Consider the following 56,991-nt stretch of genomic DNA (forward strand, 5'->3'; position numbering starts at 1 on the left):
CGCAGCATCGGGCGCTGACGCTGAGCATCGACCAGGGAGGAAACCAGGGCTTCGAGGGCCTTGGCTACGACCGCGCCGGCGATCGGCTGTTCGTGGTCAAGGAGCATTCGCCACGCAAGCTCTACGAGGTCAGGGGGCTCAAGAGCAGCCTGCAGGGCCGCTTCAACCTGGAAGTGATCGACCGCCAGGCCTGGATCGACCAGAAGATCTTCGCCAGCGACCTGTCGTCGGTGCATTTCGACGAGCGCACCGGTCACCTGGTGTTGCTGAGCGACGAGTCGAAGCTGCTGATCGAACTCGGCCAGGATGGCCGGCTGATCAGCTTCCGTTCGCTGCTGCGAGGCTTTGCCGGCCTGCACAGCAGCGTGCCGCAGGCCGAGGGCGTGACGTTCGATGGCCAGGGCAATCTCTACCTGGCCAGCGAACCCAATCTGTTCTATCGCCTGCAGCGCCGCTGACTCAGCCGCGGCGGATCATCCAGATACCGGCGACGATCAGCAGCAGGCCTGCCACCTTGCCGAAGGTGATCGGCGACTCGCGAAACCCAGCCCAGCCGAAATGATCGAGGGTGATGGCCATGGCCAACTGACCGGCGATCACCAGCACCATGAACAGCAGGGCGCCGACGCGGGGGCCGGCGAAGGCGGCGGTGGCGATGAAGAAGGCGCCGAGCAGGCCGCCACTCCAGTGCCACCAGGTCAGCTCCTTGAGCAGGCCCAGGCCGGGCAGCTCGCGCTGGCTCAGGGTCATCAGCAGCAGCGCCAGGGTGCCGACGGCGAAGGAGATCAGCGCGGCGGCGAACACGCTGGACAGATGGCGGGCGAGCTGGCCGTTGATGCCGGCCTGCAGCGGCAGCACGGCTCCGGCCAGAAAGGGCAGGGCGAGCAGCCATCCGCTGACTTGATTCATGGGAGCACTCCAGAGGCAGGGAAAGGGCGCCATTATGACGCGCCGGCGCACCAGCGCCGCTATCCGACGAGGCGCCTGGCGAAGCCGAAGGCTTCGGCTAGGCTTGATTGCGATGCGCCCGGCAACGCACCGGGCGTCAGCCTGATTCGGAGAACCCACGATGGACATGAACCGTCGACAGTTCTTCAAGGTCTGCGGCGTAGGCCTTGGAGCATCGAGCCTGGCGGCTCTGGGGGTCGCGCCCCCGGATGCCTTCGCCGACCAGGTGCGACATTTCAAACTGACCAGTACCACCGAAACGCGCAACACCTGCCCTTACTGCTCGGTCGGCTGCGGCCTGATCATGTACAGCCAGGGCGATGCGGCGAAGAACGTGGCGCAGAACATCATCCACATCGAAGGGGACGCCGACCATCCGGTCAACCGCGGCACCCTCTGCCCGAAAGGCGCGGGCCTGCTGGACTTCGTCCACAGCCCCAATCGCCTCAAGTACCCGCAAGTGCGCGAAGCCGGCTCCAGCGAGTGGAAGCGCATCGACTGGGACCAGGCGCTGGACCGCATCGCCCGGCACATGAAGGCCGACCGCGACGCCAATTTCATCGAGAAGAACGAGCAGGGGCAGACGGTCAACCGCTGGCTCAGCACGGGCTTCCTGGCCGCCTCTGCGTCGAGCAACGAGGCCGGCTACATCACCCACAAGGTGGTGCGTTCACTCGGCATACTGGGGTTCGATAACCAGGCACGTGTCTGACACGGCCCGACGGTGGCAAGTCTTGCCCCGACGTTTGGCCGCGGCGCCATGACCAACCACTGGGTCGACATCAAGAATGCCGATCTGGTCCTGATCATGGGCGGCAATGCCGCCGAGGCTCACCCCTGCGGATTCAAGTGGGTGACCGAAGCCAAGGCGCACAACCAGGCCAAGCTGGTGGTGGTCGATCCGCGCTTCACCCGTTCGGCCTCGGTGGCCGACCTGTACGCGCCCATCCGCACCGGTACCGATATCGCCTTCCTCGGCGGGTTGATCAACTACCTGCTGGAGAACGACAAGATCCAGCACGAGTACGTGCGCAACTACACCGACGTCAGCTTCGTGGTGCGCGAGGAGTTCGCCTTCGAAGATGGCATGTTCAGTGGCTACGACGCCGAGAAGCGGCGCTACGACAAGGCCAGCTGGGGCTACGAGATCGGTTAGGACGGCTATGCCGTGGTCGACCCGACCCTTAGCCACCCGCGCTGCGTGTTCAACCTGCTGAAGAAGCACTACAGCCGTTACACCCAGGACCTGGTCAGCAGCATCTGCGGCACACCCAAGGCGCAGATGCTGCAGGTGTGGGAGACCATCGCCGAGTGCTCGGCGCCGGGCAAGGTCATGACCATCATGTACGCCCTGGGCTGGACGCAGCACTCGGTGGGCTCGCAGATGATCCGCACCGGCGCCATGCTGCAGTTGCTGCTGGGCAACATCGGCATGCCCGGCGGCGGCATGAACGCCCTGCGCGGCCACTCCAACATCCAGGGGCTGACCGACCTGGGCCTGCTCTCCAACCTGCTGCCGGGCTACCTCAACCTGCCTGGCGATGCCGAACAGGACTATGCCGCCTACATCGCCAAGCGCGCGCCGAAGCCACTGCGGCCGGGGCAGCTGTCCTACTGGCAGAACTACGAGAAGTTCCACGTCAGCCTGATGAAGGCCTGGTACGGCAAGAACGCCACGGCCGAGAACAACTGGGGCTACGACTGGTTGCCGAAGCTGGACATTCCCGGCTACGACGTGCTCAAGGTCTTCGACATGATGTACCAGGGCAAGGTCAACGGTTACTTCTGCCAGGGCTTCAACCCGATCGCCTCGTTCCCCAACAAGGCCAAGGTCGGCGCGGCGCTGGGCAAGCTCAAGTACCTGGTGGTCATGGACCCCCTGGCCACCGAGACCTCGGAGTTCTGGAAGCACGTCGACGAGTTCAACGATGTCGACAGCGCCAGCATCCAGACCGAGGTGTTCCGCCTGCCCACCACCTGCTTCGCCGAAGAGGACGGTTCGCTGGTCAACAGCGGGCGCTGGCTGCAGTGGCACTGGAAGGGCGCCGAGCCGCCCGGCCAGGCCCGCACCGACATCGCCATCATGGCCGGGCTCTACCATCGCCTGCGTGGGTTGTACGCTAAGGAAGGCGGGGCCTTCCCCGCGCCTATCCTCAGCCTCGACTGGTCGTACCTGAAACCCGACGAACCCGGCCCGGACGAGCTGGCCCGCGAGTTCAACGGCAAGGCCCTGAGCGACCTGACCGACCCGGCCAGCGGCGCGCTGCTGGTCAAGGGCGGTGAGCAACTGTCCGGCTTCGCCCAGTTGCGCGCCGATGGCAGCACCGCCAGTGGCTGCTGGCTGTTCTGCGGTTCGTGGACCGCGCAGGGCAACCAGATGGCGCGGCGCGACAACGCCGACCCCTATGGCATGGGCCAGACCCTCGGCTGGGCCTGGTCGTGGCCGGCCAACCGGCGGATTCTCTACAACCGTGCCTCGGCCGATGTCAGCGGCCAGCCCTGGGATGTCGAGAAGAAGCGCCTGGTGTGGTGGAACGGCAAGGCCTGGGGCGGCACCGATGTGCCCGACTTCAAGGTCGACTCGCCGCCGGATGCCGGCATGAACCCCTTCATCATGAACCCCGAGGGGGTGGCGCGCCTGTTCGCCGTGGACAAGATGGCCGAAGGGCCGTTCCCCGAGCACTACGAGCCGTTCGAGACGCCCATCGGGCGCAACCCGATGCACCCGGACAACCCGGGGGCCATCAGCAATCCGGCGGCCCGGGTGTTCCAGAACGACATGGAGCTGTTCGGCAAGGCGGACGAGTTCCCCTATGCGGCGACCACCTACCGCCTCACCGAGCACTTCCACTTCTGGACCAAGCACTGCCGCCTCAATGCCATCGTCCAGCCCGAGCAGTTCGTCGAGATCGGCGAGGCGCTGGCCAGGGAACTGGGCATCGTCGCCGGCGAGCGGGTCAAGGTGTCGTCCAACCGTGGCTACATCAAGGCGGTGGCGGTGGTGACCAAGCGCATCAAACCGCTCACCGTGGATGGCAAGACCGTGCACCAGGTCGGCATTCCCCTGCACTGGGGCTTCGCAGGCGTGGCGCGCAACGGCTACCTGACCAACACCCTCACGCCTTTCGTCGGCGACGGCAACACGCAGACCCCGGAATTCAAGTCGTTCCTGGTCAACGTGGAAAAGGCATAGGAGCAGCGCCATGGCCTCACAAGACATCATTGCCCGCTCCGCCACCACCACGCCGATGCCCTCCGTGCGCGAGCTCGGCGAGGTGGCCAAGCTCATCGACGTCTCCAAGTGCATCGGCTGCAAGGCCTGCCAGGTGGCGTGCTCGGAGTGGAACGACCTGCGTGACGAGGTCGGCCACAACCACGGCACCTACGACAACCCGGCCGACCTCACGGCCAACTCCTGGACGCTGATGCGCTTCACCGAACACGAGGAGGAAAGCGGCAAGCTGGAGTGGCTGATCCGCAAGGACGGCTGCATGCACTGCGCCGAGCCGGGCTGCCTGGCGGCCTGCCCGAGCCCGGGGGCGATCATCCAGTACGCTAACGGCATCGTCGATTTCAACCAGGACAAATGCATCGGCTGCGGCTACTGCATCACCGGTTGCCCGTTCAACATCCCGCGCATCTCGCAGAAGGACCACAAGGCCTACAAGTGCAGCCTGTGCTCCGATCGCGTGTCCGTCGGCATGGAGCCGGCCTGCGTGAAGACCTGTCCGACCGGCGCCATCGTCTTCGGCAGCAAGGAGGCGATGAAGGAGCACGCCGACGGGCGCATCGCCGACCTCAAGTCGCGCGGCTACGACAATGCCGGTCTCTATGACCCGGCCGGCGTCGGCGGCACCCACGTGATGTACGTGCTGCACCACGCCGACAAACCGTCGCTGTACGCCGGGCTGCCGGACGACCCGGCCATCAGCCCGACGGTGGCGCTGTGGAAGGGCGTGGCCAAGCCGCTCGGCCTGCTCGCGATGGGCGCCACGGCGCTGCTCGGCTTCTTCCACTACATCCGCGTCGGACGCAACCGCGTGGAGGAAGACGAGCCCGTGACCGGCGATCCTGTGGTGCATCAGGTCGACCCGACCGTGCACACCTATGATCCGAACCAGCGGCCGTAGGAGACCAGCATGAAACACGATATCCAACGCTACACGGCCGGCGAACGCAGCAACCACTGGGTGGTGGCGATCCTCTTCATCCTCGCCGGCCTGTCCGGCCTGGCGCTGTTCCACCCGGCGCTGTTCTGGCTCAGCAACCTGTTCGGTGGCGGCGTGTGGACGCGCATCCTGCACCCCTTCCTCGGCCTCGGCATGTTCCTGTTCTTCCTCTGGCTGGTGATGCGCTTCGCCGGGCACAACCGCCTCGAAGCCGGCGACCGCCAATGGCTGGCACAGTGGCGCGACGTGGTCGCCAACCGTGAGGAAAACCTGCCGCCGGTGGGGCGCTACAACGCCGGGCAGAAGCTGCTGTTCTGGGTGCTGCTGCTGTGCATGCTGGTGCTGCTGGCGACGGGCATCGTCATGTGGCGCCAGTACTTCAGCCACCTGTTTGGCATCGACCTGATCCGCCTTGCCTCGCTGCTGCACGCGGCAGCGGCCTGGGGGCTGATCATCTGCATCATCGTGCACGTCTACGCCGGCATCTGGGTCAAGGGCTCCATCGGCGCGATGGTCAGCGGCTGGGTCAGCAAGGGCTGGGCCCGCAAGCACCACGCCGCCTGGTACGAGGAAGTGAGCAAGGACAGCCACAAGAACCACTGAGCGCGTTGCTGGATGAGTGTTCCATCGCGGCTGAAGCCGCTCCTACGGGATATGGCCTCATGTAGGAGCGGCTTCAGCCGCGATAAAAGCGCACCGCTAAAGAGCCTCCTACGCCCATCGCCGCACACCACCCCGTAGTCCGGATGCAATCCGGGACCGCCCCCGGCCAAGCACCACCGTAAACCTCTGTAGGAGCGGCTTCAGCCGCGACAAAAGCTCGCCGCTAAAGCGCCCCCTCACGCCCATCGCCGCACACCACCCCGTAGCCCGGATGCAATCCGGGACCGCACCCGGCCAAGCACCACCGTACATCTCCGTAGGAGCGGCTTCAGCCGCGATAAAAGCGCGCCGCTAAAGCGCCTCCCACGTCCATCGCCGCACACCACCCCGTAGCCCGGATGCAATCCGGGGCCGCCCCCGGCCAAGCACCAACATACGTCTCTGTGGGAGGGGCTTCAGCCGCGACAGCCCCGTAACAGAAACCACACAGCTGACCCTCCACCAACCTGCCCATCCCCACCGGCAAACCCCATCAGCCTGGTCTAGGCTGATCACAGCCATTTCCACGGGAGCAGTCCCTAAGGAGTCCTGCGTGTCAGGCCAGATTCTCGAGCCGGGGCAGATCGAAGCTGCGGCCAATGTTCCACCCTTTCTCCACTTGCCCGAGCCCGACCTGTTCCGCCGCCGTGCTCAACGCCTGCGCCACCTCGCCGTGGATCACCCCTTGGCCGCCTATCTGCTGCTGATGGCCGAGCTGTGCGAGGCCCAGCAGCGCGTGCTGGACGCGCCGCCTGCATTGCCGGGCCCCTCGGCCGACACCCTGAGCCGTTGCCTGGAACACCAGATGCCACCGCTGGGCTTCGACACGCTGGTTCGTGGCGATGCCTGGCTGCCGGCGCTGGATGCGCTGCTGAGCAGCTTCCAGGGCTCCGGCAACCCCTCCGTCAGTGCTGCCCTGGCAGCCCTGCGTGAAGCCGACAGCGGTCAGCGCAAGGTCTGGGCCATCGCTTTGCTGGGCGGCCAGTTCGACCTGCTGCCTGCTGCCCTGGCGCCCTTTCTCGGTGCCGCGCTGCAGGTCGCGTTCAGTCACTGGCTGCTGGCGCTGCCGAGCGAACGTCTGATCGAGTCCGGCAGCCAGACGCTGTGCCCGGCCTGCGGCTCGCCGCCGGTGGCCGGCATGCTGCGCCATCGCGGCAAGTATGCCGGCCTGCGCTACCTGAGCTGTTCGCTGTGCGCCTGCGAATGGCACTACGTGCGGGTCAAGTGCAGCCATTGCGAGTCGTCCAAGCACCTTGGCTACCTGTCCTTGCAGCGCGAAGGCGTGACTGCCGAGCGGGCGGCGATTCGCGCCGAGGTCTGCCCGGCGTGCCAGGGCTATCTCAAGCAGTGCTACCTGGAGTTCGACGATCAGGCCGATGCCGTCGCCGATGACCTGGCCAGCCTCGATCTGGACATGCGCCTGAGCGACGACGGGCATCTGCGCCGCGCGCCGAATCTGCTGCTGGCCCCCGGCAATACCGATTGACGGAGCGTGACGATGAACGCTGCCCGCCTGCCTTCCATCGACCGCCTGTTGCGCTGCGACAGCGTGGCGCCGCTGCAACTACGCTATGGTCGCGATGCCCTGCTGGCCACCCTGCGTGACCTGCTCGACGAGCTGCGCGAACCCGCGCGCAGTGGCCAGCTCGCTGCCGTCGAACTGAGCGAGGCCGTGCTCGCCGGCCGCGCCGGTGAGCGGCTGGCGGCGCGCCATGCCAGCCGCGTGCGCCGCGTATTCAACCTCACCGGTACCGTGCTGCACACCAACCTCGGCCGGGCACTGTTGCCTGAGGAAGCCATCGACGCCATCACCCAGGCCGCGCGCTACCCGCTCAACCTCGAGTTCGACCTGGCCAGCGGCAAGCGCGGTGACCGCGACGACCTGATCATCGGGCTGATTCGCGAGCTGACGGGCGCCGAGGCAGTCACCGTGGTCAACAACAATGCCGCCGCCGTGCTGCTGGCGCTGAACAGCCTGGGGGCGCGCAAGGAAGGCATCATTTCCCGTGGCGAGCTGATCGAGATCGGTGGCGCCTTCCGCATCCCCGACATCATGGCGCGCGCCGGGGTCAAGCTGGTCGAAGTCGGCACCACCAACCGCACCCACGCCAAGGACTACGAGGCCGCCATCGGCCCGCGCTCGGGCCTGCTCATGCGCGTGCACACCAGCAACTACAGCGTGCAGGGCTTCACCGCCAGCGTCGCCACCCGAGAACTGGCTGCCATCGCCCATGCCCACGGCCTGCCGCTGCTGGAAGACCTCGGCAGCGGCAGCCTGATCGACCTCACTCGCTGGGGCCTGCCCAAGGAGCCGACCGTGCAGGAAGCACTGCGTGATGGCGCCGATATCGTCACCTTCAGCGGCGACAAACTGCTCGGCGGCCCGCAGGCCGGGATCATCCTCGGCAGCCGGGAACTGATCGGACGGATCAAGAAAAACCCGCTCAAGCGCGCCCTGCGTGTGGATAAGCTGACCCTGGCCGCGCTGGAGGCGGTGCTCGGCCTGTACCGCGATCCGGACCGCCTGGGTGAGCGCCTGACCAGCCTGCGCCTGCTCAGCCGGGCGCAGGTGGACATTCGCGCCCAGGCCGAGCGCGTCGCCCCGGCACTGGCTGCCAGTCTCGGCGAGCCCTGGCAGGTTGCCGTGGTCGACGCCCTGGGCATGATCGGTAGCGGCGCCCAGCCCGTGGCGCGTCTGCCCAGCGCGGCCCTGTGCATTCGTCCGCAGACCTCCAAGCGCCTGCGCGGTCGTGCGCTGCGCGAACTGGAAGGGCTGCTGCGCGAGTTGCCGATCCCGGTGATCGGCCGGGTCGACGACGATGCCCTGTGGCTCGACCTGCGCCAGCTCGACGATGAGGACGCCTTCGTTGCGCAACTTTCCAGGTTGCGCGAGGCACTGCCGTGATCGTCGGCACCGCCGGCCACATCGACCACGGCAAGACCGCGCTGCTGCAGGCACTCACCGGCCAGCAGGGCGACCGCCGTCCGGCCGAGCGCGCCCGTGGTATCACCATCGACCTGGGCTACCTCTATGCCGACCTGGGCGACGGCCAGCTCACCGGTTTCATCGACGTGCCCGGGCATGAACGCTTCGTCCACAACATGCTCGCCGGCGCCTGTGGCATCGACCTGCTGTTGCTGGTGGTGGCCGCTGACGACGGCGTGATGCCGCAGACCCGCGAGCACCTGGCCATCGCCGAGCTGCTGGGCATTCGCCAGGCGCTGGTAGTGTTGAGCAAGGTCGACCGGGTGGATGCCGCACGCGTGCAACAGGTGAGCGAGCAGGTGCGCGACTTGCTCGCCCCCGGCCCGCTGGCCGGCGCCGAGCTGCTGGCGGTGGACAGCCTCAGTGGGCAAGGCATCGACACCCTGCGCCAGCACCTGCTGGCGTTCGCGGCCGCGCAGGCGGCGCGCAGCGCGCAGGGCTATTTCCGCCTGCCCATCGATCGCGCCTTCAGTGTCGACGGCGCCGGTGTGGTGGTCACCGGCACGGCCTTCGCCGGGCAGGTGGCGCTGGCCGACGAGTTGCTGCTCAGCCCCTCCGGGCGTCGCGTGCGTGTACGCGGCCTGCATGCACAGAACCGCCAGACCGAACGTGCCGTCGCCGGCCAGCGGGTAGCGCTGAACCTGGCCGGTGAGCGCCTGACGGTCGAGCAACTGCACCGGGGTGACTGGTTGCTGGCACCGGCGCTGCTGGCGCCGAGCACCCGTCTGGATATCGAGCTGCAGCTGCTCGCCTCGGAAACACGTGCGCTGGCGCACTGGACGCCGGTGCATGTGCACCTGGCAGCGCAGGACGTCAGCGGGCGTGTCGCCCTGCTCGATACGGACAGCCTCGCGCCCGGCCAGTCCTGCCTGGCCCAGCTGGTGCTCAATGCCCCGGCGCATGCCGTACACGGCGACCGCGTGGTGCTGCGTGACCAGTCCGCGCAGCGCACCCTGGGCGGGGGGCAGGTCCTCGACCCCTTCGCTCCGGCCCGTGGGCGCCGCTCATCGCCGAGGCTTGTACAGCTGCAGGCGCTGCGCAGCGCCTCTCTGGAGGAAGCACTACCGGCATTGCTGCAGTCTGCCGGCAATGGCCTCGATCCCGCCCTGCTGGAGCGCCAGTTCAACCGCCAGCGTGACAGCTGGACGTTGCCCTCTGGTCTCTGCGAGCTGGTTACTCGCCAGGGCACGCGACTGTTCGATACGACTCAGTTGCAGGCGTTGCGCGAGGCACTGGTCGAGGGCCTGCGACGTTTTCATGCTGAGTCGCCGGACGAGCTCGGCCCGGACCGCGACCGTTTGCGCCGTTATGCCCTGAGCGAACTGGAGCGCCCGGTATTCATTGCCCTGCTGGACGAGGCGTTGGCCGAGGGGCGTATCAGCAGCAGCGGGCCATGGCTGCACCTGCCGGATCACCGCGTGCAATTGGGTGCGGAGGACGAAGCGCTGCGCGAACGGCTCTGGCCGCTGCTGCTCGCCGGCGGCTTCGACCCGCCCTGGGTCCGCGACCTGGCTGGCGCGGTGCAGCAGGATGAAGCCAGCGTACGCCTGCTGCTGCGCAAACTGGCGCGCCTGGGCCTGCTGCATCAGGTGGTCAAGGATCTGTTCTACCCCGAGCCAACGCTGCACAGCCTGGCACTTCATGCCCTGACGCTGGAGCAGCAGCATGGCGGCCTGCGCGTGATCGACTGGCGCGACCGCATCGCCGTTGGCCGCAAGCGCAGCATCCAGCTGCTGGAGTACTTCGACCGCATCGGCTTCACCCGCCGCCTGGCCACCGAGCGCCGCATCCGCAGCGACTCGGCATTGGCCGTTCAACTGATGGGAGTCAAGGAAGAGGAGGGCTGCTTACCCAGTGACATCCATTGACGCACGACGCACGACGGTCGCCATCGGCTACCCTGCGCAAGAACAAAGAGGGCTGCCATGCGCCACGTAGCCAACGAACGAGGAAGGCAATCACGCCCGGTGGCGTGGCCGGGCTTCAACCCTCTGGTTCGCTCTCGCATTGCTCTGCAAAGCCCGGCTTTTCTAGTCTCGGCTTCTATCCATGGGCGCATTGTCCCGCTATCCCTTGCAGCGATTTCGACACTTTCTCGACGCCGCCTTGCGTGACACCTAGCGCCATGTGTATATCGGTCCAGTAGTAATGAAATCCCCAAAATAGGAGGTCAAACGGGATACCTGCCCGGGTTTCTGTCGTGGAATAACCTTCGAATAAGGAATGCTCCTCCGAAAATTTTCAGTTATTCTGTCCAGGAGCTATATCAATTTGTCACTCGTGCATTGGTGTGGAAGTTTATCTAGTTGCTATTAGGGAAAACATGGAGCGTAATCCGATAATACTTGGGGTATTCGCAGCACTAATTGCATTGTTGCTCGTTAAGCTCGTTAAAGCCACGCTGGGCAGCCACCTTGCAAACTTCATGCTGGAAGTTGCATATAACCTTCCATGGTTGGCTGGTGGCTTTGTTGCTGGATACAAGGCAAAACTTACCCCGCTCAAAAATGGCGCGATCACCGGTGCGTTTTATGGGGGGCATTCTCTGTCTAATCGGAATGGCTCTGATTTCAACTCAAACGCATGGAGTGCAAGAGAAAATCTCGCAACTTGGCTTCTCCGCGTTGGCTGTTGTGAGGTTTTCTTTTATGTTCTCTTTGGCGTCCGCCTTTGGATATTTACAAAAGGCGACGCGAGCAGCTTTCTAACAGTACTCTAAACAACCACTCAGGATGGGGCTCGCTAAAGCCTGCTCCGTAGCTTAATCGTTAGGTATCACATGGAATCGTGGCGCTCTCTCACCCTCCAGCTAGCCATTTCTCTAGCTTATGCATCTATATTCCCTATCACCAATCTATTAGGTGGCGGCATCATGATGCTTGGGATAATTTTATCTATTCCTTTTCTACCTATTGGCTGGATAGTTGGCATGGCCTTCGTTCAAGCCTTTGGCTCCGAATCTGCATATTTACTAGGAGCTTTTATTGCGGTTGCAATTCAGGCCTTTCTGCTTATCCGTTGGCTTGCTGCCGGTAGAAAAAACGAGGCAAATACCTAACAAGCGGTTCAAACCGTTCGCTTCGCTCACTGGGACGGGCTAAAGCCGCTCCTTAACCAAACGTCATGAATCAAGAGAAAATTCAAGGAAGGACCACTGATGAATAAATTTCTAATTGCACTCGCCCTCGCGCTATTGCCGCAAATCACACTGGCAGCAAATCAATTAATTGAGGATGGGTTTAAAGCATTTAAAGACAAAGGCCCGACCGAAGCCTGGAATGTATGGGCCAAAGGTGGGCCACTCGAAGGCAGCAGAGAGTTACAGGCTCAATCCGCGCAGTTCGGACAAATATCCGCTTTTTATGGGGAGTTCGCAGGTTACGAATATGTTTCCGAAAAGGAAATTTCCCCATCTACAAAATCTATCTATGTAGTGATAAAAATGGATAAAGGGCCGTTGTTCGGGAAATTCATTACATACAAGAGGCCAGACAGTCAGTGGATTATCTCAAGTTTTAATTTCCATACCTATGCAGAGCAGGTATGGCCACCTTGTGTTTACTCAGTATGCAGTAACTAGCCTCATAATAATTGCTTCAAGTCGTTCGCTGTACAGGAAAAGGGGACAGATTTATTTATGGTGCAGCTCCACTGGTCTAAAAATTAATCTGTCCCCTTTTTTCTTTTCTACACGGCGGGAATGTCCTCACCCTGCAAAAGGTGCTCGGCCATGCCACCCTGGTAATGACCATGCGCTATGCCCATCTGGCGCCGGACTACCTCAAGGAAGCCATGGTGCTCGGACCGATCAGGGGTTTTCGACACTTATTCGACACTGACGCCGAACGCGAAAAAGAAGAACGCTAGAACCCGCGTCGTTCGGGGCTTCCAGCGGGGAAAATGGCGGAAGGCAGTGAGAGTCGAACTCACCCAGGAACGGATGCCGTCCCCCACCGGGTTTGAAGCCCGGCCACGCCACCGGGCGTGATTGCCTTCCTTATTGATTCACAAGGCTTTTATTGCCCTGCTGGATCAGCGTTCGCGGAAGTATCGAAGAAGTGTCGAAAGTCCCGACTGGGCCCGAACGACAACACATCCTGCATGTGTCCGGGGGCCAAGTGAGCGTAGCGCATCGTCATGCTCAACGAAGAATGCCCAAGAATCTTCTGAAGAGAAAGGATGCTGCCACCGTTGGCCATGAAGTGAGAGGCGAAGGTGTGCCGCAGTACGTGGGCTTCCTGTCCGGCCGGTAGTCGTAGCCCAGCCTTGTCGACCGCTTCATCGAAGGCGTTGCGGCAGTTGGTGAACAGGCCGTACGCCTTGAAGTGCTGGAGTATCCGCGCTTCCAGCTCGGGCGGTATCGGGATCGACCGGCGACGCTTGGGTTTGGTGTTGATGAAGTGCACCGCTCCACCCTTCACCCTGGACGGCACCCACCCCTGAGCCTCATTAGGATCAAAGCCGTAGAAAAAGGAGACGACGCCCCCCGATTGGCTGACCAGCCGACCGCGCAAACGCGCCAACCTGGGTGTGGTACTGGCTGGAGTGATAGGTATGGTCGTCACCCTTGGTGCGCTCACACTGCGGCCAGGCCTTCATGCAGAACACAGTCACGAACCTGGCCACGAACAGTCAGCAACCGAAGCCCAAGCCGGTTGCCGAGATTACCCGACCAGAGCCAACGCCCAGGAACGACTGGGACAAGATCGTGTAAGAGCAGGCAAGGCGAGACGCAATGTCTCGACAGCAACCTGAGCAACCCACCAGCTCAGACAGCCCAGCCACCAAGCAAACCGTATTCAACGATCAGAACTACACCCCGAAGGGCGCGATAAACCTTGTCGACGCGAGAGAGTGGGGCACCGCCGAGCCATACGAACAAACCCGAAAACGCCAGGAAGAACAGAAGATCATGGTGATCGGAGAGCAGAACAGGCCAGAGGATTGGATCTGCTCATACGTCGGGAAGGATGGAAGCCTAAGGCAGCGTGACTGTAAATCGCGGTATCAGTTGAATAACAGGAACTGACGTGGAGCAAGGGAAAGAGCCATCAAATGTCGAGCGGATTTATTGTGCTCGCCAGTCAGAAGCAGATTAGTCCTCCCCCTTTCCTTTCTGACGTTTGATTAAGGGGCGGGCTTTGGCCCGTCCCAGTGAGCGCAGCGAACGACTTGAACCATTTGTTAGCGGCTTAACCGTTTGATGGCAGTTGCTGTGCTGCTTGCTCCAATTTATCTGGCTGTGGATTTCCGTGCTCCACCCAGTCAAAACTAAAAACTCTCATTTGATCTTTTGCATATTCGGTTGCTTTTGCTCCCGTAAAACCGCTGCCAGGAAGGCCAGAATCTTGCTGGACCACCAAGATTGTGAGCGGCGGTAGTTCTTCGATAAGGCAGTAGGATTGAATTGGCTCTAGAAGCTTTCCGAGTCCAGCAGCGGGAACTCCGATTAACTTTGAAAGTATTCCATATGTTAGGGATTGGCGGTTCTTTGCAGCTAACGCCAATACAGCCCAGATTTGACTTGCTCTTTCTGATCTGGTCATGGAGTTTTCCTTAAACTGCTAATGTTTGGTTAAGGGGCCGGCTCTAGCCAGTCCCGAGTGAGCGAAGCGAACGACTTGAACCAGTTGTTAGGCTTCTGACATAGTGTTCTCATATTTGGTTGTGATTGCCTCAAGCCGCTGGATGACTTTGCGACTAAGGACTGTTTTGTAGTCAACCATTCCATGGATAACTTCGTTCCGAATTTTTCGTAGCTCACTTATCTCAGCTGCTTCTTCCGGTTCGAAGACACCTACTCGGACCATTTCGGATATAGCCATCAATGGTGGGCGGGGGCGGCCGCGAAGAGTGCTTAGTTTGTCCTGGTGCGTGTAACTAATAGCGGCAACAACTCTCTCGAAAGAAACCCAAGCTGCGAGAAATTCACCTAATAGTTGGTGTTGATCTTCAGCGGCAAATTCGAGCGTGGTTTCAAATAAATTTTCAAATAATAATTTTGCAAGTTCTGAGTAAATTTCTACCTTGTCTCTATCGACAGTTAGCCCGTTGCCTTGATGGTATAGCTGATTTCGTAAACGGTGAAACCATTCAATCTCACCTAAGTCTATGCCGGATAATTTTTCTGTTGCGTAAGCTTCAAGCGCGTCAAGTAATTTCGGAAAGCTTTCACTGAACTCCGCATATTCCTTTCGCGGCACATTAATTCCATTGATTCTTTTTGGAAGCCCTAGGTATGTCTTTATTGTTAACTCGATTGCGTTGTCAACGGCTAAAAGTGCGAGCCTTCGATTCTTGTCACTATCCTTCCTAAGAAGGGAGATTCCATGTTCAAGAATCTCTTTGGGGCCAGAGGCCCACGGTTGGCTAGCCATAATAGCGGACTCTACGTTTGGTTAAGGGGCAGGCTTTAACCCACCCCAGTGAGCGCAGCGAACGATTTTAACCCCTTGTTAGACGATCACTAATTTGTGTTGAATTGCATATTTCTTGCCTTCACTTTGTAAGTGAATGTCACCGTCGCGATCGCGTACAATATAGCCATTCTTTGCTATATCAGTCAGAATAATGTCTAGCATGATTCGAGACATGCCTACTCTGCGGACTAGGTCTTTGTAATAGGTAAAGTCTTCGCCGCGCTCAAAGTCACCAACGATGAACTCCATAATATCTCTGATAGGATCGCCTGCTTTTTCTGGTGGTATCTCACTTACAGGAGTGAATGGATTGTTGCCGATTTCTGGTTTCTTAAAGATTGGGGAGTTATGAAAGGTTCTAACTAATTCATCAAAACTGAATTCATAGTCATCATCTCGGGAGAAGTTTATAAAGAGCTTGGTTCTTAGGAATGTTGGTACATTGTGCGTACCAAATTGCCGTATGACAGGCAAAACCTTGTTGGAGTCAATGTTTGAAAGCAGGTCGGCCGTGATGATCATTTTTTCGTACCCAACGCCACCTACGCCTGAGTTCGCCTTCTCTACGTACTTGTCAGTGCAGATCATAACTACGTAGTCTGAGTCAGCCAGGTGAGTTTCCATGAAATGCGGAAGATCATCCCCAGGGCGCAACTCCCATTGATCAATTATTGCATCTACACCACTATTTCTTAACCGTGTGGCAAGATCTAGAACCCACTTTTTATGTTCTTGTGAGTCATGCGAGTAGGATATGAAAACTTTTGGGGCTGACATGTGATCCCTTCGTCTTGTCAAAAAGCATAACGATAAATTAGGCGACATTGCTGTCACATAACACCCCCAATAAGATCTGATAATCAACCATAAGTCGGCACAAGCCTTTGATTTATCGCGTATCAAAGGTGAGAAACACGACACGCTCAGGTTGGAAAAGCGACACCGATGACCTAAAGCACAGGGGCGTGATGGCCAGAAGCTAGCCATAGCCGCCGAACCTGTCTAGCTGGCGTGTCGAAAAAGTGTCGAAATCAACGGGCGACACAAGGCCGCAGTGGGCAGGAGGGAAGGGGCGAAAGCCCCGATTTTTCTAGCGTTGGGCTGGGAAGGGCAGTAGCGGGCAGTGGTTCAAACGGGTTCGACTCTCACTGCCTTCCGCCACTTTCAAGGCGCAGGTTCACTCCCTCGTTGCTCGCTACAGGAGCCTGATGATCCTGCGAGGGGGAGGGGCGGTACCTGGTAGCGGATGATTGCCGGCTCAGGCACGTTTCTCGCCTACGTAGGAGACCTCGTCGCGCAGCATGCGAAGGTCTACGGCATCCTGATTGAGGCGGTGGACGAGGCGGAGCATCTGCTGGCGCAGTACCTCGTCCCGGGTGTTCTCTGCGGCGCGCATCAGCGCGAATGCCGCGTCTTCATTGTTGCTTGCTATGGAGTCTAGCGACTTGCGTACGTTGCGGATCAAGGTGAAACCCTCGGTTTAGACGCGTGCAAGGTAGGCAATGAATGTTACTGAAATGTTGCAGCGCATCAGCGTCGGACGAGTGGACAGGCCGAGAAACGCGGCTATCGTCATATTTTTGCAATGTCGTAGAGGGAGATTGGAGTAGCACCCTGAGCACGTGGGTGCTGCTCATACCTACTAGGCAAGGCCAACCGCATGGTTGGCCTTTTTTTTACCCGACCTGCCGATCTGAACCCGTATACCGATGGAGGCAGCATGGATATCTCGATTGAAAAGGTTGAGAGCAAGGGGACCGAGCAATGGATCGTCTGTACAGGCTCGCTGAAGATGAGTTTCAACGATCAGCCGTCTGCAATGGCGTTCTCGAGCAAGCTGAAGGAACGGGTTGAAGCGCCCCACTCGCTGCCAGTGATCGAGTCCGAGGCGTTCGAGCAGGTGACCGAGTTGGACTGCATCATCTGATGAGCCGAGGGTTCTTGCGCTTCGGGCGGGTGTCGGACGCGCCAGGAGTCCTTGAGCAAAGGGGGCATCCCATCGAGCAGAGTCGCCTCTCACTGCCTTCGGCCGGCCTCGGCAACTGTGTCGATAGACGCTGATTCCTCCATGGCCTGTAACATCCGGCTGGTTCCCGAGCCCCAGTTGCTGATGACTTTGATGGCATCCGCCAACGGAATGTCGACGGGATGGACCCGGGCGCCGTCCATGACGTAGGTGGCACCGGCAAAGGGCGTGGGGATCGACGGGACGAAGATGGTGAAGCGTGAGTCGTCGAGTATCTCGATGATGAAGGCCGGAGCCAGTGATCCGTGGATCTCTACGAGGGCTGGTTTCCAGATGCTGTCCTTGTTCTGACCTGCCAGCTGGTGGCTGAGGCTGCGAAACAGGGTATAGCCCGGAATCTTCTCGATGATGGTGCTTTCCAGTCTGACTCTGGCCCTGTGGCCGAGTGTGGTGCGCATGGCCAGGCCAAGGAGGAAGCACAGGGTCAGGACCAGCAGCAGCGACAGAATCTGCTCGGCCGGCAGATCTTCCGGTAGCAGGTGGATGAGTGGGTGGATCAGCCGCTCGGTCGATTGCATGCCCTTGAGCAGAACGATGATCGCCAGATATACGGGGATGATGAGCAGCAAGCCTGCCAGTATGCATTTCCCTGCGAACACAAGCGCCTGCTTCATGGCTGCTCTCCTTCCGTTGGCTGGTTGCATGCTCAGATGCGGCTGCCGAGCTGGCGGCCGTATGAGGTGGATCGTTATTTCGCGGCCCGAATCGTGAGAAAAGGTACGCCCCCTGGAATGCCTTGTTGGGCCCGTACATGCGCCGGATGAGTGACGCATCGCGTTTGTTGTTACGGTGGGCTGAGGCATGCAGAGCTTAGTACATGCGGGTGTTTTGTCATGGCCGACGGGACCTGCCTGGCAGTGCTGAGCCGTTGTCCTTGAGCCGTTGCACGAACGGATCGATGGCGCGTCGTGCCCAGGTGCGTCTGCTAGCCTTTGGCGGTGCACTTCGCATGCCCGACACGCGGCACCGATGCCTGATGCAGCAGGCATTACTCTCACACCCATCGGCCCTTTGGGGCCTTTCAGGCAGGGACGCACGATGAACAGACACGCGTTTGCTGTGGTTTCTTTCCGTTGGTTGCTGGCGCTACTGCTCTGTCTGTCATCACTGGCAAGCGCCGCAGAGCCATTGCCGAGCTGGAAGGAGGGGCCTTCCAGGCAGGCGATCCTGCGGTTCGTCGACGCGGTGACCCGCGAAGGGGCGGAGGACTACGTGGCGCCTGCCGAGCGCATTGCCGTGTTCGATAACGACGGCACGCTGTGGAGCGAGCTGCCCATGTATTTCCAGGTGTTGTTCGCCTTCGACGAGGTCAGGCGCCTGGCACCTGAAAATCCCCAGTGGCAGACCACCCAGCCGTTCAAGGCTGTGCTGGAGGGGGATCGGAAAACCCTGAGCGAGAGTGGCATGCAGGGTGTCATGCAGATCGTCACGGCCACGCACACCGGTATCACCACTGCGGAGTTCTCTGCCAGGGCTCGCGCCTGGCTGGCCAGCGCCAGGCACCCTGAAAACGGCAGACGGTATACCGAGCTGGTCTTCCAGCCGATGCTGGAGCTGCTCGACTACCTGCGTGCGCATGGCTTCAAGACCTACATCGTGTCAGGCGGCGAGGTGACGTTCATCCGTGCCTTTGCCGATGAGGTCTATGGCATTCCGCCAGAACAGGTGATCGGCACTACCTTCGCTACGCAGTTTCAGGACCAGGGCGGCAAGTTGTCGATCCTGCGCCAGCCCAGGTTGTTGCACAACGATGATGGTCCCGGCAAACCGGTCAGCATCGAGCAGGTCATCGGGCGTCGGCCAATCCTGGCATTTGGCAATTCCGATGGGGATCTGCAGATGCTGCAGTGGACTGCGGAAGGTAACGGCCGGCGTCTGCTGGGCCTGGTCCATCACGCCGACGCTCGGCGGGAATGGGCTTATGACCGCGACTCGCATTTCGGCCATCTGGACAAGGCGCTGGATGAGGCGCGCCGCAGAGGCTGGACAGTCGTCGATATGGCTGGCGAATGGCGTCGTGTTCACCCTTTCGAGACATTGCAGCCCTGACGGCGGCGTTACCTCAGCCCCTGTACGCCATCGTTGCCTGGGTCGAAGCCGTCGCGCGCCATCCGCTCGGCGAATGCCTGACGGGCGGCTGCGCCAGTGAGCAGTTGCGTTTTCAGCAGCGCCAGGTCATCGGCTATCAGCCTCACCAGCCAGCCGCTTCCATAGCAGTCCAGGTTGATCAGGGCCGGGCGCCGGACGACTTCGGCGTTGCTGCTGTGCAGGATGCCGCTCAGCGGGCTGCGTGTGGAGGAGGCGGCCTTGGCGAACTCCACGACGCCGAAGCTGCGGTTCTGCTCGATGCGCTGACCGTCGCGCTTGGGCGTGAAGGCGAAGATCTGCCCGTATAGTGCGCAGCCATATGCGGTCAGGCCCAGAGTGAGGCAGCCATCCGCTTCTTCGCGCAGCCACAGGTTGTGCTCCGGGGCGTAGAGCAGATTGTCGGGAAAGGCCAGGCCGTGCAGGTTCATGGCGGTCCTCAGAGGGTCAGCACGCGATCGTATTCCAGAATCATCTGCGCCAGTTCACCGCCACTGGCGATCTCGTCCAGCTCGGGGATCAGGGCGTTCTCATCGATGACGACGCCCGGCGCACGGCACATCAGCACGCGCGCTCCCGCCAGTTTCGCTTGCTGGATGAAGAGGCGAATCGGCTCGCCCTGTTCGCTGGCGCGCAGGGTGTCGGCGACCGACTGCTGCGCGAGCTGCGCGGCTTCACCACTGAGGAACAGGGTGACCTCGGCGTCCATGCAGGCCAGCAGGGTGGCGGTGTGAAAGGGCGCGGCGCAGCGGGCCGGGGTGCTGGGGCCGCTGCTGACGATGATCAGCACACGTCGCACCGCACTCACAAGGGTTTCTCCAGTTGCACCAGGGCGACGCGGCTGCCATCCGGGGCGCGACGCTCGACGATGCCGACGGTGCGGTAGCCCATGCGGCTGTAGAGCAGCAGGCCGCCCGCGTTGGCATTGAAGCAGGACACCTTCATCAGCGGCACCTTGTAGTGTTCGCGGGCGATGCGCTCCATCACGCTGACCAGGTACTGCGCCACCCCCCGGCTGCGTGCCCAGGGCGCCACCATCAGGTTGCCCAGGGCGCAGAATTCGCCGTGTTGCCACTGGTAGAAGTTGGCGAAGCCGGCGATCCTGCCGTCCAGCTCCACGACGACACTGTCGCGGCGCTCGGCGATGGCGGCGGCGAGCTGGCCGACATCCAGCGGCCAGATGGCCTTGGGGTAGCAGAAGAACAGTTCATCGGCGTTCTGTGGAAAGCCGACCACGGTCTGGAGGTCGGCGGCCGTGGCGGGGCGGTGCTGCAGGTGGGCATTCACGCGCTGCGCTCCTCGTTCAGCGTGGTGGATATTGCGAGAGCACCTGGGTGACGGTGTCGCGGATCGCCCGTTCCCGCTCGGCGGGGCTCGGCGGCTGGTTGCGCATGATCTGCTCGCCGCTGCCGCGCCAGACCAGCTTGCCGTCGCGGGCGTCGTACAGGTCGATCTGCAGGGTGGCGACCTTGTAGTCGACGCGCCGGGTTTCGGTGAAGGCCGGGCCGCCCCAGTAGCCTCCCCAGTACCCGCCCCAGCCGCCCCCGTACTGGGTGGTGATCTGGTCCTGGCGCTCGTCGACGATCAGTACGCTCTGTACCTTCAGGTCGCCCCGGCCGGCGCTGGCCTGGCGCAGGCCTCGCTGCTCGAGCTGGTCGGCGACGGCCTGGCTGATGCGGGCCTCGGTGATGTCGCTCTTGAGGCGCGCGTCATCGGGTTGGTAGAGCAGTTTGGCGTCCTTCCAGCTCCAGCTGCGATAGGCGGAGAAGTCGCGGCCGGGGTCGAAGTCGTGCTCAAGGCTGACGCTGGCGCAGCCGCTCAGCAGCAGGGTGAGAAGCAGGTAGGGCAGGGCGCGCATGATGAGCTCCAGTGCGTTCGATCAATAGGGAGGGTAGCCGTCCAGCGCGGCCCGGATGGCCACGCGCATGGCCTCGGCCTGGGCGCTCTGGTCCTTGCCGGCGATGGCTTCGCCGCTGCCGGACCAGACCACCTGGCGGTCACGCGGGTCGATCAGTTCGATGCGTACCACGGCGACTTTCTGTTCGTAGGTGCGCACGATGGGCACGCTGCCCCAGGCACCGTAGTGGCGATCCCAGCGGCTGCCGGCACCGTAGTAGCCACCGACATCGTCGTAGTACTGGCGCTGGCGGGTTTCCTGGCTGATGCGGGCGCGCACCAGCAGATCGCCGGGGCCCTGCAGGGCGGGGCGCAGGCCGTACTGGTCGAGGCCGGCGCTGACGCTTTCGGCCAGTTGCTCGCCGCCCGGCGCGCGGCCGTCGAGCCAGCTCCAGCTGCGGTAGCGGCCGTAGTCGCGCTGGGCCGCCGGATAGGCGCTGTGGTCGAAGGTGCTGGCCGCACCTGGGGGCGCCGGCGGCATCGGCAGCGATTCGGCCTGGTACGGATTCGGGCTCTGGCAGGCCGCCAGCAGGGGCAGGACGAGTAAGGCTATGGCGGTGCGCATGGTCGTCTCCGTGGTCGCGCGCGGCATCTCCGATGAGGTTCAGGCTACGCCGCCCGGCCTGCTTCGTCCAACGTGCTCAGCGCGGTCGGCAGATCCAGTGCAGGTAGCGACCCAGGCCGGCGAAGGTGGGGTGGCGACGGTGCGCCAGCTCCATTTCCAGCAGGTCGACCAACTCGGCCTTGGCCTGGAACTCCTGCGGCATGTAGTCGTGGAACACGCGCACGCCGCTACGGCTTTCGACCTGCCAGTGCTGCTCGAGTTGCGTGGCCAGTTCGCGCGGGTCGACAGGGCGTTGCGGGGTCAGGCTCTGGCCTTCACCGGCGAAGCGCTCCTTGCGCAGCTTGCGGAAGTGCCCCTTGAGCAGGTTGCGGTAGATCAGCGCATCCTTGTTGTAGAAGGCCAGCGACAGCCAGCCGTTCTTCTCGGTCAGCTGGTGCAGTACCGGCAGGATGGCGGCCGGTTCGGCCAGCCATTCCAGTACGGCATGGCAGAGCACCAGGTCGTAGGGCTGCTGCAGCTGGCCGAGCAGTTCCTGCCAGGGGGCCTGGATGAAGGCGGCGCTCTGTCCGGCCTCGGCGAAGCGCTGGCGCGCGCCGATGAGCATCGGCTCGGCAGGTTCGGCGAGGGTGACGTCATGGCCGCGCTGGGCCAGCCACAGGCTCATGTGGCCGAGCCCGGCGCCAACGTCGAGCACGCGCAGCTTGCGCTCCGGCAAGGCTTCGGCCAGGTCGGCCTGGAGCACGGCCAGGCGGATCGCACCCTTGGCGCCGCCGTAGATCTTCTCGGCGAAGCGGGTGGCGAGTTCATCGAAGTGGCGGTCGCTCATTTGAGGAAGCGCCGTTCGTTGTCGGCGAGCTTGTCGAGCACCGCCTGATTCATGTCGAGGCCCAGTTCGCTGCACAGTTGCAGGAGATAGAGGACCACGTCGGCCACTTCCTGCCCTGCGTGGGCGAGCTGTTCAGGGGGCAGCTGGCGCGACTGTTCTTCGCTCAGCCATTGGAAGATCTCCACCAGTTCGGCCATTTCCACGCTGGCGGCCATGGCCAGGTTCTTCGGGCTCTGGTAACGACGCCAGTCGTTGTGATCGCGAATGGCGTGCATGCGGGCGGTGAGTTCGGGCAGGTTCATCGGCTGGCTCCTTTCGAGCCGCATAGCTTCGGCGCGAACGCCATGTGCTGCAAGCGGTGCGTGTAGCCCGCATGCAATCCGGGGCCTCGCTTCGGCAGCCTTCCCGGAGCATGTTCAGGCCTGGTGTCGATGCGCTGTTGCCGGCGATCACGCGTTGCCGCTGATCGTCGGCAAGCCGGCTCCTGCACCAAGCGTGTTTGCCGCCCTGGGTCAGCGTTCCAGCGGCTGCCAGCTCCCGGCCATGTGCGGCGTATCCTGCTCGCCGATCAGGTGGAACTGGCCAGCGGGTGCAGCTGCACTGGCTTGCAGGGCCACGTGGGTGGGCAGCAGGACCGGTTTCTGGAAGCGCACCTCGACTTCGTAGCCGGCCAGCGGCAGGTGCTCCTGCAGCGCTGCCAGGCTGCGCGCCTTGTTCCACAGCCCATGGGCGATGGCGCGAGGGAAGCCGAACAGCCGCGCGGTGACGGCGAACAGGTGAATCGGGTTGTAGTCGCCGGCCACGCGCGCATAGCGGCGGCCGGTGTCGGCAGGGGCGGACCAGTTGGCCAGTGGCGCCAGCTCCAGTGGCGTTCGTTCGGTACGCGGTTGCGCCTGGCCGTCGAGGCGCAGGGCGCGGCAGAGGATGCGGCTGTCGCCTTCCCAGAGCAGGCCGAGCTGGTCTTCCAGGCGGGTGATCAGGCTGAAGGTCGCGCCCTTGTCATGGGGTTGCAGATCGGCCACCTGCACGCTGACCTGGAACGGCCCCAGCCCGCCCAGCGGGCGCAACACGCGGATACGATTCTCCAGGTGCACCAGGCCCAGCAGCGGGAAGGGGAAGCGCCGGTCGGTGAGCAATTGCATCTGCAGGCCGAAGGCGAGCACATGCGGGTACACCGGCGGCAGGTAGGGGCTGTCATCGATGGCGCAGACCTGGCGATAGCGCGCCAGGTGCTGCGGGTCCACTTCCACGCGGCAGCGCAGGCCGAGATCGGGCAGCTGGCGGCCGGTCACCTTGCGCCGCAGGGCTGCGCGCAGGAACAGGCCGGGCAGGGCCGACGGGGTGTCGAGATCGAGCCAGTCGATGGCCATTGGGCGAACTCCTTGGCGAATGGATGGCAGCAGCTTAACCGCCGCTGACGCGCTGGCATTGGCTGTGCTGCCTGGCGTGCATGCCGGGCAGCCAATCCCTCTGCTGCGCGGTTTGCGCACGGCGGCCCGCTGCCCCTAAGATGGCGCCGTTCACGAATAACGCTCACTAATAAGAAGAACAGCAGGAATCATGCGTGATCTGACCGACGATGTGGCGCTGATGCGCCCGGTAATCGATGCCCTGCGCGCCAGCGGAACCGACCCCGACCGTGTGCTGGTACGGGTTGGCCTGCCCCCTGGCGGACTCCCGGCTGGCCGCTTCCCGCATGCCGCGCAGGCAGCGTTCTGGAAAGCCGCCAGCGAAGAGTGCGGCGAGGCGCATGTGGGATTGTTCCTGGCCGAGCATCTGCCGGCGTTCCATGGCCTGCTCCTGGAATACCTGTTCCTCTCCAGTGAAACCTTCGGCGCCGGTCTGCGCCATGCGCTGCGCTACGTGCGGCTGCTCTCCGATACCCTCAACGCCCATCTTGCCGTCGACGGCGAGATGGCGGTGCTGACACTCGGTGTCGAAGCCGATACCCCGCGGCACTTTCCGGAGATGCTCGCAGGCGCGGTGATCCGCCTGTTCGCCGCCTTGACCGAAAACGACTTTCGTCCACGTGAGGTGCGCTTCATGCACGCCGAGGGCGCGCCGGCCGAGCGCTACCAGGCGGTCTATGGTTGCCCGGTACGGCTGGGGGCCGAGGACTGCGCGCTGCTGTTCGACGCCGCGGTGCTGGACAAGGCCTCGCGCCATGCCGCCCCGGAACTGCTGCGCATGCACGAATCCCTGGCGCGGCGGCAGCTGGCCGAGGTGGAGCGCCTGGACCTGGTGCGCCAGGTACGCGAGCTGATCGCCGAGCTGCTGGTCGACGGTGGCGCGACGCTGGAACAGGTGGCCGGCCGCCTCAACATGCCGGCCCGACGCTTGCGTGAGCGCCTGGCGATGGCCGGCGTGCGCTTCAACGACCTGATCACCGATTACCGCTGCCGGCTGGCCAAGGACCTGCTGCTCAAGACCGACGAGCGTATCGAGGTGATCGTCGAGCGCACCGGCTTTTCCGAGCCGAGCACCTTCTACCGTGCGTTCAAGCGCTGGGTGGGGGAGACCCCGGTGGAGTTCCGCAAACGCGGCAAGGCGTGACGCGGGAAGTGGCCGGCGCTTGAGTGGCGACGGTCGCCGCCCATCCCTGCCTCGCTGCACGCTTCTGTCGTAGTGCACCGAACCCCGACGCGCTCCTGATTGCAGGCTACGCGCCGGGTCGTTGCGGCTAGGCCCCGAGCAGGCTCTGTCCGCACACCCGCAGCACCTGCGCGGTGACTGCGCCGGAACCGGGCTGGGCGAACCAGGCCACGGCCTCGGCGACATCTTGTGGCAGGCCGCCCTGGCTCATCGAGTTCATGCGGCGCCCGGCTTCGCGGATGCCCAGCGGAATGGCGGCGGTCATCTGGGTCTCGATGAAACCCGGCGCCACTGCGTTGATGCTGATGCCTTTCTTGCCCAGTGCCGGCGCCCAGGCCTGGGCGAGGCCGATGACCCCGGCCTTGCTCACGGCGTAGTTGGTCTGGCCCATGTTGCCGGCGATGCCGCTGATCGAGGCGATCAGCACCACGCGGCCGTTGTCGTGCAGCTTGTCGGCGTCCAGCAGCGCCTGAGTCAGTACCTGCGGCGCCTTGAGGTTGACGTCGATCACCGAGTTCCAGAACGCATCGCTCATCTTCGCCAGGGTCTTGTCGCGGGTGATGCCGGCGTTGTGCACGACGATATCCAGCCCCTCGGGCAGGGCGTCGACCAGACGCTGTGGCGCGTCCTCGGCACAGATGTCCAGGGTCACGGCCCGGCCGCCCAGGCGCGCGGACAGGGCCTGCAGCGCATCGGCCGCCTGCGGGACATCGAGCAGCACGACCTCGGCCCCATCGCGGGCGAGCACCTCGGCGATGGCGGCACCGATACCGCGTGAGGCGCCGGTGACCAGGGCCTTCTTGCCGGCCAGCGGCCGTGTCCAGTCCTTCACCTGTTCAGCGCAGGCGCCCAGGCGCAGCACCTGGCCGGAGACGTAGGCGCTCTTCGGCGACAGGAAGAAGCGCAGCGCGCCTTCCAGTTGCTGGTCGCCGCCCTTGCCGACATAGAGCAGCTGCACGCTGCCGCCACGACGGATTTCCTTGCCCAGCGAGCGGGTGAAGCCTTCCAGCGAGCGTTGCACGCTGGCGGCGATGGGGTCTTTGATCGACTCGGGTGCGCGCCCCAGCACCACCACACGGGGGCTGTTGGCCAGGCCCTTGAAGGTCGGCTGGAAGAAATCACGCAGTTCGATCAGCTGCTCGAAACGGGTCAGGTGGCTGGCGTCGAACACCAGGGCCTTGAGCCTGGGGCCGTGCTCGGCGGTCCAGCGCGGCAGCTCCAGCTGGCCCTCGCGCGCGGCGAACAGCTGGTCGGTGAGCTTGTTGGCGAACGGCAGTACGCTCTTCAGCAGGTCACCCTCGCCCCCGAACAGCAGGGCGCCGTCCACCGGTCTGACTCGGCCGGCCATCCAGCGCTCCAGGCGTACCGGGGCCGGCAGGCCGAGTGCGCCGACCAGGCGACGGCCAGTGGAGGAGTTGGCGAAGGCGAGGTAACGGTCGGACATGAAAGACTCCTGCGGACGAATCGGAAGTGCTGCCACTGTACGCGGCAGTCGGCAAAGCGCAATTGACTCTGTTGCCTCATGTGCCGGCAAGGCGGCCAATGTTCGCAACGGCGCGAGGTTTAGCCTGTGCGGCCAGAAGGCTAAAGTGTAAACCTGACATTCTCCGGGGGCCGGCTGACGCGCAGTCGCTCGTCTCTTCGCTCTCTCGACCAGCAAGGAGTCCTCATGACCCAGTTGCGCCGGGTCGCCATCGTAGGCGGCAACCGTATTCCGTTCGCCCGTTCCAACACCCTCTACGCCCGGGCGAGCAACCAGGAGATGCTGACCAGCGCCCTCGAGGGCTTGGTCGAGCGTTTCAACCTGCACGGCGAGCGCCTCGGCGAAGTGGTCGCCGGTGCGGTGCTCAAGCATTCGCGTGACTTCAACCTGACCCGCGAGTGCGTGCTGGGCTCGCGCCTGGCGCCGGAAACCCCGGCCTACGACCTGCAGCAGGCCTGCGGAACCGGCCTCGAAGCGGCGATTCTGGTGGCCAACAAGATCGCCCTCGGGCAGATCGACTGCGGTATCGCCGGTGGCGTCGACACCACCTCCGATGCCCCCATCGGCGTCAACGAAGGGCTGCGCCAGATTCTGCTGGAGGCCAATCGTGGCAAGAGCACCGGCGACAAGATCAAGAGCCTGCTGAAGATTCGTCCGCGCCACCTCGCGCCGCATATTCCGCGCAATGGCGAGCCGCGTACCGGGCTGTCGATGGGCGAGCACTGCGAGCTGATGGCGCAGCGCTGGGCCATCCCCCGTGACGAGCAGGACCAGCTGGCGCTGGCCAGTCACCAGAAGCTGGCGGCGGCCTACGCCGAGGGCTGGCAGGACGATCTGATGACGCCGTTCCTGGGCCTGACCCGCGACCAGAACCTGCGCCCGGACATCAGCGCGGAGAAGCTCGCGACGCTCAAGCCCTGCTTCGAACGCGGTCCGCGTGGCACCCTGACGCCGGCCAACTCCACACCGTTGACCGATGGCGCTTCGGTGGTACTGCTGGCCAGTGAAGAGTGGGCCAAGGCCCGTGGCCTGCCGGTGCTCGCTTACCTGCGCGACGGCGAGGCGGCAGCGGTGGATTTCGTCCAGGGCAAGGAGGGGTTGCTGATGGCGCCGGTCTACGCCGTGCCGCGCCTGCTGGCGCGCAACGGCCTGACCCTGCAGGACTTCGACTACTACGAGATTCACGAGGCGTTCGCCGCCCAGGTGCTGTGCACGCTCAAGGCCTGGGAGGATGCCGAATACTGCAAGGAGCGCCTGGGGCTGGAGGCCGCGCTGGGCTCCATCGACCGCAGCAAGATGAACGTCAAGGGCAGTTCGCTCGCCGCCGGACACCCGTTCGCCGCGACGGGCGGGCGCATCGTCGCCAACCTGGCCAAGCTGCTGGCGGCGGCCGGCGAGGGGCGCGGGCTGATCTCCATCTGCGCTGCAGGCGGTCAAGGTGTGACCGCAATCCTCGAACGGTAATCCAATACGGGTGGCCACAAGTCATCGTGGTCACGCGATGTAAGCAACTCCGTGATTCGGGCGGCCCGCGTAGCGCGTGGCCGCCCTTTTTTTCGCCCTGCTGCAGCGCTCAGCCCGGCGCGAAGCCGTAAAGCCTTGCGGGTGCAGGGCTGCAGCGTCGCGCCCTAGCCGCGCGCGCGATGGTGCTCCAGCAGCGCTTCGATCGGGTGGCGCAGGCGCTGCTGGCGCAGGCGCTGGGTCTGGCTTCGGCAGGAGTAGCCGGTGGCCAGTGCTTCGCCGGCGTCCTCACGAGCCAGGGCCGGCTCCCAGGACTGGGCGAAGATCGCCCGTGACGTCTCCAGGTTGCGCGCCTCGTGCCCGTAGGTGCCGGACATGCCGCAGCAGCCGGTGGCCTGTGTCGCCAGTTGCAGGCCTGCCTGGCGGAACACCTGGCCCCACAGGGCCGTGGCAGCGGTGGCGTTGGTCTTCTCGGTGCAGTGTGCCAGCAGCCGGTAGCTGCCGCTCGGCGCCTCGGCGTCGCTGCTCGGCAGCACCTCGGCCAGCCATTCCTGCGGCAGCAGCACCGCTGGGCAGTCGAGGCCGTCGAGCTTGGCGTATTCCTGGCGGTAGACCAGGGTCATGGCCGGGTCCAGGCCCACTAGCGGAATGCCGAAGTTCGCCAGTGCCTGCAGGCGCCGGGCATTGCGCCGGGCGGTGCGGGCGAAGGCACCGAGGAAGCCCTGAACGTGCAGCGGCTTGCCGTTGGCCGAGTAGGGCGCCAGCAGTACCCGATAGCCGAGGCGGCTGGCCAGTTCGATGAAGGCGGCGAACACCGGTGTCTCGAAGTAGCGGGTGAAGGCGTCCTGCACCAGGATCAGGCTTCTGGCGCGCAGGCTCTCGTCCAGTTCGGCCAGGCGCTTTGGCGTCGCCGTCTGCACGGCGAAGCGCCGGCAGGTGGCGCGAAAGTCGAAGTCGCTGAGCGTCGGGCTGTCGACCATGCCCAGGCGTTCGGCCAGCAGCGTATTGACCAGGCGCGAGCCCATCGGCGCGTTGTACAGCCAGGGCAGGTGGGCCAGCAGCGGCAGGCTGAACTCCAGCGAGCCGATCAGGTAGTCGCGCAGCGGGCGCAGGTAGCGGCGGTGGTAGAGCTCGAGGAAGCGCGAGCGGAACTCCGGCACGTTGACCTTGATCGGGCATTGCCCCGCGCAGGACTTGCACGCCAGACAGCCGGCCATGGCGTCGTAGACCTCGTGGGAGAAGTCGTCGCCACCCTGGCGGCTGTTGCGCCAGCGTTCGGGCAGCGTGCGCAGGAACTGCAACGGGCCGCTGGCGACCGGAGCCAGTACGTCGACGCCGGCCAGGCCCTGCAGGCGCAGCCATTCGCGAATCAACGAGGCGCGGCCCTTGGGCGATTGCACGCGCTCGCGGGTGGCCTTCCAGGATGGGCACATGGCGTCGTTGGGGTCGAAGTTGTAGCAGGCGCCGTTGCCGTTGCAGTGCACGGCGCTGCCGTAGCTCTGCCACACGCGCTCGTCGATCTGCCGGTCCAGGTCGCCGCGCATCACCACTTCGTCGATCTTCAGCAGGGCTTCGTCACTGCCCAGGGGCGTGGCGATCTTGCCCGGGTTGAGCTGGTTGTGCGGGTCGCAGGCGTGCTTCAGCGCCTGCAGCGACGGGTACAGCTCGCCGAAGAAGGCCGGCGCGTATTCCGAGCGCACCCCCTTGCCGTGCTCGCCCCAGAGCAGCCCGCCGTAGCGCTGGGTCAGCTCCGCCACGGCGTCGGAGATCGGCCGTACCATGGCCGCCTGGGCCGGGTCCTTCATGTCCAGTGCCGGGCGCACGTGCAGCACGCCGGCATCGACGTGGCCGAACATGCCGTAGGCCAGGCCGTGGCCGTCGAGCAGAGCTCGGAACTCGGCGATGAACTCGGCGAGATGCTCCGGCGGCACGGCGGTGTCTTCGACGAACGGCTGCGGGCGCACCTCGCCCTCGACGTTGCCGAGCAGGCCCACCGCGCGCTTGCGCATGGCGTACACGCGGGTCACGGCGGCGCGGCCTGTCGCCAGGGTGTGGCCCAGGCGCTGCACGCTGCTGTCGTGCTGCAGGTGCCGGGCGAAGGCGGCGACGCGGGCGTCGACTTCCTCCGGCTCATCGCCGCTGAATTCCACCAGGTTGATGCCCAGGGTCGGGACGTCCGGATTCTGCGGGAAGTACTCGGCCACGCCATGCCAGACGATGTCCTGCATGGCCAGCAGGAGCACCTTGGAGTCCACCGTCTCGATCGACAGCGGCTGATGTTCGAGCAGCGCGCGGGCATCGCGCAGGGCGTCCATGAAGCTGGCGTAGCGCACGTTGACCAGCACCGAGTAGCGCGGGATCGGCAGTACGTTGAGCTTGGCCTCGACGATCAGCCCCAGCGAGCCTTCGGCGCCACACAGCACGCTGTTGAGGTTGAAGCGTCCGTCGGCCTCGCGCAGGTGCGCCAGGTCGTAGCCGGTCAGGCAGCGGTTGAGCTTGGGAAAGCGCGCCTCGATCAGCTCGGCCTTCTCGCGCTGGATGGCCTCGGCGCAGCGGTACAGCTCGCCGACCCGGTCCTGGCGCGCCAGCTGCTGGGCCAGTTGCTCGTCGTCCAGTGCGGCACTGCGCAGGCGCTCGCCGCCGAGCAGCACGCTGTCGAGTTCGAGCACATGGTCGCGGGTCTTGCCGTAGGTGCAGCTGCCCTGGCCGCTGGCGTCGGTGTTGATCATGCCGCCGATGGTGGCGCGGTTGGAGGTGGACAGCTCCGGGGCGAAGAACAGGCCGTGCGGCTCGAGGGCGGCGTTGAGCTGGTCCTTGACCACGCCGCTCTGCACCCGCACCCAGCGCCCTGCAGGGTCGATCTCGAGAATCCGGTTGAGGTGCCGCGACAGGTCCACCACCACGCCGTCGGTCAACGACTGGCCGTTGGTGCCGGTGCCGCCGCCGCGTGGCGTCAGGCGCACGCTGCGATGGGCCGGTTCGGCGGCGACACGGGCCAGGACCTGCACGTCTTCCGCATCCAGCGGGAACACCGCCGACTGCGGCAGGCGCTGGTAGATCGAGTTGTCGGTGGCCAGTACCGTGCGGCTGGCGTGATCGCGGGCGATCTCGCCGCGGAAGCCGGCGCTGCGCAGGGCGTCGAGAAAGGCCAGGTAGGGGGCCGCCGGTGCGGCGGGCGTGGGGATGCGGGCAATCATGGTCGGTTCTCGGCAGATGGCCGTTCAAACCTTCTGAATGCGAAGGGCTACGGCTCGGTATCGTTATGGATGATGTGGATTTTCCAAGGGCCATGACCGTGCTACAAGGGTATTTTTCGCGATCAATTCATGAGGAATATGAATGAATCACCGGCGCCTGACGCCTTCGATGTCGCTGCTGCTGGCCTTCGAGGCCGCTGCCCGGCACGAGAGCTACACCCGTGCAGCCAGGGAGCTGTCGCTGACGCAGAGTGCGGTCAGTCGTCAGGTGCAGGCGCTGGAAGCGCAGCTGGGCGTGCGCCTGTTTCGCCGCGAGGGGCGCAACATCGTGCTGACCGACGTGGGCCGGTTGTACCTGCGTGAACTCGGCGATGCCCTGGCGCAGATCCGCAGCGCCACGCTGCAGGCGGTGGCCTATGGCTCCGGCATGGGCACCTTGCGCCTGGCGCTGTTGCCGACCTTCGGCTCGACCTGGCTGCTGCCCCGGCTGAATCGCTTCTACGCGGCCAACCCCGGCGTGCAGGTGCATGTGCATTCGCGCATCCAGGCGGTGGATTTCGCCGACGGCGAGATCGACGCGGCGATCACCGTCGGCAGCGGCGACTGGCCGGAACTGGTGGTGCACCCGCTGCTGGAAGAAACCATGGTGGTGGTCGCCAGCCCTGCGCTGCTGGCGGCGGGCGAGGTGGTCGACGCCGAGACCATCGCCGCGCAGACGCTGCTGCAGGTGGCCAGCCATCCGCCGCTCTGGGCCAGCTGGTTCGCCCGCCATGGCCTGGCGCCGGAGCGCATGCGCAGCGGGCCCAACTTCGAGCTGACCTCGCACCTGTTGCAGGCAGTGCGCAGCGGTATCGGCGTGGGCCTGGTGCCGCAGTTGCTGGTGGCGGACGACGTGCGCCATGGCCATCTGCTGCGCGTCGGCGAAGCGATTCCCAGCCAGCGCACCTACTGCCTGACCTACCCGCCGCGCAACGCGGTGCTGCCCTCGCTCAAGGCGTTCCGCCAGTGGCTGCTCGCCGAACTTGGCCGTTGAGCGCGGCACCTGTGGCGGCCTGTCACGCGGCAAATCACCACAGCGCCAGGTGGCCCATTAGCGGCTAGTCTTTCAACGTGCATTGATCCAGATCAATGCCGCGTTTCGCGCGTCGTCTCCAGCGGCTTGCCGGCCGTTGCTCATATCATAAGAACAATTCCAGCGCGTTCGACTCCAACACTCGGAGTCTATGGCTCGGCTTTGCGTGCCGGGGCCGAGATAACCCTGAATGAGGATGTAACATGTTCGGCCTAGAGGCGCTCGATCTCGCCCGAATCCAGTTTGCCTTCACCATTTCGTTCCACATCATCTTTCCCGCCATCACCATCGGTCTGGCCAGTTATCTGGCCGTGCTCGAAGGGCTGTGGCTGAAGAGCGGCAACACCGTGTACCGCGATCTCTACCACTTCTGGTCGAAGATCTTCGCGGTCAACTTCGGCATGGGGGTGGTCTCCGGCCTGGTCATGGCCTATCAGTTCGGTACCAACTGGAGCGCCTTCTCCGACTTCGCCGGGGCGGTCACCGGACCATTGCTGACCTACGAGGTGCTCACCGCGTTCTTCCTCGAGGCGGGCTTCCTCGGCGTCATGCTGTTCGGCTGGAACCGCGTCGGCCCGGGCCTGCACTTCTTCTCCACGGTGATGGTGGCCATCGGCACGCTGATCTCGACCTTCTGGATTCTCGCCTCCAACAGCTGGATGCATACCCCGCAGGGCTTCGAGATCGTCGACGGACGGGTGATTCCGGTGGACTGGTTCGCCGTGGTGTTCAACCCGTCGTTCCCCTATCGCCTGGCGCACATGGCCACGGCGGCCTTCCTCGCCACCGCCTTCTTCGTCGGTTCGTCGGCGGCCTGGCACCTGCTGCGCGGGCGCGACAACCCGGCGATCCGCAAGATGCTGTCGATGGCGGTATGGATGGCACTGCTGGTGGCGCCGGTGCAGGCCTTCATCGGCGACCTGCATGGCCTCAATACGCTGAAGTACCAGCCGGCGAAGATCGCCGCCATCGAAGGCCACTGGGAGAACGTCGGTGACGAGCCGACGCCACTGATCCTCTTCGGCTGGCCGGACATGCAGCGCGAGGAGACGCGCTTCAAGGTGGAGATTCCCGCGCTCGGCAGCCTGATCCTGACCCACAGCCTGGACAAGCAGGTACCGGCGCTCAAGGAATTCGCCCCGGAGGACCGGGCCAACTCCACCATCGTCTTCTGGACCTTCCGCATCATGGTCGCCATGGGCCTGCTGATGATCCTGGTCGGCCTCTGGGGCACCTGGCTGCGGCGCGGCGGGCGCCTGTTCCAGTCGCGGCCGTTCCTGCACCTGGCGGTGTGGATGGGACCCTCGGGGATCATCGCCATTCTCGCCGGTTGGTACACCACCGAGATCGGCCGCCAGCCGTGGATCATCCATGGCCTGATGCGCACCGCCGATGCTTCGTCCGGGCACAGTGCGGCGCAGATGGGCATCACCCTGGCGCTGTTCGTACTGGTGTATTTCGTCCTCTTCGGCGCTGGTATCGGCTACATGCTGCGCCTGGTGCGCAAGGGACCGAAGATCGACGAGGGCAAGGACAGCACCGAAGGCGGGCCTGGCCAGCCGCGGACTCCGGCACGGCCGATGTCCGCTGCGGAAGAAGGCCTGGAAGACGGTGAAACCGACAGCTTGCCGGAGAGGAACTGAACATGGGTATCGACCTTCCGCTGATCTGGGCGGTGATCATCGCCTTCGGTGTGATGATGTACGTGGTGATGGATGGCTTCGACCTCGGCATCGGCATCCTCTTCCCCTTCGTCCGTGACGACGGCGAGCGCGACGTGATGATGAACACCGTCGCGCCGGTCTGGGACGGCAACGAGACCTGGCTGGTGCTCGGTGGCGCGGCGCTGTTCGGCGCCTTCCCGCTGGCCTATGCGGTGGTGCTGGATGCGCTCTACCTGCCGCTGATCCTGATGCTGCTGGGGCTGATCTTCCGCGGTGTGGCCTTCGAGTTCCGCTTCAAGGCCAAGGCCGCCAAGCGGCATCTGTGGGACAAGGCCTTTATCGGCGGCTCGCTGACCGCGACCTTCTGCCAGGGCGTGGCGCTGGGCGCCTATATCGACGGTTTCGAAGTGGTCGACCGCACCTTCGCCGGTGGCGCCTTCGACTGGCTGACGCCGTTCTCGGTGTTCTGCGGGCTGGCCCTGATCGCGGCCTACGCGCTGCTCGGCTGCACCTGGCTGATCATGAAGACCGAAGGCCGCCTGCAGCAGCAGATGCACGACATGGCACGACCGCTGGTGCTGGTGTTGCTCGGCGTGACGGCCATCGTCAGCCTGTGGACGCCGTTCGCCCATGCGCCCATCGCCGAACGCTGGTTCAGCCTGCCCAACCTGTTCTGGTTCATGCCGGTACCGGTGCTGGTGCTGCTGTGCACCTGGGCGCTGCTCAAGGCGGTGGCCGACAACGCGCACTATTCGCCGTTCGTGCTCACCCTGGTGCTGATCTTCCTCGGCTACAGCGGCCTGGGCATCAGCCTGTGGCCGAACGTCATTCCACCGTCGATCAGCATCTGGCAGGCCGCTGCACCGCCGCAGAGCCAGGGCTTCATGCTGGTGGGGGCGCTGTTCATCATTCCCTTCATCCTCATGTACACCGCCTGGAGCTACTACGTGTTCCGCGGCAAGGTCACGGTGGACGATGGCTACCACTGAGAATCTGCGCGAAGCCTGCTGCGCTGGCAGCGGGCTCCGGCGGGTGGCGCGTTGAATCGGGGGGCGAGAGAGGCGATATGACCGAAGTCGAAGAGAAGAAGCCGCTATGGCAGCGCCTGGGCTGGCTGGTGCTGATCTGGGCCTGCAGCGTCACTGCCCTCGGCGTGGTGGCCTGGCTGCTGCGCCTGTTCATGAGCGCGGCAGGGCTGGGCACGCCGGGCTGAGATGCAGGCGCCTGCGGTCGGCTCAGCGTCGATACATTTGAAAATCATTTTCATGTGTAATACTTTCCGGTCTTTCCCGGTGCCGAGCCTTCTCCGTGTCCCCGCCTCGCGATCCATCCTCTTCGGAAGAGTTGTTCCGGCGTCACTCCGGGGAGCTGTTGCGCTTCTTCGTTCGCCAGACGCGCTGCAGCGAACTGGCCGCTGATCTGCGCCAGGAAACCTGGCTGCGCCTGCAGGGGCGGCGCGCCGAGGAGATCGGCAACGTGCGCGCCTTTCTCTATCGGGTCGCGCGTAATCTGCTGATCGATCACCATCGCCAGCAACTGGTCCGCCCGCAATGGGCGCCTATCGACGAGACGCTGGAAAGCGACGTGCCCGAGCCTGAGCGGGCGACCGAGGACAGCCGGCGCCTGGCCCGCCTGCAAGGCCTCATGCAGGAGCTGCCCGAGCATCTGCGGCAGGCGCTGCTGTGGAATCGCCTCGACGGGCTGACCCAGCGCGAGATCGGTGAGCGTCTCGGCGTCTCGGAAAGCATGGCCGGGCGCTATATCCTCAAGGCTCTCGAGTACTGCCAGGAACGCATGGATGAATCGCCTTGACTGATCAGGATCTGCGGCGCCAGGCTCGTGAGTGGCTAGTGCTGCTCAACTCCGGCAACGCCAGCGAGGCCGAGTGCGCCGCTGCCGAACGCTGGCGCCGGGCCAGCCCACGGCATGCCGCTGCCCTGGCCGAGGTGGAGCGGCTGTGGGCACTGCTGGGCCAGGTCGAGCGAGCGCCTGCTGTGTCACCGTCTGTGCCGCGCCGCACCCGACGCTGGTCCGTGCCGTTGGCCACGGCGGCCTGTCTGTTGCTGGCGTTCTGGCTGGCCCCGCCTGGCTGGCATGCGGATGTGCGCAGCGCCGCAGGAGAGATCCGCAGCGTGCAGCTCAGCGACGGCTCGCAGCTGCAACTCAACGGCGCCACGGCGCTGGACTGGGATGCCGATGCGGGTGGCCTGCGGCATGTGCGGATGTATCGTGGTCAGGCCGATTTTCACGTCGCCGCCGATGCCCGGCACCCCTTCGTGATCGATGCCGGCCAGGCGCACATCCGTGTGACCGGAACACGCTTCGACGTCAACATGCTCGATGATCAGGTGCTGCTGGCCGTCACCGAAGGCCAGGTGCAGGTTCGCGATGAGCAGGGTCACGAGAGGGCGGTGCAGGCCGGTGAACAGATTGCCTGGCAGGCCGGGAGGTTGCAGGTGGTGCAGGCGCTGGATGCTGCCCGCTCGCTGGCCTGGCAACGCGGGCGTCTGGTGTTTCGTGATCGGCCACTGAGCGAGGTGTTCAGCGAGTTGTCGCGGCAGCAGGCGCAGCACGTGCTGTTTCTCGACGACAAGGCACGTGAGCTGAAGGTCACCGGGGTATTCGCCCTGCACGACCCACAGGCGGTGCTGCGTGCCATCGAAACGACCCTGCCGGTGAAGCTGACCCGTTTGCCTGGCGTGCTGCTGGTGTCGTCCGACGACTGATCGAGATCGTCCGGTCGCGACTGAAGCCCCGGCCACGGGGCTGGACCCGATCCCCGGATTTCATCCGGGCTACACACAGGGCGGACAGCGCTTTCTTGTCCACCGTGGTCTCGATGCTGGTGCCTTTGCCCCGGATCTTTTGCAAAAAAATCACGGCACCGGTTCAGGAATGCCTGACAGCTTCGTCTTCTGCTCTTGCAAATGCGACTTCTTCGCATAAAAGACAGCAGCACACAGGATATCCGCATGCGTTCGATTCCCTTCCTCCCGAGCTTGATCGCGCTTTCTCTCGGCTTCGCCACCATCCAGGCCCAGGCCGTGGAACTGGACATTCCAGCCCAGGCGCTGGATTCGGCGCTGACCGATTTTGCCGAGCAGGCCGGCGTGCGCCTGCTCTACGACGCCAGCCTGACCCGCGAGGTGGCGACGAGCGTGGCGCTCAAGGGCGATTACCCGGTCGACGAGGGGCTGCAGCGTCTGCTGCGCGGCAGCGGCCTGAGCTTCAAGGTGGGCGCCGATGGCACCGTCACTCTGGTGCCCGCGGCACAGGGTGCGGACGTGCTGGAGCTGGATGCCGCCACGGTCAGTGCGCAGCTCGCTGCGCGTGCTGACTTGCCGAGCACCTACGCCGGTGGTCAGGTGGCGCGTGGCGGCAATCTCGGGCTGCTGGGTAACCAGGACATGCAGGACACGCCGTTCGCCTTTGTCAGCTACACCTCCGAGCTGATCGAGACGCGCCAGGCGCAGACCCTGGCCGACGTGCTGGCCAGCGACCCGGGCGTGCGCCAGTCCTACGGTTTCGGCAACTTCTCCCAGGTCTTCGTCGTACGTGGCTTCCAGCTGTACAGCGACGACATCGCCTTCAACGGCCTGTACGGCATCCTGCCGCGGCAGATCATCTCCACCGAATCGGTCGAGCGCGTCGAGGTGTTCAAGGGCGCCAACGCCTTCATCAACGGCGTGGCGCCGGGTGGCAGTGGCGTGGGCGGGGCGATCAACGTGGTCTCCAAACGCGCCGAGGACACCCCGACCCGCCGCTTCACCCTGGATTACGCCAACGCCAGCCGGGTCGGCGGGCACCTCGATCTGGGCCGTCGTTTCGGTGAGGACAAGCGCTTCGGTGTGCGCCTGAACCTGGCCCAGCGCGAGGGCGAGAGTGGTATCGATCACGAGCAGTCGCGCTTCAGTCTGGCCACGCTGGGCCTGGATTATCGCGGCGAGCGCCTGCGCCTGGCGGCCGACCTCGGCTATCAGAAGCAGCGCGTCAATCAGGGGCGTTCGGTGGTGTACCTGACCACCACCTCCAACAGCAGCGTCACCAGTACCCTCAACGGCAAGGTGCCGTCCGCGCCGGACTCCAGGCACAACTACGCGCAGCCCTGGAGCTGGTCGCAGCTGGAGGACAGCTACGCCATGTTCAGCGCCGAGTACGACCTGTCGCCGTCGTGGACCGCCTACCTGATCGGTGGTGGCAAGTACACGCGGGAGAACGGCGTGTACGCCTCCAACTATGTGTACGGCGCTGATGGCGCCGCGCGTATCGGCCGCCTCTATTCGCCGCTGGACCAGGAAACCCTGAGCCTGGCCACGGGGCTGCGTGGCGAGCTGCTGAGCGGGCCGGTCAGCCACAGGATCAACCTGGCGGCCAACGGCATCTGGCAGGAAAAGCGCAACGCCTTCGAGTCGACCAGTGCGACCAATCGTGTCACGGGCAATCTGTACGACGGTTCGCCCGTGGCCGTGCCGACGGCCAATGCGCCATCCGGTGACCTGCACGACCCGGATACCACCGCCAAGGTGCAGAACAGGAGTCTGGCGCTGTCCGATACCCTGGGTTTCATCGACGATCGTGTGCTGCTGACCCTGGGCCTGCGCCGCCAGAGCATCGGTGCCGATGCCTGGAGTGCAGCCAGTGGTGCGCGCACCTCCAACTATCAGGACAGCATCACCACGCCGGCCTATGGCCTGGTGTTCAAGGCCACCGACTACCTTTCCCTCTATGCCAACCGCGTGGAGTCGCTGCAGCAAGGGCCGACCGCACCCAGTGCGGCGAACAACCGAGGCCAGATGTTCGCGCCTTACCGCTCCAGGCAGACCGAGGCAGGGGCGAAGCTCGACTGGGGCCGCTTCGGCGGCAACCTCAGTGTTTTCCGTATCGAGCAGCCGCAAGGCGTGATCGACGGCAATGGCAACTATGGGGTGGATGCCGAGCAGCGTAACCGTGGCGTCGAGCTGAGCCTGTTCGGTGAGCCCGTGCGTGGCCTGCGTCTGCTTGGCGGCGTGACCTGGACGGAGGCCGAGCTGCGCGGCACGGCAGGTGGCGACAACGATGGCAACCAGGCAGTCGGCGTACCCGAATTCCAGTTCAATGTCGGTGCCGACTGGGATGTGCCGGGCGTGCCGGGGCTGAGTTTCAATGGCTTGCTGCTGCGCACCGGAGGCCAGTATGTCGACGCTGCCAACGACTACAGCATTCCTGCCTGGACGCGTGTCGACCTGGGCGCACGCTACAAGACCCGGCTGGACGACCGCGCGCTGATGCTCAACGCTGTGGTGGAGAACGTCGCCGACGAGAACTACTGGGCTTCGGCCAATGGCGGCTACCTGACGCAGGGAGCGCCACGGACCTTCAAGGTCTCGGCCACGGTCGATTTCTGAGGCTCGCTTCGCGCCCGCTGCCAGCACGCGCCGGCAGTTGCTCATGGCGGGCGCTTGTTCCCATACTGCCAGCCTCTACCGATTCTTCCGGGAGGCCCGATGTTCGCCCTCAGCGACACCCTGCAACGGCGCTTTGCCGCGCTGAAATCCACGGCTGACTTCTGGGCGCTGCGTCATGTTCAGGAAGGCCGGGAATCCTACTGGGTACGCCGGCGCGTGGCGCAGGCACCGTCATTCTCGCTGGACGGCGGCGCCATGCTCACGGTGCGCATCGCGGGCGTCGAGGCCTATGCGGCGACCAGCGACATCAGTCAGTGCGGCCTGCAGGACGCGCTGGAGCGGGCCGAGGCGATTGCCCGCGCCCTGGCCGGCCAGCACCTGCTGGACGTGCAGGCGCAGCCGGTGCCGCAGGCGCTGGCCGATGACGTCATGCCGGGCTACGCACAGTCGCAGGCGCAACCGGCGCACTGGTTCGACTGGCTGCTCAGCGAGGCAGCGGGCATCCCGCAGGACAGCCGGCTGGTGGACAGCCACCTGGGCCTGGTCTTCACCGATCACCAGCAGATCTACCTCAACAGTGCAGGGGCCTGCCTGCGCCGTGCTCAGCGCTACGTGTTCCCGCAGGTGGGCGTGACCGCCAGCGACGGCAACGACAGCCAGAGCCGCAGCTTCGGCGGCACCCACCTGGCGCGCCAGGGCGGCGCCGAAGTGCTCGGGCAACTGGGGGTGCCCGGCAGCGCCGCGCGCATCGCCGACGAGGCGCTGCAATTGCTGCTGGCACCGAACACACCCAGCGGTGCGCGCGACCTGTTGCTGCTGCCGGACCAGATGATCCTGCAGATCCATGAATCCATCGGCCATCCGCTGGAACTGGACCGCATCCTCGGCGACGAGCGCAACTTCGCCGGCACCAGCTTCATCCGCCGGGAGGACTTCGGTCACTACCGCTACGGCTCGCCGCTGCTCAATGTCAGCTTCACTCCGGACGTCCCCGGCGAGCTGGCCAGCTACGACTTCGATGATGACGGCACGCCCGCCAGGCGCGAGCTGCTGATCCGCGACGGCATTCTCCAGCGCCCCCTCGGCGGCGCGCTGTCGCAGTGGCGCAGTGGCCTGCCGGGCGTCGCCAACAGCCGCGCCTGCAGCTGGAACCGTCCGCCGATCGATCGCATGGCCAATCTCAATCTGGAGCCGGGCGACAAGCGCCTGAACGCGCTGATCGGTGGCATCGAGCGGGGCATCCTGATGAGCAACAACCGCTCCTGGTCCATCGACGACGCGCGCAACAAGTTCCAGTTCGGCTGCGAGTGGGGCCAGCTGATCGAGAACGGTGAGCTCAAGGGCGTGGTGAAGAACCCCAACTATCGTGGCATCAGCGCGCAGTTCTGGCGCAACCTGCGGGCGGTGGGCGATGCCAGTACCTTCGAGGTGCTGGGCACGCCCTACTGTGGCAAGGGCGAGCCCAATCAGGTGATTCGCGTCGGCCATGCCTCGCCGGCCTGCGTATTCGCTGACATCGATGTGTTCGGAGGGGCGGCCTGATGCGCGCGCGTGAGCATTTCAACGGGCTGCTCGCCTTCCTGCAGGAGCAGTTGGCCGGTGAAGAAGGCTTCACCCTTGGCTACAACGCCGAGGACTCGGCCTTCATTCGTTTCAATCAGGGCCGTGTGCGCCAGGCCGGTACGGTACGCCAGGTGTACGTCACCCTGGCGCTGTACCGGGGCCTGCGCCATGCCGAGAGCAAGCTGGCGCTCAGTGGCGAGCGGGAGGCCGACCTGCCGTTGCTGCAGCAGGCTGTGCAGCAGTTGCGCGCCATCCTGCCGGGCCTGCCTGACGATCCCTATCTGCGCCTGAACCGCGAGGCCTGGCGCAGCGAATCGAGCGACGCGGTCGCGCCGCAGGATGCCGCTGCCATGGCTGTGCAGATCAGCGAGCTGGCGCAGGGTCTGGACCTGGTCGGCTTTCTCGCCGCCGGGCCGCAGTATCAGGGCTTCGCCAGCTCCTGGGGGGCCTTTGGCTGGCACGTGGCAAGCAGCTTCAATCTCGAGTTCAGTCTGTTCCACGGCAACGCGCAGGCGGTTAAAAGCACCTACGCCGGCGAGCGCTGGGATGCCGAGGTCTTCGCCGGCAAGCTGCATGGCGCGCGCCAGCAACTGGCCTACCTCGGGCGACCGCTGCGGGCGCTGGCGCCGGGTGACTATCGCGCCTACCTGAGCCCGGCGGCGCTGGAGGAGCTGTTCGGCCTATTCTGCTGGGGCTTCGGTGCGCAGGCGCTGGCCTCAGGTGGCAGCCCGCTGCAGCGCCTGTTCAGCGCCAAGGCCGCGCTCAGCCCCATGTTGAGCATGGATGAGCGTATCGAGGGCGGCCTGGCGCCGGCGTTCACCCGCGAAGGGCCGCGGCAGGCCTTGACGCTGATCCGTGCCGGGCAACCCGGCGAGCGCCTGGTCAGCTCGCGCAGCGCCGCCGAATACGGCCTGACCGCCAACGGCGCGTGCAGCGGCGAATACCCCTTGTCGCTGCGCGTGCACGGCGGCGAACTGGAGGAAGGCGAGGTGCTGGCGCGCCTGGGTAGCGGTCTGTACATCGGCAACCTGTGGTACTGCAACTTCTCCGACCTGCCGGCCGGGCGCCTGACCGGCATGACCCGCTTCGCCACCTTCTGGGTCGAGGACGGCGAGATCCAGGCCCCGGTCAGTACCATGCGCTTCGACGACTCGCTGTTCAGCTTCTTCGGCGAGCATCTGGAGGCGCTGAGCCGAACGCCCGAGCTGCTGCTGCCCGGAGGCACCTACGGCGCCCGCCAGACCGGCTCCATGGCGCTGCCCGGTGCCTTGCTGTCGCGCTTCACCCTGACCTTGTAGAGCTTGCGCGTGCCCCGGATGGTATTCGGGCTACGGAGAGCGTCGGGCTGCGCGGCGCTTACTTGCTGGCCTTGAGCACGACGAACTTCGGCGTGGCCGCGACTTGCTCGACGCCACGGAACAGGCGCTTGAGCTTGGCGTGATAGCCAAGATGACGGTTGCCGACGATCCACAGTTCGCCGCCCGTTACCAGCGCGGCGCGGGCCTGCTGGAACATGCGCCAGGCGAGGAAGTCGCCGACCACCTGCTGCTGATGGAAGGGCGGGTTGCACAGCACCAGGTCCAGCGAGTCGGCCGGCTGCTCGGCCAGGCCGTCGCCCGCACGGATGGTCACCGGCCGTTCCCCCAGCGCCGCGCGCCAGTTTTCCTGCGCCGATTGCACGGCCATGTACGACTCGTCCACCAGCGTCAGTTCGGCCTGCGGATTGTTCAGGGCATAGGCGATGCCGAGCACGCCGTTGCCGCAACCGAGATCGGCGACCCGGCGCGCATCGACGTGCTGCGGCAGATGCGGGAGGAACGCCCGGGTGCCGATATCCAGGCCTTCGCGGCAGAACAGGTTGGCGTGGTTGACCAGCTCCAGCGCGGGGGTGTCCAGGCGGTAGCGTGTCGGGTAGGGCGAGCTCGCTGCGCCTTTGTCTGCGACGCTCACCTGCAGCAGGCGCGCCTTCTTCACCGCCAGTGAGGCCTGCACCGGGCCCAGGTATCTCTCCAGCAGATCGCCAGCGGCACGTGGCAGGTGCTTGACCATGGCGCCGGCGACCACCCGCGCGCCGGGGGCCAGCTGACCATGCAGGCGAATCAGCTGTTCCTCGAGCAGGGCCAGGGTCTTGGGCACGCGGATCAGCACCCAGTCGAACGGGCCTTGCGCGCTGGAGCTGGCCGGAACGAAGTTCACCGCGTCCGCGCTGAGGCCATTGCTGGCGAGGTTCCTGGTCAGGGCGAGAAAGCCCAGGTGCGAGTCGCTGCTGCTGGTCACCTGGCAGTGGCTCGCCAGCGAGCAGGCCAGGGCGCCGAAGCTGTCGTTGAGCAGCAGCACCCGGGTGTCTGCCTGGATGCCCTGCTCATGCAGATGATTGAGCAGGTACTCGTCGGCGGCGTCGAAGGCTTGCAGCGGCTCGTTCGGCTGGTGCGGCTGGCGCAGCAGGTCGAGGCTGGCGAAGGGAGTATCGAGAGTAGGCATGCAAACCTTCGGTGTTTGTCGTCGGCCGATTGCGCCAGACTGGGCGGGTATTCGATGAGGAGGCGATTATGACCGTCAGCGAAGACAAGTTCACCCGTCAGACACTGCTGGACGTGCAGGGCCTGACGCCGAGTCTGTTTACCCTGCGCACCACGCGCGCTGCCGGCTTCCGCTTTCGCGCCGGGCAGTTCGTGCGTCTCGGCGTGGAGAAGGCCGATGGCACGCAGGTCTGGCGCGCCTACTCGCTGGTATCCGCGCCACACGACGAGTTCCTCGAGTTCTTCTCCATCGTGGTGCCGGGGGGCGAGTTCACCAGCGAGCTGAGCCGTCTGCGCGCTGGCGACAGCCTGCTGGTGGAAAGGCAGGCCACCGGCTACCTGACGCTGGACCGTTTCGTCGACGGCCGCGACCTTTGGCTGCTGGGCAGCGGCACCGGCATCGCGCCGTTCCTGTCGATTCTCCAGGACTTCGAGGTGTGGCAGCGTTTTGAACGCATCGTGCTGGTGTACAGCGCGCGCACCCGCGCCGAGCTGGCCTACCAGTCGATGATCACGGGATTCGCCGGCCTGGAGCACCTGGCCGAGTTCGCACACAAGCTCACCTACCTGCCGGTGGTGACACGCGAGTCGGCGGCGGGTTGCCTGGCGGCGCGCATCACCGAACTGCTCGACAACGGCGAACTGGAGTGTGCGGCGGGCCTGCAGCTGACGCCCGAGGACTCGCGGGTGATGATCTGCGGCAACCCGCAGATGATCGACGATATCCGCCAGCGCCTGAAGGCCCGTGGCCTGAACCTGAGCCTGACCCGGCGTCCGGGCCAGGTGGCGGTGGAGAACTACTGGTGATCAGTCTTCTTCGCGGATCGCCTTGATGCGATGCTCCCAGCGGCGCTTGGCGAAGCGGCGCATGTTGGGGATGTCGTCGGTCTCGTCGAGGATCGGCTTGCCGATGATGGTTTCCATGATGTCTTCCAGCGTCACCAGGCCGCGCCAGCTGCCGAACTCGTCGTACACCAGGCACATGTGCTGACGCTCCTGCATCAGCTGGGTCATCAGGTTCTCGGCGTTCATGCTTTCCGGCACCACCTTCAGCGGTTTCATGATGCTGGTCAGCGCGGCCGAATCATCCTCGGCGGTCAGGGCGTCGTAGCGAAACACCACGCCCAGCGGCGACTCGTCCTCGCCGATCACCGGGTAACGGGAGAACTGGCTCAACCGGGCGCGGGCCTTGAACGCGGCGATAGACTCGTCCGGCGCGGCCGATTCGCAGACGATGCGCGGGGTCATGATGTCGCGCAGGCGAATCTCGTGCAGGTCGAGAATGTTGCCGATCACACGCTGCTCGTCCTCGTCGAGCGAGCCCACTTCGCGGCCGAGCAGGGTCAGGGCCTTGATCTCCTGGCGCACGTCATGCTCCGGCTCCTTGCCGCCGAACAGGCGCATGATCAGGTCGGACATGAAGATGAACGGCTTGAGCAGCAGGATCATCGCCTGCAGCAGACCGGGCAGGAAGGGCGCGAAGGTACGCCAGTAGCGTGCACCGATGGTCTTCGGCAGGATTTCCGAGAGCACCAGGATCAGCAGGGTCATGATCGCCGAGGCGGCACCCAGGTAGCCATCGCCGAAGACAATGGTCACCTGCGCGCCGACGCCCGTGGCGCCGACCGTGTGGGCAACGGTGTTCAGCGTGAGAATGGCCGCCAGCGGCTGGTCGATCTTGTCCTTGAGCGCCTTCAGGCGTTCATACAGGCGCGGTCGTTCGAGCTTCTGCTGAGCGATGTAGCTGGGCGTGAGGGAGAGCAGCGCGGCTTCGAGGATGGAACAGATGAACGAAACCAGGATGGAGAGGACAGCGAACGCTATCAGGAGTGTCATGTAGGGGTGTTGGTAACCAAGGGCCTGCCAATTTAACGGAAAACAGGCTGCGCAATGCGCGCAAGCTGCAACATTTCATTTCCTCTCGATACCTGCTGCGCTCGTGTGGCGGGGCTACGCCTGGCGCAGCTTCGACTAGGCTGAATAGGACGATCTCCGGGAGGTTCCTCCATGCCGCTTGAACATCACCCGCTCAACCGAGAATTTCCGCAGCAGCACGATGCGTTGCGCAAGCTGATGCAGAGCGACGCGCGCTTCGCCAGGCTGGCGGAGGAGTACGAGGCACTGGACAAGCGCATCTACGAGATAGAGGACGGCCGTTCGGTCGCCGATGATCTGATGCTGCAGGGGCTCAAGCTGCAGCGCGTCGGCCTCAAGGACGAGATCGCGGACCTGCTGCACGGGGCTACCTGATGGGGGCTTGATCAGGGTCAAGGGTGGGGCGACGACGGCGGGCTAGGCTGCGATCAACACCTTAGCCAGGAGCTGCACCATGCACGTCGATCATCACCCTCTGATCCATGATTTCCCCGAGCACCGCGACGCCCTGCAGCGCCTGCGCCAGGGCGATGCGCTCTTCGCCAGGCAGGCCGAGGAGTACGAGGTGCTGGACAAGCGCATCTGCCGGATCGAAGACGGCATCGAGTTGCTCGACGACGTCTCCCTGCAGGCGCTCAAGCTCAACCGCGTCGCGCTCAAGGATGAACTGGCTCGGCAGCTCAAGCGTGCCAGCGGGCAGTGCTGCGGTTGCGGCAACGGTTGCAAGGACTGAGCCCCGGCCCAGGTCTCAATGCACCGGCGGGTTGATCAGGTAGGTGAGCAGCCCGTCCGCTTCATCCTCCGTCCAGATCGCCCGCGCGGGGCTGGGCCACTCGCTCAGCAGTCGTTGCCAGAAGGACCGGGCCAGTTTGTCCTGGCAGTAGTAGCGCAGCAGCCAGGGCTGGCCATCGCCCATCAGCTGCTGCACCAGCGCACGACCGATGCCCTGACGGCGGTACTTCTTCAGAATGAACAGGTCGGCGAACTCCGGGGCGTCGATGCCGGGTAGCTCGCTGCGCTCGATCAGCACGAAGCCGGCGATGAAGCCGTCGGCGAGAACCAGCTGTGCGCTCCAGCCGGCATCCTGCCAGTAGCGTTGCAGGTGCGGCTCGTGGATGTAGAAGCGTCCGTCGGTTTCCACGTCCTCCTGCTCCCAGTCGGAGCTTTCGTAGGCATAGAACTGGTACAGGTTGGCGAGTAGCGGAAGCTGTTCGGCGCTGGTGGGCAGCAGTTCGATCTGCATGAGCGTATCCGCGTGAAATAGACCTGGTCTGTAAATTTATCCAGTTGTTCGGTATCGTTCCAGCCTTCGTTGAACAGGCAGGACGACTACCCCATGGCCAAGGCAAAACGCATGTACGGCTGCACCGAGTGCGGCGCCACCTTCCCGAAGTGGGCGGGGCAGTGTGGCGAGTGCGGCGCCTGGAACACCCTGGTGGAAACCGTGGTCGAGGGCGCCACGCCCAGTGGGCGCAGCGGCTGGGCGGGTGACAAGGCCAACATCAAGACCCTGGCCGAGGTCAGCGTCGAGGAGATTCCGCGTTTCTCCACCGCCTCCAGTGAGCTGGACCGGGTGCTGGGCGGCGGCCTGGTGGATGGCTCGGTGGTGCTGATCGGCGGTGATCCGGGCATCGGCAAGTCGACCATCCTGCTGCAGACCCTGTGCAATGTCGCCCAGCGTTTCCCGGCCCTGTACGTCACCGGCGAGGAGTCGCAGCAGCAGGTGGCCATGCGCGCCCGGCGCCTGGACCTGCCGCAGGACAAGCTCAAGGTGATGACCGAGACCTGCATCGAGTCGATCATCGCCACCGCCCGTCAGGAAAAGCCCAAGGTCATGGTGATCGACTCGATCCAGACCATCTTCACCGAGCAGCTGCAGTCCGCGCCGGGCGGCGTCGCCCAGGTACGCGAGAGCGCCGCGCTGCTGGTGCGCTTCGCCAAGCAGAGCGGCACGGCGATCTTCCTGGTCGGCCACGTCACCAAGGAGGGCGCGCTGGCCGGCCCGCGGGTGCTGGAGCACATGGTCGATACCGTGCTGTATTTCGAGGGCGAGTCCGACGGGCGCCTGCGCCTGCTGCGCGCGGTGAAGAACCGCTTCGGCGCGGTGAATGAACTGGGCGTGTTCGGTATGACCGACAAGGGCCTAAAGGAAGTCTCCAACCCCTCGGCGATCTTCCTCACCCGTGCCCAGGAGGCGGTGCCCGGTAGCGTGGTGATGGCCACCTGGGAGGGCTCGCGGCCGATGCTGGTGGAGGTGCAGGCGCTGGTCGACACCAGCCACCTGGGCAACCCGCGCCGTGTCACCCTGGGCCTGGACCAGAATCGCCTGGCGATGCTCCTGGCCGTGCTGCATCGCCATGGCGGCATCCCCACCTACGACCAGGACGTGTTCCTCAACGTGGTCGGCGGGGTGAAGGTGCTGGAAACGGCGTCGGATCTGGCGCTGATGGCGGCGGTCATCTCCAGCCTGCGCAACCGCCCGCTGCAGCATGACCTGCTGGTGTTCGGCGAGATCGGCCTGTCCGGCGAGATCCGCCCGGTGCCCAGTGGCCAGGAGCGCCTCAAGGAAGCGGCCAAGCATGGCTTCAAGCGCGCCATCGTGCCCAAGGGCAATGCGCCGAAGGAAGCTCCGGCAGGATTGCAGATCATCGCGGTGACGCGCCTGGAGCAGGCGCTGGATGCGTTGTTCGAGTAGCTTCGGGGCTGCGGCGTTCTGCCGCGAGGGGGCTCCGGGCGGAATTGACCGGGATCAATAGGTAGCAGGCTATCTACGCGCAGCATGAGGGTGTATCCAACCAAGGAGACACCCTCATGTTCCTGTTCTTCGACTTCTTTTCCCGTGCTTTCAACTTCGACGCCAAGGCTGTCGAGTCGCGCGATGCTCGCCGCGAGGCACAGCGTCTCCAGGCGCGACGTCAGCGCCGCGAGCAGGCCGAGGCTGCCTGCCTGCGTCACTGATCGGCTCAGTCATCTTCGCCCAGTGCCGCCAGTTCGCGCTCCAGCAGCTCTTCATCGCCAAGGTTGAGTTCGACCAGGCGGCGCAGGTGGCTGATGGATTCGAGGTCGATATGGCGGCAGACGAAGCCGAGGTAGTAAGGCTGCGTCCGGGTCAGCACCACCTCCATCTTCACCCGGGCCTCGCCGCCCAGTTCCACCAGCGCCTCGAACGGCTGATCCGGGTCACCGCTCCAATCGCGCGGCGTCCTGATCAGCAGGCCTTTGAGTGAGATGTCGTGCAGCGCTGCCTTCCATTGCCGCTCACCCTGGGCGATTACGGTGGGAGCGTCGAAGGCGATGCGCTGGAAGCGCCGACGCTCATTGGCTGGTTCACTCATGCCCATGCTCCTGAGGTGTTTACATCACTATAGTCAAGGCTGTTGGTCGTGTGATGTGCGCCACGTCGTGGCTCACGACAGATACACATCAGTTTGACAGGTGGGCAAGTGTCGCCAAAGCTCCTTATGCGGTTTTTACTACTCGATATTGCGGAGCGATAGATATGAGCAAGCGACTGCTGGGCAAGGGTTTGGTCTTTGGCCTGTTGAGTATGGCCAGTGTTGGCGCATTCGCCGACGCAGCCGGTGGCAATGGCTGCGGCTGGGGCAACATGTTGTTCGAAGGGCAGCGCGGCATGGCGCCGCACTTCCTGGCTACCACTACCAACGGCACCTCGGGCAATGCCACCTTTGGCATGACCTCCGGTACCAACGGCTGCGACACCAGCGGTGCGCTGGGCTACAACGGTCGCTCCATGCTGGCGATGAACGGCATGCTCGACTCCATCGCCGAAGACATGGCGGTCGGTGAGGGCGAGGCGCTGGATGCCTACGCCACCCTGCTGGGTGTGGAGGCCAAGGACCGTGCACACTTCGCCAAGGTCACCCACGACAATTTCGGCAGCATCTTCAGCCAGGCCGACGCCACCAGCGAGCAGGTACTGGCCGCCACCCTCGACGTGATGAGCCGCGACGCCCAGCTGGCGCGCTATGTGAAACAACCGGCCTGACGTGCTGCGTCGGATCCCAGGCAAAAAGAAGCCCGCCGATCGGCGGGCTTCTTCATTTCAGGCTGAGCCTCAGTTGCCGTAGACCGGGAAGCGGGCGCACAGGGCCTTGACCTGCTCGCGCACGCGGCCTTCGACTTCATCGTTGCCGATGTTGGCCAGCACTTCGCAGATCCAGCCTGCCAGCTGGCGGCACTCGTCTTCCTTGAAGCCGCGAGTGGTCACGGCCGGGGTGCCGATACGCAGGCCGGAGGTGACGAACGGCGAGCGAGGGTCGTTCGGCACGCTGTTCTTGTTCACGGTGATGTAGGCGCGGCCCAGGGCGGCGTCCGCGTCCTTGCCTGTGATGTCCTGCTTGATCAGCGACAGCAGGAACAGGTGGTTCTCGGTGCCGCCGGAAACCACGTCGTAGCCGTTTTCGATGAACACCTGAGCCATGCTCTGGGCGTTCTTGATCACCTGGGCCTGGTAGGCCTTGAACTCGGGCTGCAGCGCTTCCTTGAAGCACACGGCCTTGGCGGCGATAACGTGCTCCAGCGGGCCGCCCTGGCCGCCCGGGAAAACGGCGGAGTTGAACTTCTTCTCCAGCTCTTCGTTCTTGCGCGCCAGGATCAGGCCACCGCGCGGACCGCGCAGGGTCTTGTGGGTGGTGGTGGTGACCACGTCGGCGAACGGCACCGGGTTCGGGTACAGGCCGGCGGCGACCAGGCCGGCGACGTGGGCCATGTCGACGAACAGGTAGGCACCGACCTTGTCGGCGATGGCGCGGAAGCGCGGGAAGTCCAGTACCTGCGAGTAGGCGCTGAAGCCGGCGATGATCATCTTCGGCTTGTGCTCGACGGCCAGGCGCTCGACTTCGTCGTAGTCGATCAGGCCCTGGTCGTTGATGCCGTACTGCACGGCGTTGTAGATCTTGCCGGAGAAGCTGACGCTGGCGCCGTGGGTCAGGTGGCCGCCGTGGGCCAGGCTCATGCCCAGCACGGTGTCGCCGGCGTTGAGCAGGGCCATGTACACGGCGCTGTTGGCCTGGCTGCCGGAGTGCGGCTGGACGTTGGCGTAGTCGGCGCCGAACAGCTCCTTGGCGCGGTCGATGGCCAGCTGCTCGACCACGTCGACGTACTCGCAGCCACCGTAGTAACGCTTGCCCGGGTAGCCTTCGGCGTACTTGTTGGTCAGCACGCTGCCCTGGGCTTCCATCACTGCCGGGCTGGTGTAGTTTTCCGAGGCGATCAGCTCGATGTGCTCTTCCTGGCGCTGAGCTTCCTGCTCCATCGCGGCAAAGAGTTCGGCGTCAAAACGAGCGAGATTCAAATCACGGCTGAACATGGCAATCCCCTGAAAACCAGTTGGGCGGAAGAAATTAAGGGGCGGATTCTACCGCAAAGGTCGCATTCAGGCATATGAAGGTCGGTCATGAGGCAGACAAGTGGCCCTCATGCGCGTCGTTCAGATGAGCATGAACAGCTCGGCAGCGTTGAACCGGGCGCTGAACTGCTGGGCCTGCACCGGCCGCCCGAGCAGGTAGCCCTGCACCTCGTCGCAGCCGTGCTCGCGCAGGAAGTCCAGTTGCGCCTGGCTCTCCACGCCTTCGGCAATCACCATCATGTTCAGGCTGTGGGCCATGGCAATGATGGCGCGAGCGATCTGCGCGTCCTGCTCGCCCTCCGGCAGGCCGTCGACGAAGCTGCGGTCGATCTTCAGCACGTCGATGGGGAACTGCTTGAGGTAGTTGAGCGAGCTGTAGCCGGTGCCGAAGTCATCCACCGCGATGCACAGGCCCAGGCGCTTGAGCTCGTGCAGCGTCTGCATGGCGCTGGTCACGTCGTGCATCAGGATGCTCTCGGTCAGCTCGACCTCCAGGCAGGCTGGCGGCAGCCCGGTGCGTTCGATGATGGCGGCGATGCGCGCGCTCAGGTCGCCTTCGGCGAACTGACGGGCGGAGAGGTTGACCGAGACCTTGGGGATGCGGATCTTCTCGTCGTGCCAGGCCCTGAGCTGGCGGCAGGCTTCTTCCAGGACCCATTCGCCGACCTGTACCACCAGCCCGAGTTCTTCCAGCACCGGGATGAAATCGTCCGGCGGTACCAGGCCACGGCTCGGGTGGTTCCAGCGCAGCAGGGCCTCGACGCCGGTCAGGCGGCGGCCGTCGCCGGAGAACTGTGGCTGGTAGTGCAGGACGAACTGGCCCTGTTCCTGGGCATGGCGCAGGTCGCTCTCCAGCTCCAGGCGCTCCAGGGCGCTGGCGTTCATGTCGGCCTGGTAGAACTGGAAGTTGTTCTTGCCACGTTCCTTGGCGTGGTACATGGCGGTGTCGGCGTTCTTCATCAGCTGGCTCAGCTCGTCACCGTCCTGCGGGGCGAGGGCGATGCCGATGCTGGCCGTGACGAAGAACTCGCGTCCTTCGAGCACGAAGGGGCGTGCCAGGCTGGCGAGAATCTGTTCGGCGACATGGATGGCGCGGTTCAGTGCACCTTCACGGGTGGCGCGCGGTTGCAGCAGCAGGGTGAATTCGTCGCCGCCCATGCGCGCGACGGTGTCGTCGCCGTCGACGCAGGCCGACAGGCGCACGGCCACGTCCTTGAGCATACGGTCGCCGGCCGCGTGGCCCAGCGAATCGTTGATCGGCTTGAAGCGATCGAGGTCGAGGAACATCAGCACCACCCACTCGTCATGCCGTTCGGCATGTTGCAGGGCGCTGTGCAGCCGGTCCTGGAACAGCGTGCGGTTGGGCAGGTGGGTGAGGGCGTCGTAGTAGGCCAGGCGGTGGATACGCTGCTCGCTGGCCTTGCGCTCGCTGATGTCGCTGAAGAAGCACACGTAGCTGACGAGGTCGCCTTCCTCGTCGTGCACCGCGGTGATGCCGACCCAGGCCGGGAAGTTCTCGCCGCCCTTGCGCTTGAGCCAGACCTCGCCCTCCCAGCTGCCGCGCTGGTTGAGCTGGCCGAGGATGTACTGCATGTGCGTCGCCTGCTGGCGATCGGCGGTGAGCATGCCGGGCAACTGGTCGAGCACCTGGCCGGCGGAATAGCCGCTGACCCGGCTGAACGCCTTGTTGACCTGAACGATGTAGCCGGCCGGGTCGGTCACCAGGATCGCGGCAGTGGAGTGTTCGAAGACCGTCGCCGCCATGCGCAGGTCCTTTTCCGCGCGGCGCTGCTGGCTGATGTCGCGGCCCACGCCGAGGATGCCCTCGAAGCGACCGTTCTCGTCCCACATCAGCACCAGGCGCAGCTCCACCGGGATCTTGTGGCCGTCGGCGCGCAGGCAGTCGAACACGAACAGCTGGTCCGGCAGTTCGTCGCGCAGGCGGTTGAGGCGATCGCGTTCGCCGAGTGCATCGCGAATGCGTTCGAGCAGGTGGTTGAGGCCGACCAGTTGCTGCGGGTTGGCGGCCATGTTGGCGAAACCGTTGGCCATGACCCAGTTGACGGAGTAGCCCAGCACCGGCTCGACAGAGGGGCTGACGTAGTTCAGCGCCAGGCTGCTGTCGGTGGAGAAGATCACGTCGCTGATGCTTTCTGCCAGCAGGCGATAGCGCTGCTCGCTGTCGCGCAGCGACTGGTTGCGTTCGATCTGTTCGGTGATGTCCTTGGCGACGCCGATCAGGCGGCTTACCCGGCCCCGCTCATCGCGCGCCAGGGCCTGCTCGCGGATGCTGAACCAGCGCCACTGGCCGTCGCGGTGGCGCCAGCGCAGCACCGACTCGAGCAGCAGGCCGTCGCCGACCACTTTCTGCAGGTTGCGGATACGCCAGTAGTAGTCGCTGTCGTCCGGGTGCAGCACCTGCTCCCAGAAATCCTCGCGCATGCTGCGCAGCTCGGCCTTGCTGTAGCCGAGTTGCAGGCCGAGGCTGTGGTTGCTGAACAGCACCTGGCGGTTCTGCATGTCATGTACGTAGAGCAGGTCGGGTACCGAACGTACCACCTCGGACCAGAAGCGCTCGCGCTCGATCAGCGACAGCTCGATGCGCTTGCGGCTGGTGATGTCGCTGATACTCAGCGTCACGGCCTGGTAGTCCTGGATCATCTCCGGCAGGCGCAGGACCAGCCAGACATGGCGCTGCAGGCCCTGCGCGGTGACCAGCTGGGTCTCCAGCTCTACCAGGTTGGGACCTTCGAGCACGGCGACCGCCAGCCGGTAGCGCAGGTCGTCCGGCCTGATCGGGCCGCTGTCGATCAGCTGATGCCAGGCCTGATCGATGGATTTGACGCCGAGCAGGTTGAGCGCCACCTGATTGGCCTCGGTGATGCGCAGCTGATCCAGCAGTAGCGTGTGGTGCTGGGCATCGGCTTTCAGCCAGCGCTGGAGGCCGGCGGCATCGCGCAGCTTGTTCTGCAGCAGCAGGCTGCGCAGGCCGGAGAGGTCGAGCACGCAGAGGGCGACCCCGGTGCCGTCGAAGATGTCCTGATAGCGCCTGCGGGTCTCCTGCAGCACGCGCATCGCCTGCTGCTCGTCGGTCACGTCGCGCAGTACCCAGACGTAGCCACCCCTTGGCCCGGCGTTGCCGATGTCGCTGCGGGTCACGGCGAACAGGCGGGCGCTGCCCTGGCGCTCCACCCGGACCAGCTCGGGGCCGGGGTCGCCGGCCAGCTGCGGGCTGTTGAGCAGCAACGGATCGAGGTCGGGCAGCAGGTCGAGCAGGTGCAGGTCCCAGGCGGCCTCGCTGCTGAGGCCGAACAACGCCTCGGCCTGCGGGTTGAGGTAGCGCAGCTTGCCATCGGACTGGGTCACGAGAATGCGTTCTTCGACTGCCCCTAGCGCACTGGCGGCGCGATGCAGCGAGCGCCGCGATTCACTGTTCAGGCGCTGCAGGCGGCGCTGCTCGCGTTGCAGGCCGTAGAGGGCGAGGAGCGTCAGCAACGAGCACAGGACGAACAGCAGGAACTTGCCGGCCAGCGCTGGCATCAGCTCGTTGCTGGCGCGATCGGCATCGAAGAGCGGGCGCAGCTGCCAGTCGCTGCCGGGCAGGGGAATTTGCGCGAGGCTCTGCGCCTGCTCGGCGCCGGTGACCGGTGCGATGCTGCCGGCCGCCTGCTGCAGGTGGTCGGCCCGGGCGATGACGCGCAGGCTCTGTCGGTCCTCGAGCAGCCAGTCGTGTTCGCTCTGGTGTTGCTCGCGCAGCCAGTTCCTCAGCGCCTTGGTGCTCATGCGCAGGACGCGATGGCTACCGTCGGCCTGCAGCAGCAGCAGGTACAGGGCGCCGCCGTCCTGGGCGCTGAAGGCGAAATGGTAGGCAGCCGAAGCGCTGCGCTGCAGCTGGTTGCGAATGAAGCTGCGGTCGTTCGCACTGGCGAAGCTGTCGCTGAGCAACTGACCGTTGGCGTCGAACCAGGCCATGCTGCTGAGGGTCGGGAAAATGCTGCGCAGCGTGCCGAGCAGTTCGGCGTCACTGTGCTTGGCGTCCTCCGCGCTGTGCAGCATGGCCTGCCCGGCCTGGGCCTTCAGGCGCATGCTCAGGCTCAGGTGCTTGGCCAGCTGTTCACCGTAACTGAGGCTGAGCTGCTTCTGGCTGCCGAGCAGTTGCCGATGCTCCTGCACCAGTTGCCAGGCCAGCAGGCCCAGAATCGCCAGCACCAGGACCACCAGCGCACGCCGCAGCGCTTCGCGACGCCTTGGCGCACGCGACTCGCCCGTGGGGGAGTTCGGCTGGGATGAGGGAGTCGACACGTTCTATGAGCCTGCAGCCAGTGCGGGGTTGTATCTGCTATGACAAGCGCGAGCGGGCCTCTGCTCACGTCAGCCGGCTAGAATGCCTGTAAATGTGGCCAAGTGCCAGTTCCGCTCGACGAGCGTAGTTTGCCCTGTCGCCTGCATTGCGGTAGCTTTGCGCCGCGTGCGCGAACTGTCCGCGCCATACTTGGCGTTCCTCTCCGTGGCGGCTAAGGTCTCTGCACGTTGTCAGGCTGCGGAGGTCGCGAAAAACGGCCGCAGACGGCAAGCGACGGTTGCGCATCGCACGTTCAGCGTCCCCACGACGTTTTCGCCACGCGTGCCGGGTGCGCCACTTTTTCAGCTCTCATTCTCACCAGTCAGGTTCTCCATGGCTCAGTACGTCTACAGCATGCATCGGGTCAGCAAGGTCGTCCCGCCGAAGCGTGAAATCCTCAAGGACATCTCTCTCTCGTTCTTCCCGGGCGCCAAGATCGGTGTGCTCGGCCTCAACGGCGCCGGCAAGTCGACGCTGTTGCGCATCATGGCGGGCGTCGACACCGAGATCGACGGCGAAGCCCGTCCCATGCCCGGCATCAAGGTCGGTTACCTGCCGCAGGAACCGCAGCTGGACCCGGCCAAGAGCGTGCGCGACATCGTCGAAGAGGCAGTAGGCGAGATCAAGCAGGCCCAGGCACGTCTCGACGAGGTGTACGCCGCCTATGCCGAGCCGGATGCCGACTTCGATGCGCTGGCCGCCGAACAGGCCAAGCTGGAAGCCATTCTGCAGGCCGCCGATGGGCATAACCTGGAGCGCCAGCTGGAAGTCGCCGCCGACGCCCTGCGTCTGCCGGCCTGGGACGCCAAGATCGAGCACCTCTCCGGTGGCGAGAAGCGCCGTGTGGCGCTGTGCCGTCTGCTGCTGTCGGCGCCCGACATGCTGCTGCTGGACGAACCGACCAACCACCTGGACGCCGACTCGGTGGCCTGGCTGGAGCGCTTCCTGCACGATTTCCCCGGCACCGTGGTGGCGATCACCCACGACCGTTACTTCCTCGACAACGTCGCCGGCTGGATTCTCGAACTCGACCGTGGCCACGGTATCCCCTACGAGGGCAACTACTCCGGCTGGCTGGAATCGAAGTCCAACCGTCTGGCCCAGGAAGCCAAGGCCGAGGCGTCGCACGCCAAGGCCATGAAGGCCGAACTGGAGTGGGTTCGCCAGGGCGCCAAGGCGCGTCAGTCGAAATCCAAGGCGCGTCTGCAACGCTTCGAGGAAATGCAGTCGCAGGAATTCCAGAAGCGCAGCGAGACCAACGAGATCTACATCCCGGCCGGTCCTCGTCTGGGCGACAAGGTCATCGACTTCGTCAATGTGTCGAAGTCGTTCGGCGACCGCGTACTGATCGACGACCTGTCGTTCAGCATCCCGAAAGGCGCCATTGTCGGCGTGATCGGTGGCAACGGTGCCGGTAAGTCGACCCTGCTGCGCATGATCACCGGCAAGGAACAACCGGACTCCGGCCACATCGAGATCGGTGAAACCGTGCAGATCGCCAGCGTGGAGCAGAGCCGCGAGGCACTCGAAGGCAACAAGACCGTGTGGGAGCAGGTCTCCGACGGCTTCGACATGATCAAGGTGGGCAACTACGAGGTGCCGTCGCGTGGTTACGTCGGCCGCTTCAACTTCAAGGGCGCCGACCAGCAGAAGTTCGTCAAGGACCTCTCCGGTGGTGAGCGTGGCCGTCTGCACATGGCCCTGACCCTGAAGCAGGGCGGCAACGTGCTGCTGCTCGACGAACCGTCCAACGACCTCGACGTGGAAACCCTGCGTGCGCTGGAAGACGCGCTGCTGGACTTCCCCGGCGCCGCCATCGTGATTTCCCACGATCGCTGGTTCCTCGACCGCATCGCCACCCATATCCTCTCCTACGAGGACGATGCCAAGGTCAACTTCTTCGAAGGCA

Annotated in this window: 51 protein-coding genes, 1 tRNA gene and 2 pseudogenes (2 of these 54 cut by a window edge); 30 read left to right on the forward strand and 24 right to left on the reverse strand. The window is 64.7% G+C overall.

Going from position 1 to position 56,991, the window contains the following annotated elements:
• A protein-coding gene (locus tag E4487_RS19035) for an SdiA-regulated domain-containing protein (protein ID WP_134678080.1) crosses the window boundary here: on the forward strand, positions 1–458 show its final stretch. It extends 481 nt beyond the left edge of the window; 458 of the gene's 939 nt are visible here — the last part of the coding sequence; its start codon lies off the left edge, out of view; its stop codon occupies positions 456–458.
• Position 459: 1 nt separating this feature from the next.
• On the opposite strand, the gene E4487_RS19040 is transcribed toward E4487_RS19035, so the two are convergent.
• Complete coding sequence (locus tag E4487_RS19040) at positions 460–909, reverse strand: DMT family transporter (protein WP_047584361.1); 450 nt, start codon at positions 907–909, stop codon at positions 460–462.
• 160 nt (positions 910–1,069) lie between these two features.
• On the opposite strand from E4487_RS19040, the pseudogene fdnG reads away from it, so the two are divergent.
• From fdnG to E4487_RS19085, 9 genes and pseudogenes are all read left to right on the forward strand, one after another.
• Positions 1,070–4,141 (forward strand): annotated as a pseudogene (gene fdnG / locus E4487_RS19045) (formate dehydrogenase-N subunit alpha).
• A gap of 10 nt (positions 4,142–4,151) precedes the next feature.
• A complete protein-coding gene (fdxH, locus tag E4487_RS19050; protein ID WP_175254122.1) occupies positions 4,152–5,078 on the forward strand; it encodes a formate dehydrogenase subunit beta in 927 nt (308 codons plus the stop codon).
• Between the two features lie 9 nt (positions 5,079–5,087).
• Complete coding sequence (locus E4487_RS19055; RefSeq protein WP_150607986.1) at positions 5,088–5,720, forward strand: formate dehydrogenase subunit gamma; 633 nt, start codon at positions 5,088–5,090, stop codon at positions 5,718–5,720.
• A 592-nt stretch (positions 5,721–6,312) separates the two neighbouring features.
• Positions 6,313–7,245 carry a formate dehydrogenase accessory protein FdhE gene (gene fdhE, locus E4487_RS19060; RefSeq protein WP_175254123.1) on the forward strand — a complete coding sequence of 311 codons (933 nt, stop codon included), beginning with the start codon at positions 6,313–6,315 and terminating at the stop codon, positions 7,243–7,245.
• Positions 7,246–7,257: 12 nt separating this feature from the next.
• Complete coding sequence (gene selA / locus E4487_RS19065) at positions 7,258–8,664, forward strand: L-seryl-tRNA(Sec) selenium transferase (protein ID WP_175254124.1); 1,407 nt, start codon at positions 7,258–7,260, stop codon at positions 8,662–8,664.
• Positions 8,661–10,613: a selenocysteine-specific translation elongation factor gene (selB, locus tag E4487_RS19070; protein ID WP_175254125.1), complete on the forward strand. Its 1,953-nt coding sequence runs from the start codon at positions 8,661–8,663 to the stop codon at positions 10,611–10,613. The genes selA and selB overlap by 4 nt, the downstream gene beginning before the upstream one ends.
• 422 nt (positions 10,614–11,035) lie before the next feature.
• On the forward strand, positions 11,036–11,464 hold the full coding sequence (locus E4487_RS19075) for a hypothetical protein (RefSeq protein ID WP_175254126.1): 429 nt from the start codon (positions 11,036–11,038) through the stop codon (positions 11,462–11,464).
• 60 nt (positions 11,465–11,524) lie between these two features.
• Positions 11,525–11,803 carry a hypothetical protein gene (locus tag E4487_RS19080; RefSeq protein WP_134678088.1) on the forward strand — a complete coding sequence of 93 codons (279 nt, stop codon included), beginning with the start codon at positions 11,525–11,527 and terminating at the stop codon, positions 11,801–11,803.
• Between the two features lie 99 nt (positions 11,804–11,902).
• Positions 11,903–12,325 carry a hypothetical protein gene (locus E4487_RS19085; RefSeq protein ID WP_134678089.1) on the forward strand — a complete coding sequence of 141 codons (423 nt, stop codon included), beginning with the start codon at positions 11,903–11,905 and terminating at the stop codon, positions 12,323–12,325.
• A gap of 321 nt (positions 12,326–12,646) precedes the next feature.
• Here the strand turns inward: E4487_RS19085 and E4487_RS19095 are convergent.
• From E4487_RS19095 to E4487_RS19120, 6 genes and pseudogenes are all read right to left on the reverse strand, one after another.
• Positions 12,647–12,742: transfer RNA gene (locus E4487_RS19095), tRNA-Sec, on the reverse strand.
• A gap of 19 nt (positions 12,743–12,761) precedes the next feature.
• Positions 12,762–13,193: pseudogene (locus E4487_RS19100) on the reverse strand (tyrosine-type recombinase/integrase); the annotation flags it as partial.
• Positions 13,194–13,937: 744 nt separating this feature from the next.
• Positions 13,938–14,291: a hypothetical protein gene (locus tag E4487_RS19105; protein WP_134678093.1), complete on the reverse strand. Its 354-nt coding sequence runs from the start codon at positions 14,289–14,291 to the stop codon at positions 13,938–13,940.
• 87 nt (positions 14,292–14,378) lie between these two features.
• Positions 14,379–15,122, reverse strand: coding sequence for a hypothetical protein (locus tag E4487_RS19110; protein WP_134678092.1), 744 nt, complete (start codon positions 15,120–15,122; stop codon positions 14,379–14,381).
• A gap of 78 nt (positions 15,123–15,200) precedes the next feature.
• On the reverse strand, positions 15,201–15,941 hold the full coding sequence (locus E4487_RS19115; RefSeq protein ID WP_134678091.1) for a toll/interleukin-1 receptor domain-containing protein: 741 nt from the start codon (positions 15,939–15,941) through the stop codon (positions 15,201–15,203).
• Positions 15,942–16,422: 481 nt separating this feature from the next.
• Positions 16,423–16,629, reverse strand: coding sequence for a hypothetical protein (locus tag E4487_RS19120; RefSeq protein WP_080757014.1), 207 nt, complete (start codon positions 16,627–16,629; stop codon positions 16,423–16,425).
• A 255-nt stretch (positions 16,630–16,884) separates the two neighbouring features.
• Here E4487_RS19120 and E4487_RS19125 point away from each other — a divergent pair, with 255 nt between their 5' ends.
• On the forward strand, positions 16,885–17,091 hold the full coding sequence (locus E4487_RS19125) for a hypothetical protein (protein ID WP_134678095.1): 207 nt from the start codon (positions 16,885–16,887) through the stop codon (positions 17,089–17,091).
• Positions 17,092–17,180: 89 nt separating this feature from the next.
• Here E4487_RS19125 and E4487_RS19130 read toward each other — a convergent pair whose 3' ends face one another.
• Complete coding sequence (locus E4487_RS19130) at positions 17,181–17,804, reverse strand: DUF502 domain-containing protein (protein ID WP_134678096.1); 624 nt, start codon at positions 17,802–17,804, stop codon at positions 17,181–17,183.
• A gap of 424 nt (positions 17,805–18,228) precedes the next feature.
• On the opposite strand from E4487_RS19130, the gene E4487_RS19135 reads away from it, so the two are divergent.
• Positions 18,229–19,239: an HAD family phosphatase gene (locus E4487_RS19135; RefSeq protein WP_175254127.1), complete on the forward strand. Its 1,011-nt coding sequence runs from the start codon at positions 18,229–18,231 to the stop codon at positions 19,237–19,239.
• 8 nt (positions 19,240–19,247) lie between these two features.
• Here E4487_RS19135 and E4487_RS19140 read toward each other — a convergent pair whose 3' ends face one another.
• The 8 genes from E4487_RS19140 to E4487_RS19175 all read right to left on the reverse strand — a co-directional run bounded on the left by E4487_RS19140 (position 19,248) and on the right by E4487_RS19175 (position 23,932).
• Positions 19,248–19,706: a glycine cleavage system protein H gene (locus E4487_RS19140; RefSeq protein WP_175254128.1), complete on the reverse strand. Its 459-nt coding sequence runs from the start codon at positions 19,704–19,706 to the stop codon at positions 19,248–19,250.
• An 8-nt stretch (positions 19,707–19,714) separates the two neighbouring features.
• On the reverse strand, positions 19,715–20,083 hold the full coding sequence (locus E4487_RS19145) for a DsrE family protein (RefSeq protein WP_175254129.1): 369 nt from the start codon (positions 20,081–20,083) through the stop codon (positions 19,715–19,717).
• Positions 20,080–20,562, reverse strand: coding sequence for a GNAT family N-acetyltransferase (locus E4487_RS19150; RefSeq protein ID WP_037046141.1), 483 nt, complete (start codon positions 20,560–20,562; stop codon positions 20,080–20,082). The genes E4487_RS19145 and E4487_RS19150 overlap by 4 nt, the downstream gene beginning before the upstream one ends.
• A gap of 16 nt (positions 20,563–20,578) precedes the next feature.
• A complete protein-coding gene (locus E4487_RS19155; RefSeq protein WP_175254130.1) occupies positions 20,579–21,133 on the reverse strand; it encodes a DUF4136 domain-containing protein in 555 nt (184 codons plus the stop codon).
• Between the two features lie 21 nt (positions 21,134–21,154).
• Positions 21,155–21,736, reverse strand: a complete 582-nt coding sequence (locus tag E4487_RS19160) for a DUF4136 domain-containing protein (RefSeq protein ID WP_037046143.1) — start codon at positions 21,734–21,736, stop codon at positions 21,155–21,157.
• Between the two features lie 76 nt (positions 21,737–21,812).
• The gene (locus E4487_RS19165; RefSeq protein ID WP_175254131.1) at positions 21,813–22,562 is read right to left on the reverse strand and encodes a methyltransferase domain-containing protein; all 750 of its coding nucleotides are present in this window, start codon (positions 22,560–22,562) and stop codon (positions 21,813–21,815) included.
• Complete coding sequence (locus E4487_RS19170; protein ID WP_037046147.1) at positions 22,559–22,864, reverse strand: nucleotide pyrophosphohydrolase; 306 nt, start codon at positions 22,862–22,864, stop codon at positions 22,559–22,561. Before E4487_RS19170 ends, E4487_RS19165 begins: the two co-directional genes overlap by 4 nt.
• Before the next feature lie 210 nt (positions 22,865–23,074).
• Positions 23,075–23,932: a MaoC family dehydratase gene (locus E4487_RS19175; RefSeq protein WP_175254132.1), complete on the reverse strand. Its 858-nt coding sequence runs from the start codon at positions 23,930–23,932 to the stop codon at positions 23,075–23,077.
• Positions 23,933–24,122: 190 nt separating this feature from the next.
• On the opposite strand from E4487_RS19175, the gene E4487_RS19180 reads away from it, so the two are divergent.
• A complete protein-coding gene (locus tag E4487_RS19180) occupies positions 24,123–25,115 on the forward strand; it encodes an AraC family transcriptional regulator (RefSeq protein WP_152487848.1) in 993 nt (330 codons plus the stop codon).
• A 127-nt stretch (positions 25,116–25,242) separates the two neighbouring features.
• On the opposite strand, the gene E4487_RS19185 is transcribed toward E4487_RS19180, so the two are convergent.
• A complete protein-coding gene (locus tag E4487_RS19185; protein WP_175254133.1) occupies positions 25,243–26,598 on the reverse strand; it encodes a 3-oxoacyl-ACP reductase in 1,356 nt (451 codons plus the stop codon).
• 225 nt (positions 26,599–26,823) lie between these two features.
• Between E4487_RS19185 and E4487_RS19190 the strand changes: the two genes are divergently transcribed.
• On the forward strand, positions 26,824–28,101 hold the full coding sequence (locus tag E4487_RS19190; protein ID WP_134676947.1) for an acetyl-CoA C-acetyltransferase: 1,278 nt from the start codon (positions 26,824–26,826) through the stop codon (positions 28,099–28,101).
• A gap of 164 nt (positions 28,102–28,265) precedes the next feature.
• On the opposite strand, the gene E4487_RS19195 is transcribed toward E4487_RS19190, so the two are convergent.
• Positions 28,266–31,295: an FAD-binding and (Fe-S)-binding domain-containing protein gene (locus tag E4487_RS19195; protein ID WP_175254134.1), complete on the reverse strand. Its 3,030-nt coding sequence runs from the start codon at positions 31,293–31,295 to the stop codon at positions 28,266–28,268.
• Positions 31,296–31,437: 142 nt separating this feature from the next.
• Between E4487_RS19195 and E4487_RS19200 the strand changes: the two genes are divergently transcribed.
• The 9 genes from E4487_RS19200 (at position 31,438) to E4487_RS19240 (ending at position 42,276) form a co-directional block, all read left to right on the forward strand.
• Positions 31,438–32,328 carry a LysR substrate-binding domain-containing protein gene (locus E4487_RS19200; RefSeq protein ID WP_037046160.1) on the forward strand — a complete coding sequence of 297 codons (891 nt, stop codon included), beginning with the start codon at positions 31,438–31,440 and terminating at the stop codon, positions 32,326–32,328.
• Between the two features lie 242 nt (positions 32,329–32,570).
• Positions 32,571–34,010, forward strand: coding sequence for a cytochrome ubiquinol oxidase subunit I (locus E4487_RS19205; protein ID WP_037046163.1), 1,440 nt, complete (start codon positions 32,571–32,573; stop codon positions 34,008–34,010).
• A gap of 2 nt (positions 34,011–34,012) precedes the next feature.
• Positions 34,013–35,020, forward strand: a complete 1,008-nt coding sequence (cydB, locus tag E4487_RS19210) for a cytochrome d ubiquinol oxidase subunit II (protein WP_037046165.1) — start codon at positions 34,013–34,015, stop codon at positions 35,018–35,020.
• A 77-nt stretch (positions 35,021–35,097) separates the two neighbouring features.
• Complete coding sequence (locus E4487_RS19215) at positions 35,098–35,244, forward strand: DUF2474 domain-containing protein (RefSeq protein ID WP_037046168.1); 147 nt, start codon at positions 35,098–35,100, stop codon at positions 35,242–35,244.
• A gap of 95 nt (positions 35,245–35,339) precedes the next feature.
• Positions 35,340–35,843, forward strand: a complete 504-nt coding sequence (locus E4487_RS19220) for an RNA polymerase sigma factor (protein ID WP_037046170.1) — start codon at positions 35,340–35,342, stop codon at positions 35,841–35,843.
• A complete protein-coding gene (locus E4487_RS19225; RefSeq protein WP_175254135.1) occupies positions 35,840–36,757 on the forward strand; it encodes a FecR domain-containing protein in 918 nt (305 codons plus the stop codon). The genes E4487_RS19220 and E4487_RS19225 overlap by 4 nt, the downstream gene beginning before the upstream one ends.
• 246 nt (positions 36,758–37,003) lie before the next feature.
• The gene (locus E4487_RS19230) at positions 37,004–39,415 is read left to right on the forward strand and encodes a TonB-dependent receptor (protein ID WP_175254136.1); all 2,412 of its coding nucleotides are present in this window, start codon (positions 37,004–37,006) and stop codon (positions 39,413–39,415) included.
• Between the two features lie 99 nt (positions 39,416–39,514).
• Positions 39,515–40,957 (forward strand): TldD/PmbA family protein, encoded by a 1,443-nt coding sequence (locus E4487_RS19235; protein WP_175254137.1) that lies wholly within the window; start codon positions 39,515–39,517, stop codon positions 40,955–40,957.
• Positions 40,957–42,276, forward strand: a complete 1,320-nt coding sequence (locus E4487_RS19240; RefSeq protein ID WP_175254138.1) for a TldD/PmbA family protein — start codon at positions 40,957–40,959, stop codon at positions 42,274–42,276. Before E4487_RS19235 ends, E4487_RS19240 begins: the two co-directional genes overlap by 1 nt.
• A 58-nt stretch (positions 42,277–42,334) precedes the next feature.
• On the opposite strand, the gene E4487_RS19245 is transcribed toward E4487_RS19240, so the two are convergent.
• A complete protein-coding gene (locus E4487_RS19245) occupies positions 42,335–43,459 on the reverse strand; it encodes a class I SAM-dependent methyltransferase (protein WP_175254139.1) in 1,125 nt (374 codons plus the stop codon).
• A gap of 68 nt (positions 43,460–43,527) precedes the next feature.
• Between E4487_RS19245 and E4487_RS19250 the strand changes: the two genes are divergently transcribed.
• Positions 43,528–44,304 carry a ferredoxin--NADP reductase gene (locus tag E4487_RS19250; RefSeq protein WP_175254140.1) on the forward strand — a complete coding sequence of 259 codons (777 nt, stop codon included), beginning with the start codon at positions 43,528–43,530 and terminating at the stop codon, positions 44,302–44,304.
• Here E4487_RS19250 and E4487_RS19255 read toward each other — a convergent pair whose 3' ends face one another.
• On the reverse strand, positions 44,305–45,333 hold the full coding sequence (locus E4487_RS19255) for a CNNM domain-containing protein (protein WP_152487857.1): 1,029 nt from the start codon (positions 45,331–45,333) through the stop codon (positions 44,305–44,307).
• 171 nt (positions 45,334–45,504) lie between these two features.
• On the opposite strand from E4487_RS19255, the gene E4487_RS19260 reads away from it, so the two are divergent.
• Entirely contained in the window at positions 45,505–45,747 is a 243-nt protein-coding gene (locus E4487_RS19260; RefSeq protein WP_037046189.1) for a YdcH family protein, read from the forward strand.
• A gap of 79 nt (positions 45,748–45,826) precedes the next feature.
• Positions 45,827–46,105, forward strand: a complete 279-nt coding sequence (locus E4487_RS19265; protein WP_037046191.1) for a YdcH family protein — start codon at positions 45,827–45,829, stop codon at positions 46,103–46,105.
• A 15-nt stretch (positions 46,106–46,120) separates the two neighbouring features.
• Here E4487_RS19265 and E4487_RS19270 read toward each other — a convergent pair whose 3' ends face one another.
• Entirely contained in the window at positions 46,121–46,615 is a 495-nt protein-coding gene (locus E4487_RS19270) for a GNAT family N-acetyltransferase (protein WP_175254141.1), read from the reverse strand.
• A 93-nt stretch (positions 46,616–46,708) separates the two neighbouring features.
• On the opposite strand from E4487_RS19270, the gene radA reads away from it, so the two are divergent.
• Together radA and E4487_RS19280 are read left to right on the forward strand one after the other, a co-directional pair.
• Positions 46,709–48,067, forward strand: coding sequence for a DNA repair protein RadA (gene radA, locus E4487_RS19275; RefSeq protein ID WP_037046196.1), 1,359 nt, complete (start codon positions 46,709–46,711; stop codon positions 48,065–48,067).
• A gap of 116 nt (positions 48,068–48,183) precedes the next feature.
• Positions 48,184–48,330, forward strand: a complete 147-nt coding sequence (locus E4487_RS19280; RefSeq protein ID WP_167494354.1) for a hypothetical protein — start codon at positions 48,184–48,186, stop codon at positions 48,328–48,330.
• 5 nt (positions 48,331–48,335) lie between these two features.
• On the opposite strand, the gene E4487_RS19285 is transcribed toward E4487_RS19280, so the two are convergent.
• Complete coding sequence (locus E4487_RS19285; RefSeq protein WP_175254142.1) at positions 48,336–48,707, reverse strand: PilZ domain-containing protein; 372 nt, start codon at positions 48,705–48,707, stop codon at positions 48,336–48,338.
• Between the two features lie 164 nt (positions 48,708–48,871).
• Between E4487_RS19285 and E4487_RS19290 the strand changes: the two genes are divergently transcribed.
• Positions 48,872–49,378, forward strand: a complete 507-nt coding sequence (locus E4487_RS19290; protein WP_037046200.1) for a DUF3015 domain-containing protein — start codon at positions 48,872–48,874, stop codon at positions 49,376–49,378.
• A gap of 69 nt (positions 49,379–49,447) precedes the next feature.
• On the opposite strand, the gene glyA is transcribed toward E4487_RS19290, so the two are convergent.
• Together glyA and E4487_RS19300 are read right to left on the reverse strand one after the other, a co-directional pair.
• Positions 49,448–50,701: a serine hydroxymethyltransferase gene (gene glyA, locus E4487_RS19295; RefSeq protein ID WP_037046202.1), complete on the reverse strand. Its 1,254-nt coding sequence runs from the start codon at positions 50,699–50,701 to the stop codon at positions 49,448–49,450.
• Between the two features lie 120 nt (positions 50,702–50,821).
• Complete coding sequence (locus E4487_RS19300) at positions 50,822–55,042, reverse strand: EAL domain-containing protein (RefSeq protein WP_081876404.1); 4,221 nt, start codon at positions 55,040–55,042, stop codon at positions 50,822–50,824.
• Between the two features lie 373 nt (positions 55,043–55,415).
• On the opposite strand from E4487_RS19300, the gene ettA reads away from it, so the two are divergent.
• A protein-coding gene (gene ettA / locus E4487_RS19305) for an energy-dependent translational throttle protein EttA (RefSeq protein WP_037046207.1) crosses the window boundary here: on the forward strand, positions 55,416–56,991 show its 5' portion. Its footprint extends 92 nt past the window's final position; 1,576 of the gene's 1,668 nt are visible here — the first part of the coding sequence; the start codon lies at positions 55,416–55,418; its stop codon lies off the right edge, out of view.

Source organism: Pseudomonas sp. BMW13, from assembly GCF_013357275.1.
GTDB lineage: Bacteria > Pseudomonadota > Gammaproteobacteria > Pseudomonadales > Pseudomonadaceae > Aquipseudomonas > Aquipseudomonas khazarica.

Coding starts and splice junctions, on each gene's coding strand:
- E4487_RS19115 (WP_134678091.1), bottom strand. CDS start 15,941: ATGTCAGCCCCAAAAGTTTTCATATCCTACTCGCATGACTCACAAGAA.
- E4487_RS19285 (WP_175254142.1), bottom strand. CDS start 48,707: ATGAGTGAACCAGCCAATGAGCGTCGGCGCTTCCAGCGCATCGCCTTC.
- E4487_RS19040 (WP_047584361.1), bottom strand. CDS start 909: ATGAATCAAGTCAGCGGATGGCTGCTCGCCCTGCCCTTTCTGGCCGGA.
- fdxH (WP_175254122.1), top strand. CDS start 4,152: ATGGCCTCACAAGACATCATTGCCCGCTCCGCCACCACCACGCCGATG.
- E4487_RS19280 (WP_167494354.1), top strand. CDS start 48,184: ATGTTCCTGTTCTTCGACTTCTTTTCCCGTGCTTTCAACTTCGACGCC.
- E4487_RS19245 (WP_175254139.1), bottom strand. CDS start 43,459: ATGCCTACTCTCGATACTCCCTTCGCCAGCCTCGACCTGCTGCGCCAG.
- E4487_RS19125 (WP_134678095.1), top strand. CDS start 16,885: ATGGATATCTCGATTGAAAAGGTTGAGAGCAAGGGGACCGAGCAATGG.
- E4487_RS19175 (WP_175254132.1), bottom strand. CDS start 23,932: ATGGCCATCGACTGGCTCGATCTCGACACCCCGTCGGCCCTGCCCGGC.
- E4487_RS19265 (WP_037046191.1), top strand. CDS start 45,827: ATGCACGTCGATCATCACCCTCTGATCCATGATTTCCCCGAGCACCGC.
- glyA (WP_037046202.1), bottom strand. CDS start 50,701: ATGTTCAGCCGTGATTTGAATCTCGCTCGTTTTGACGCCGAACTCTTT.
- E4487_RS19230 (WP_175254136.1), top strand. CDS start 37,004: ATGCGTTCGATTCCCTTCCTCCCGAGCTTGATCGCGCTTTCTCTCGGC.
- E4487_RS19205 (WP_037046163.1), top strand. CDS start 32,571: ATGTTCGGCCTAGAGGCGCTCGATCTCGCCCGAATCCAGTTTGCCTTC.
- selA (WP_175254124.1), top strand. CDS start 7,258: ATGAACGCTGCCCGCCTGCCTTCCATCGACCGCCTGTTGCGCTGCGAC.
- E4487_RS19195 (WP_175254134.1), bottom strand. CDS start 31,295: ATGATTGCCCGCATCCCCACGCCCGCCGCACCGGCGGCCCCCTACCTG.
- E4487_RS19215 (WP_037046168.1), top strand. CDS start 35,098: ATGACCGAAGTCGAAGAGAAGAAGCCGCTATGGCAGCGCCTGGGCTGG.
- E4487_RS19140 (WP_175254128.1), bottom strand. CDS start 19,706: ATGAACCTGCACGGCCTGGCCTTTCCCGACAATCTGCTCTACGCCCCG.
- E4487_RS19290 (WP_037046200.1), top strand. CDS start 48,872: ATGAGCAAGCGACTGCTGGGCAAGGGTTTGGTCTTTGGCCTGTTGAGT.
- E4487_RS19190 (WP_134676947.1), top strand. CDS start 26,824: ATGACCCAGTTGCGCCGGGTCGCCATCGTAGGCGGCAACCGTATTCCG.
- E4487_RS19105 (WP_134678093.1), bottom strand. CDS start 14,291: ATGACCAGATCAGAAAGAGCAAGTCAAATCTGGGCTGTATTGGCGTTA.
- E4487_RS19255 (WP_152487857.1), bottom strand. CDS start 45,333: ATGACACTCCTGATAGCGTTCGCTGTCCTCTCCATCCTGGTTTCGTTC.
- E4487_RS19085 (WP_134678089.1), top strand. CDS start 11,903: ATGAATAAATTTCTAATTGCACTCGCCCTCGCGCTATTGCCGCAAATC.
- E4487_RS19185 (WP_175254133.1), bottom strand. CDS start 26,598: ATGTCCGACCGTTACCTCGCCTTCGCCAACTCCTCCACTGGCCGTCGC.
- E4487_RS19170 (WP_037046147.1), bottom strand. CDS start 22,864: ATGAACCTGCCCGAACTCACCGCCCGCATGCACGCCATTCGCGATCAC.
- E4487_RS19135 (WP_175254127.1), top strand. CDS start 18,229: ATGAACAGACACGCGTTTGCTGTGGTTTCTTTCCGTTGGTTGCTGGCG.
- E4487_RS19240 (WP_175254138.1), top strand. CDS start 40,957: ATGCGCGCGCGTGAGCATTTCAACGGGCTGCTCGCCTTCCTGCAGGAG.
- E4487_RS19180 (WP_152487848.1), top strand. CDS start 24,123: ATGCGTGATCTGACCGACGATGTGGCGCTGATGCGCCCGGTAATCGAT.
- E4487_RS19165 (WP_175254131.1), bottom strand. CDS start 22,562: ATGAGCGACCGCCACTTCGATGAACTCGCCACCCGCTTCGCCGAGAAG.
- E4487_RS19260 (WP_037046189.1), top strand. CDS start 45,505: ATGCCGCTTGAACATCACCCGCTCAACCGAGAATTTCCGCAGCAGCAC.
- E4487_RS19055 (WP_150607986.1), top strand. CDS start 5,088: ATGAAACACGATATCCAACGCTACACGGCCGGCGAACGCAGCAACCAC.
- E4487_RS19250 (WP_175254140.1), top strand. CDS start 43,528: ATGACCGTCAGCGAAGACAAGTTCACCCGTCAGACACTGCTGGACGTG.
- E4487_RS19080 (WP_134678088.1), top strand. CDS start 11,525: ATGGAATCGTGGCGCTCTCTCACCCTCCAGCTAGCCATTTCTCTAGCT.
- E4487_RS19155 (WP_175254130.1), bottom strand. CDS start 21,133: ATGCGCGCCCTGCCCTACCTGCTTCTCACCCTGCTGCTGAGCGGCTGC.
- radA (WP_037046196.1), top strand. CDS start 46,709: ATGGCCAAGGCAAAACGCATGTACGGCTGCACCGAGTGCGGCGCCACC.
- E4487_RS19160 (WP_037046143.1), bottom strand. CDS start 21,736: ATGCGCACCGCCATAGCCTTACTCGTCCTGCCCCTGCTGGCGGCCTGC.
- E4487_RS19235 (WP_175254137.1), top strand. CDS start 39,515: ATGTTCGCCCTCAGCGACACCCTGCAACGGCGCTTTGCCGCGCTGAAA.
- E4487_RS19110 (WP_134678092.1), bottom strand. CDS start 15,122: ATGGCTAGCCAACCGTGGGCCTCTGGCCCCAAAGAGATTCTTGAACAT.
- E4487_RS19200 (WP_037046160.1), top strand. CDS start 31,438: ATGAATCACCGGCGCCTGACGCCTTCGATGTCGCTGCTGCTGGCCTTC.
- cydB (WP_037046165.1), top strand. CDS start 34,013: ATGGGTATCGACCTTCCGCTGATCTGGGCGGTGATCATCGCCTTCGGT.
- E4487_RS19270 (WP_175254141.1), bottom strand. CDS start 46,615: ATGCAGATCGAACTGCTGCCCACCAGCGCCGAACAGCTTCCGCTACTC.
- E4487_RS19130 (WP_134678096.1), bottom strand. CDS start 17,804: ATGAAGCAGGCGCTTGTGTTCGCAGGGAAATGCATACTGGCAGGCTTG.